Source organism: Streptomyces sp. NPDC046203, assembly GCF_040646255.1.
Taxonomy (GTDB): Bacteria; Actinomycetota; Actinomycetes; order Streptomycetales; family Streptomycetaceae; genus Streptomyces.
In genome coordinates, this window is sequence record NZ_JBEYZX010000028.1 from 1 (window position 1) to 57,671 (window position 57,671).

Sequence of the window (57,671 nt, forward strand, 5' to 3'; positions counted from 1 at the left end):
TGATCGCATCCTCCATGTCGAAGGCGTTGACCTTGTTCTTGTTCTGGAACTCGGTCCGGGGTGCGCCCCCGGCGGCCGTCGAGCACGCTGGCGGCAACAGCCCCCCGCCCCCGCCCGACGGCACCCCGTGCGCGGCGCGGGACGCGTCGACGAAGCCGGAGAACACGATGACGACCCAGACGAGCACCCTGTCCGAGACCGGCCGGCCGACGGTGACGGGCAAGGTCCCCGGCGACCTCCTGCGGGTGAGCGACCTCGATCCCCGGACCCTGGTGGAGCTGCTGGACCTGGCGGCGGCCATGAAACAGGAACCGCTGGGGTGGGAGCGGGATCTGCGGGGCGGCGCCATCGGATGCGTCTTCGAGAAGCCGTCCACCCGGACCAGGGTCTCCCTGGCCACCGCCGCCCACCGCCTCGGCATGAAGGCGATGGTGCTGAACAAGGAGGACATGCAACTCGGTCACGGCGAGACCCCAGCCGACACCGCCCGCGTCCTGTCGTCCTACCTCGACGCCCTCACGATCCGCACCTTCGACCACGCCATCGTGGAGCAGATGGCCGACGCCGCGACGGTGCCGGTCGTCAACGCGCTCTCCAACACCCACCACCCCTGCCAGTCCCTGGCCGACCTCCTCGCCCTGCGCGAGCACTTCGGCACCCTGGACGGCCTGACCGTGGCCTTCATCGGGGACGGCGCGAGCAATACGTGCAACTCGTTCCTCGCGGCGTGCGCGGCCTCCCGTATGCACCTCGTGATCGCCGCCCCGCCCGGGTACGAGACGGACCCGGAAATCCTCGGAGAGGCACGCGAGCTGATGGCCCACCACGGCGGGTCCGTGTCGCTGACCACCGATCCGGTGGAGGCCGTCGGCTCCGCACAGGCCGTCTACGCCGAGGTGTGGGTGTCCATGGACAAGCACCACGAACGCGCCGAACGCGCCCGGGACCTCGCCGCCTACCGTGTCGACGACGCCCTGCTCGCCCACGCTCCCGGTGAGGCGGTGGCCATGCACTGCCTGCCCGCCGTCCGCGGCGAGGAGATCACCTCCGAGGTGCTCGACGGCCCCCGGTCCCTGGTCTGGCGCCAGGCGGCCAACCGGCTGCCCACCGCCCAGGCCCTGCTCCACACCCTGATCACCACGGCCCGCCGGCGTACGGCCTGACCGAGGCGATCGCATACGACGGCGCCGCCGCGGATGACCGCGACGGCGCCGGCACGGCCTCGGCACGCTACTCGCGGGGGTGCAGGTAGAAGGTCTCGTTGGCCACGGGATCGGGCTGGTGGGGACCCGGCTGGTACGTCCACTGGATGACCCAGGCGCCGTCGCCGGTCTCGTTGCGGTTGATGTTCGCGTACAGGCCGGTCCCGTTGTCCCGCAGCACGGTCAGGTTCGGGAACACCGGGTCGGGGTGTTCCAGCGTGAAGTTCTGGGTGTCGCGGCGCGGGCCGTCGGAGCCGGGCTCGCCGATGGAGGGGTGGCAGTCCCAGATGTTCAGGTAGTCGCCCGCGTGCGAGTGCTGGCCGTTGGCCACGTCGACGCACTTGCCGCTGGCCTTGCTGACGATCCGGTACATCGGCTTGCCGGTGTCCCCGAGGATCCCCAGCCACCGCAGGTACCAGCGCTGGTTGTCGCCTCCGTCGTCGTGGTACTGGATCACATGGGTGCCGTTGGCGCTCTGCGCCCCGTACACGTCGAGCAGTCGGTCGCTGTTGTCCGCGTGGATGGTCAGCTCGGCGGGGCCCGCCGCGGCCCGCAGGGCCCCGAAGCGCACCGGCCAGTGGTCGCTGCCGTAGTTGGGCAGCACGCTCGCCTGCCAGCTGTCGGTGTCGACGTCGGAGACCATGTAGTCGAGTTCGTTGCCGGACTGTTGGGTGGCCTGTCCGCCGTTGTAGATACGCGCGTTCTGGGGCAGGCCGAGCGCGGGCAGGTCCTGCGGGGCGCGGTTGAAGTCGCCCAGCGCCGCCCAGTCGAGGAACCCCTGGTAGAAGGCGGTGTCGGCGATCCGGCGCAGCAGGGACCCGGCGTCGTTCCCGCCGCCGGAGGCGGCGTGCACGGACGCGAAGAGGATGCCGTCGGCGCGGTTGACCACCCCGAGAGCCGGTCGGTAGACGCCATTGATGGGCAGGACGTTGTCCGGCTGCCAGGCGGTGACCATGCCGAGGTTCCGGGTGGTGGTGCGCAGGATGTACAGGTGGCGCAGCGGCCCGTTGTCCCCCTGGACCCAGAGGTAGTGCTCGACGCCGTTGACCATGCCCTGGTAGTACGACCCGGCGGGCTGCCCCTGGGGTACCTCCTGCAGGGCCACGACATCGTGGGTGCGGGCCAGGTTGTAGGCGCCCGCCCAGCGGTCGGGTCCGGCTTGCATGTTCCAGGTCGCGGCGACATGGCTGTCGGGGTTCGCCGCCTGTGCGACCTCACTGGTCGCGAAGAGTCCCGCGCAGGCGAGCAGCAGTGTGATCACGGCTGCCGCCAGACGGTGCGGGCACGCGCGGATGCCCGGCCGGCGGGAGCCGCCGACTCCGGCATTTCGACGACTGGTTGTCATGTGCCGCACTGTCCCAGGGCGCCCGTGCCGGAACCAGGGGCAGGGCAATCGAACATGCGGGCACGGGCGTGTTCCGGCCCGCCGTGCCTCTGTCCGGCTGGGCAGGAGTACGCGCGGTCCTCGACCCGTACGCGTGGCCCCGAACCCGTACCGGCTGCGCCGCACCGGCCCCCCGGCTCCCGTCTCGCGTAACGCCGGGAGGCCGCCGCGACCCCACCGGGACCCCACCGGGACCCCACCGGGAAACCGTCCCGGCCGCGGCGGAGCAACGTTCCGGGCGCACGTTCGTTTCCGTGGTGGAGGGTGTGCCTCCGCCCGCGCGGCGATGCTCCGTCCGACACTGGATGCCTCCGGGATACGTGCCTGCGGCAGGCAGTTCACCTGGGCGTCGCCCACGCCTGATGGTCTGGCCCAGGCCGGACACCCGCGCCGGTCCGTTCGTCACCTCGAGGAGGGGTATTCGTGCCCAAGTCCACTCGCCGCCGCATCGTGGCCGCCGCAACTCTGGTCGCCGCGACCGCGGCCGCCGTGGCCGTCACGTCCACCGCCGGTGCCTTCGACACCGTCCAGCGGACGAAGGCGACGATCCAGGGGGGCAAGGCGAAGAACGTCATCCTGCTCATCGGTGACGGAATGGGTGACTCCGAGATCACCCTCGCCCGCGACTACACGGTCGGCGCGGCCGGCCGGCTCGCCATGGACCAGTTCCCGCTGACGGGCGCGTACACGACGTACGCGGTGCACGAGGACGGGACGCCCGAGTACGTCACCGACTCCGCGGCCAGCGGCAGCGGCTGGGCCACCGGTGTGAAGACGGTCAACGGCCGTATCTCCAAGACGCCCGGCACCAACAAGGCCGTCCCGACCCTGCTGGAGCTCGCCCAGAGCAAGGGCTACGCCACCGGCAGCGTCACCACCGCCGAACTGACCGACGCCACCCCGGCGGTGCTCGCCTCGCACGCCACCGACCGCTCCTGCCAGGGCCCGGCCGACATGGCCAAGTGCCCCGTCGACACCCTCGCGGCCGGCGGCCTCGGCTCGATCGCCGAGCAGTCGGTCAACCACAAGGTCGACGTCCTTCTGGGCGGCGGCAAGCAGCGGTTCGACCAGAAGGTCACCGACGGCGCCTTCAAGGGCCTCACGGTCACCGAGCAGGCCCAGAAGCTCGGCTACCAGGTCGTCACCGACGACGCGAGCCTCAAGAAGGTCAAGGCCGACCGACCCGTCCTCGGCCTGTTCGCCCCCGGCAACGTGCCCGTCGAGTGGACCGGCAAGCCGGCCGCCGTGGGCGGCACCGCCCCGCAGCGCTGCGTCACCGCGAACCCCAACCGCCCGTCCACCACGCCGAGCCTGGCCGACTCCGCGACCAAGGCCATCCAGCTCCTGGAGGACAAGCAGAAGAAGAACCACTCCAAGGAGGGCTTCTTCCTCCAGATCGAGGGCGCCTCGATCGACAAGCAGGACCACGCCGCCGACCCGTGCGGCCAGATCGGCGAGACGGCCGCCTTCGACCGCGCGGTCAAGGTCGCCCGCGACTACGCGGCGAAGCACCCCGACACCCTGGTGGTCACCACCGCCGACCACGGCCACAGCAGCCAGATCGTCCCGCTGGAGGCGGCCCCGCCCGGTCTGTCCTCCACGCTCGTCACCGACGAGGGCCAGCCGCTGAAGGTCAACTACTCGACCAACACCCCGGGTCAGTCCCAGGAGCACACGGGCACCGAGGTCCGGATCGCCGCCCAGGGCCCGCAGGCGTACCGCGTGCTCGGCGTCACCAACCAGACCGACCTGTTCACGACGATCAGCGAGGCGCTGCGCCTGCGCTGAACTCCCTGACCGCGGTCGGACCGTGCATGGCCGGGTAAGGCCGTGTGAGACCGCGTAAGGGATACGGGGGGACGAAGGGGGATCCGGCCATCGGGTCCCCCTTCGGGTGTTCCCCGCGACGGCCTCCTCTTCACCGGCCAAGCCTGAAGCGAGACAACGGGTCGGCGATCGGCGATCGGCGATCGGCGATCGGCGATCGGCAGGAGGCGGGAGTGGCGCCGGGCCGGACGCGCGGGGAGATCCGGGGGAACTCTTTACCCATGGCCGAGATCCGACGGCGCACACGGGCCGCCCTCCTGGTTGGTGCGTACACGTATCGCAAAACCCGGCCGAAACGGTGGGGCGGCGGGCGTCGGCCGGGGCGCGGCCGAGTTGACCACCCCGCGCGCGGAGCGCACGCTCGTCATGTAGCTGCTCAATACAACTTGTTTGTCCGGGGCGGCCGGAGGCTCTGCCGGAGCCACGGGCGAACGGGCCGCGCCCGGCATACGGGACCGGGAGGTAGCGCATGTGCGGCATCACCGGATGGGTCTCCTTCGACCGCGATCTGCGGACCGAGCAGGCGACCGTCGACACGATGACGGAGACCATGGCCTGCCGGGGGCCCGACGACCGGGGCACCTGGATCGAGGGGCCGGCCGCCCTCGGGCACCGCAGGCTCGCGATCATCGACCTGCCCGGCGGGCGGCAGCCCATGAGCGTGCGGACCCCGGACGGCACCGTCGCACTCGTCTACTCGGGGGAGGCGTACAACTTCACCGAACTGCGCCGCGAGCTGACCGGCCGGGGCCACCGCTTCACCACCGACTCCGACACCGAGGTGGTGCTGCGCGGCTACCTCGAATGGGGCGACCGGCTCGCCGAGCGCCTCAACGGCATGTACGCCTTCGCCGTCTGGGACGGACGCGGCGACCGGCTCGTGATGATCCGCGACCGCATGGGGATCAAGCCGTTCTACTACCACCCCACCCCCGACGGCGTGCTCTTCGGCTCCGAGCCGAAGGCGATCCTCGCCCATCCGCTGACCCGCGCCCGGGTGGGCCTCGATGGACTGCGCGAGCTGTTCACGGTGGTCAAGACGCCCGGACACGCCGTGTGGGACGGCATGTACGAGGTCGAGCCGGGCACCGTCGTCACCGTCGACCGGCAGGGGCTGCACCGCCGTGTGTACTGGCGACTGGAGACCCGGCCGCACACCGACGACCGGGCCACCTCCATCGCGACCGTCCGCTCGCTCCTCGAGGACATCGTGCGCCGCCAGCTCGTCTCCGACGTGCCGCGCTGCACGCTGCTCTCCGGCGGTCTCGACTCCTCCGCGATGACCGCCCTCGCCGCGCGCCAACTGGCCGAGCGCGGCGAGACGGTGCGCAGCTTCGCGGTGGACTTCGCCGGACAGACCGAGAACTTCGTCGCCGACGAATTGCGCGGCACCCCCGACACGCCGTTCGTGCACGATGTGGCCCGCGCCTCCGGCACCGATCACCGGGACATCGTCCTGGACGCGGGCGCGCTCGCCGATCCCGACGTACGGGCCGCGGTGATCCGCGCGCGCGACCTCCCGACCGGCCTCGGGGACATGGACGCCTCGCTCTACCTGCTGTTCCGGGCGATCCGTGAACACTCCACGGTGGCGCTGTCGGGGGAGTCCGCCGACGAGGTCTTCGGCGGATACCTCCAGTTCTTCGACGAGGAGGCCCGGCGCGCCGACACCTTCCCCTGGCTCGTCCACTTCGGCCGGCACTTCGGCGACGACATCGACATCCTGAACCCGGCCGTGAACAAGGCCCTCGACCTCGGCGCGTACATCAACGAGAGCTACCGCACCGCCGTCGCCGACATCCAACGGCTCGACGGCGAGAGCGACTTCGAGTACCGGATGCGACGGATCTGCCACCTCCACCTGACCCGCTTCGTACGGATCCTGCTCGACCGCAAGGACCGCGCGAGCATGGCGGTCGGCCTGGAGGTGCGGGTGCCGTACTGCGACCACCGGCTCGTCGAGTACGTCTACAACGCCCCCTGGTCGCTGAAGTCCTTCGACGGCCGGGAGAAGAGCCTGCTGCGGGAGGCGACGGCGGATCTGCTCCCGAAGTCCGTCTACGACCGGGTGAAGAGCCCCTACCCCTCGACCCAGGACCCCGCGTACGCCGTCGCCCTGCGGGAGCACGCCAAGGATCTCCTCACCCGCCCCTCCCACCCGGTCTTCGACCTGGTCGATCGGGAGCGGGTGCGCCGGGACGCGTACAGCGACACCCCGCAGACCGCCCAGGCGTCCCGCCGCGGCCTGGAGATGACCCTGAACCTGGCGGTCTGGCTGGACCTCTACAAGCCCGAACTGTCCCTCGGCTGACGGCTGTCGGCTGTCGGAGCGCGGTCCCGCGCCCCCGGCGGCCACTGGACGGAGAGCCATCGGGCGAACGGCCACCGGTGACGAACGGCCACCGGTGACGAACGGCTGCCGGACGAAGGGCTATTGAACGAAGGGCAGGAACAGATCGGCGGTGGCCTGGGCGTGGACCGCGAAACACTCGCGGGCCCGCGCCGGGTCGCTGCCTTCGATCGCCCCCACCAGACCGCGGTGCTGCTGGTCGGGCGTACTGCGCGCCTCCACCCCGCCGGGGTGGTCGGCCAGCAGCCGGGTCAGCTCGTCCTGGATGCCCTGCTCCGCCTCCAACAGGCGCCGGGATCCTGAGAGTTCGGCGATGTGGAGATGGAGGCAGGCGTCCAGGGTGCGATACCCCTCGGCGTCGGCGATCGCCTCGTCGGCGGCGGTCTCCAGCTCGCGCAGCCTGGCCAGCCCCGCCTCCGAGGCGCGCCGGGCGGCCCGGGCGGAGGCCTCTCCCGACACGGCGACCCGCCAGGCCGTCAACTCCTCGATGTCCTCCTGGGTGTACGGGTGGAGGGCCGTCAGTTCGCGGATACGGGCGAGGACGTCGGGGACCACGTAGGTGCCGGCACGGTGGCCGCGCCGGGTCTCGATCAGCCCCTCCTCGCGGAGCACCGCCATGGAATGACGGACGGTCATCACGGCGACGTCGAACATCTCGGCAAGGGTCTTCTCCGGGGGGAAGCGGTCGCCGCCGACGAGCATTCGTGCGCCGATGAGTTCGCTGAGCCGTCGCGCGATGGCCTCCGCGGCTCCCGCGGCGCGCACCGGCGCAATGTGTTGCGCCCAACCCTTGTCGTCCATGAAACCTATCCTCTAGATTTCGCATTCCTACCGCAACCTGCGATCAATGGGAGAGCCTATGAGCACGCCTGAGTACCCGGCACCCCGCGTCGGCATACCCGTCCGCCTCAGCGACGCGGACGCGCCCGGTGCCGATCAGCGCGTCCTCGAGGCGAACCGCATCTTCGACGACGTCGTCGAGCTGATCCGCGCCGCCGGCGCCGAGCCCGTGCTGCTGCGCCCGGAGTCCGAGGGCGTCCCGCTGGACGCCCAGGTCGCCGACTGCCGCGGCTTCGTGGTGCCGGGCGGCGGCGACGTCGACCCCGCGCTGTACGGAGCCGACTCGGACCACCCGGCGCTGTACGACGTCAACCCCGCGCAGGACCGGCTCGACGCCGCCGTCATCCGGCACGCCCTGGAGAACCGGCTGCCGATGCTCGGCATCTGCCGGGGCATGCAGCTGCTCAACATCCTCCGGGGCGGCTCCCTCCACCTCGACCTGCCGAAGACCTCCGTCGCGCACGACCCGGTGGACGGGGAGGAGTGGGCCGTCCACGAGGTGGCGCTCGCCGCCGGCAGCACCGTGGCCGGGGTGTTCGGGGCCGACCGGATCCCGGTGTCCTCCGGTCACCACCAGGCCGTCGACCGGGTGGGCGAGGGCCTCGTGGTGTCGGCCCGCGCCGACGACGGGACCGTGGAGGCCATCGAGGTGGCCCCGGACGCCGAGAGCGCGGCGACGACCGCCTGGAGCGTCGGCGTCCAGTGGCACCCGGAGGCGTTCGTGCCCAGCGCGGAGCTGCGACTGCCGCTGTTCCGCGCGCTGCTGGAGCAGGTGCGCTTCGAGCGGCCCGCGGGCGGCCGGCCGTGACGGGAAGCGAGGGGCTGACGACCCCCGCCGGAGCCGGCAGCGGCGAGACGAAGCCGGGCGGCCCCGGAGTTCCCGGTGGCGGCGGTGGCGGCGATGCGGCCGGGGTCGAGGTCAAGGCCGGCACCGGCAGGCCGTCGCTGGCGCGCAGCCTCCACAGCCGTCACATCACCATGATCAGCATCGGTGGTGCGGTCGGCGCCGGACTCTTCGTCGGCTCCGGAGTGAGCATCCAGCAGGCGGGCCCGGGCATCCTGATCGCCTACGCGCTGACGGCCGCCATCGTCATCCTGATCATGCGCATGCTGGCCGAGATGTCCATCACCCGGCCCGACACCGGCGCCTTCGCCGTGTACGCCCGGATGGCGTTCGGCCGCTGGGCGGGATTCGCCAGCGGCTGGATCTACTGGGTCGGCTGGCCCCTGGGGATGTGCGTCGAGTCCATCGCGATCGCCCGGATCGTGCACGGCTGGATCCCGGCACTGCCGGTCTGGCTGACGGCCCTGGTCATGATCGGCATCGTGACCGCGGTCAACCTCACCTCCGTACGCGCCTACGGGGAGATGGAATTCTGGGTCGTGTGGATCAAGGTCGCGGTGATCGCGCTCTTCATCGCGATCGGCCTCGTCGCGGTCGCCGGCCTGCTGCCGGGCACGGACGCGCCCGGCGTCGGCAACCTGGTGGACCACGGGGGCTTCCTTCCCATGGGCCTCAGCGGTGTCGTCATCGCCACCTCCGGCGCGATGTTCTCCTTCTCCGGAACCGAGATCGTGACCATCGCCGCGGGCGAGACCGAGGACGCCGCGGCCGCGATCCGCAAGAGCACCCGCACCATCCTCTTCCGGGTCACCGTCTTCTACCTCGGCTCTCTGGCCGTGATCGTCCTGCTCCTGCCCTGGAACAGCGCCGCGGTGGGGGAGAGCCCGTTCGCCGCCACCCTCGGCCATCTCGGGCTGCACGGCGCCTCCACCGTGCTGAACGTCGTGCTGTTCGCGGCGATGCTCTCCACGATGAACTCCCAGGTCTACGCCAGCTCCCGGATGCTCTTCGCGCTGGCCCGGGACCACGACGCCCCGTCCGTCCTCGCCCGCACCTCGCGCCGCGGGGTGCCGCACACGGCCATCCTGCTCACCGTCGCCCTGACGGTGCTCTGCCTGCTGTTCCAGGTCTTCCACCCGACGACGGCGTTCAGCCGGCTCGTGGACATCACCGGCGACACCGTCTACGTCACCTGGATCGGCATCGCCGCGGCCCACCTGGTACTCGGCCGGCACGACCGCGCCGATGGACGCCGGCCCGCACCCGGCGCTGGAGTCTGGCTCTTCCCGTGGCTCACCTGGGCGACGCTGATCGCTCTCCTCGCGCTCTACGCGGTGATGATCGTCCTGCCGGAATCGCGCGCGGACGCCGTGCTGGCGCTGGCGCTCACCGTGGCCACCGCCCTCGGCGGCCTGTGGCTGCAGCGCAAGCGCCCGACCGCTCTCTGACCGCTCTCTGAAGCCCCGTCACCTCGCCGCCGCCGGCCCGCCGACGAGTGTCACCCGCACGGGGGACACGGTGGCGGGCGGGGGCGCCACTGCGCCACGATGCGGCGATGGACGATGAGGAATCGTTGGAGGAATGGGCGCGCCGGCGCGAGGAGCGCCGGGCCGCCTCGACGGGCAAACTGCGGGCCGTACCGCTCGGGAGCGGGAAACACCGCGGGGCGCATGTCGACCCGGGCGCGCCGAGAGCGATCGAGAGATGGACCGGCGAGCAGTGGGAAGCGGTAGGCGTCGTCGACGACCTGGCCGCCGCCAAGGCCGTGCTCTACCCGCCCCGGCCCGCGAAGGAGCGGCCCGCCGAGTGGGACCGTCCGCCGAGGGGAGAGACGCGGGGGCGGCACCGGAAACAGGACCCGGCGGAGGAACGGGACCAGTAGGCGTCGCCACGGGGGTGGTGGAGGGTGACACGCGTGGCGCGGGCGGGCGACATGTGCGGCGCCCGGCGCCCGTAGCTCTCCGTACCTCTCCGCTCTCCGTACCCCTCCGGCCCTGACCGTTTCTGACGCTCCCTCACCCAGGTCGGCCAGGGAGGTCGGAAGCGGTCGGGGTCGTGTGCGTGAGGGATGCGGCTGGTCGGGGCGTTTCCCGTCCGGTGCCGGTGTGTCGGCCGGGGGCGGCCGATCGGGGCCCGTACCAAAAGAGTCATGAAGAGTGCGGAAGCGTCGAGGCCGAGGCCGAGTACCCCTGGAAGCGGGGCCTTCAGGGCCGTGCTCGCCCTTCTGGCGGCCGCGCTCTGCCTGATCGGGCCGGCCGCACCCCCGTCGCCGGCCGCCCAGCCGCCCACGCCTGCCCGTACCCCCCTCCTCCTCGGCTGGGGCCTGAACCGCGACGGCCAGGTGGGGGACGGGAGCACCACCAACCGCTCCACACCGGTCCAGGTGCGCCTTCCCGCCGGTGTCCAGGTGGCGTCCCTGGCGAGCAAGGGGCAGTACCACAGCGTGGCGTTGACGACCGACGGCCGGGTTTTCGCCTGGGGATACAACGGCGTGGGGCAGTTGGGCGACGGCACCACCACCAGCCGCTCCACCCCGATCGAGGTGCACATCCCCGCCGGCCTCCGGATCACCGCCGTGTCCACGGGCTACTACTTCAGCATGGCGCTGACCTCCGAAGGCCGGGTTCTCACCTGGGGCAACAACACCGAGGGGCAGCTGGGGGACGGCACCACCACCGCCCGCCACACCCCGGTCGAGGTGCACCTCCCCGCCGGAGCCGAGATCGCGTCCATCTCCGGCGGCGGCGAGCACGCCACGGCCGTGACGACCGACGGCCGCGTCCTCGCCTGGGGGCGCAACACCTACGGGCAGCTGGGGAACGGCACCTCCGGCGTCGGCATCGTCCCCACCCCGGTCCAGACGCTCCTGCCCGCCGGCACCGAGGCCGCCCTCACCTCCGGCGGCGGCCAGCACACTCTGGCGCTCACCACCGACGGCCGGGTCCTCGGCTGGGGGCGCAACAACGAAGGGCAGCTGGGCGACAACACCCTCGTCCAGCGCACCACCCCGGTCCAGACCCACCTGCCCGCCGGCACCGTGGCGACCGGCATCGCCGCGGGCGGATTCGGCAACGCGCACGGTCTGGCGCTGACCTCCGAGGGCCGGGTCCTCGGCTGGGGACGCAACAACGAAGGCCAGGTGGGCGACGGCACCAACATCCAGCGCCTCACGCCCGTCGACACGCTCCTGCCCGCCGATGTCCGGGTCACCGAGATCGCCGCGGGCAGCCGGGACAGCATCGCGCTGACCTCCGAGGGCCGTATCTACGGCTGGGGCCAGAACGCGAACGGGGAGCTGGGCGACGGCACCACCACCAACCGCTCCACCCCGGTCCAGACCCGGCTGCCCGCCTACACCCGGGCCACCGCCATCGGCGCGGGCGAATTCCACACCCTCGCCGCGGCCGAGCGGGCCGTGAGCGTCACCACGCTCACGGCCTCCCCGACCACGGCCGCCCCCGGGCAGCCGGTCACCCTGACCGCCGAGGTGGCGTGCAGCGAGGGCACGCCCACCGGCACGGTCGAGTTCCGCCGGCAGGACGGCACGGTCGTCGGCACCGCCGAGGTCGGTCCGGACGGGGTCGCCACCCTCGTCACGAGCGATCTGAGCGAGGGACAGCACACCATCACCGCGTACTACCTGGGCGACGACACCTGCCCGCCGTCCACCTCCGCGCCCGTCACCGTGACCGTCACCCAGGCGGTGAGCACCACCACCCTGACGGCCTCCCCGACGACGGTCGCACCCGGCGACCCGGTCACCCTCACCGCGCAGGTGACCTGCAACGTCGGTACGCCCACCGGCACCGTCGAGTTCTTCGAGGGCGCCACCTCCCTCGGCACCGCCCCGCTCGGTCCGGACGGCACCGCCACCCTCACCACCACGGACCTCGCCCTCGGCTCCCACCACATCACCGCCCGCTACCTGGGGGACGGCACCTGCCCGCCCTCGGTGTCCGGGGAGGTCGTGGTGGTCGTCGAGGAGGCCCCGCACCCCTCGCTCGGCCTGGACAAGCGAGTGGAGTCGACGGGGCCGTTCCGGGTCGGTGACACGGTCGCGTACGCGTACACGATCACGAACACCGGCAACCTCGCCCTGCACGAGGTGACGGTCACCGACGACAAGGTCACCGGCGTCGTCTGCGACGCGACCACCCTGGCCCCCGGCGAGAGCACCACCTGCCACGGCAGTCACCTCGTCACCGAGGCCGACATCACCCCGTGCCGGCCGGTGGACGGCGGGTGCGCGCTCACCAACCTGGCCCAGGCGATGGCGCTGGAGCCCACGGGGAACGAGGTCGCCAGCGAACAGGCCACGGCCACCCTCACGGTCGAGCGGCAGCAGACCGCCGAACTGACCCTGGTCAAGCGGGCGGAGTCGACCGGGCCGTTCCGGGTGGGCGACACGGTCGCGTACGCGTACACGGTCACGAACACCGGTGACGCCGCGCTGCACGAGGTGACGGTCACCGACGACAAGGCCGCCGGGGTCGTCTGCGACGCGACCACCCTGGCCCCCGGCGAGAGCACCACCTGCCACGGTAGCCACACGATCACCCAGGCCGATGTCACCCCCTGCCGGACGCCCGCGCGACACGGCGGGGACGGGTACGGGGACCACGAGGTCACGCGCTGCGAGGTCACCAACACCGCTGAGGCGACGGCGACCGACTCCCGGGGCGACCACGTCACGAGCAACCAGGCAACCGCCACCATCACGGTGGAGGTGAGCAAGGAGCACGAGGGCTACTGCGACGAGTCACGGGACGGCTGCGTCGCCCGCGACGGCCGGAACCGCCATAGCGCCGCACAGGACTGACGGATAGTCAGTTTTAGTCGGTCGGCCGTGCCCCCTGGCCCCGGACATGTCCGGGGCCAGGGGGCACGCGGCGTGCGGGGTGGGGGTGGTGTCCGTTCAGCGGAAGGCGGCCCGGATCTCGCGGTAGCGGGGGCTGCGCATCTGCCAGACCCAGGTCGCGCGCAGGGAGTCCTCGGTGGCGCGCACGAACTCATCGAGATTTTCCCGTAGTTCGCGTGAGTCGAGCAGGGCCGCAGTCGTCTTGAGGTCCGCTGCCGCGGTCAGGAACCCGGCGGTGTGGCACCGGGTACGGTCCATGGCGGCGGCGACCGCCTGCGCGAGGGTGAGCCGGGGGCGGTGGAGGGCCTCGACGACGACGGCGTTGGCGTCGCACCCCTCACGCAGCTCCCGAGGGAAGGAGAAGAGGTCGTTGGACAGGCAGCACGCGGCACAGATCCGGTGGAAGACCCGGTCCACCAGCGCGTCGGTGCCGGAGGCGACGAGGGCCCGTCGGGCGAGGAACCGGCCGGCGGCGAACTCGCCGAAGGTGATCGCGTGCGGCATCCCGGAGATGACGATGCGGCGCTCGGTGTACTCCTCCACACTGGGCAGGAGTCCGGAGGTACGCGCGTTCTGGTCCCGGCACATCATCCCCACGTGCTCGGTCCACTGCCCGACGAAACGGTCGTACCACTCCCGCGTCGAGCCGTCGCGCAGTTCCTCCAGCACCTGGAGCATTGCCTCCTCGACGGAGTCGGTGGCGTCGACACCGTCCCCGGCGTGGCCGGTCGCGGCGGGGCCGTCGCCGGGGCGCCTGTCGCCGGGGTACCCGTCGCCAGGATGCCCGTGGTCCGCCCCGGCCGCTCGGCACAGCGCGATGATCCGCTCCCGCCTGCGCGCGGCACGGACCCGCTCCTCGCCGGACATCGCGGCGAACTTCTCGCGGCCGATGGTGTCGTCGAGGTACCAGTTGATCGCGTACGTCTTGCCGATCGAGGTGAGCCGTCCGAGGTCCGCCCGGGGGTTGAGGTAGGCACTCATGTCCAGGACGTGGTCGCTGATGCCCGCCAGCCAGATTCCGTGCCGCAGAGCGAAGCGCCGGACGTCGGACCCGCTCGCCTCGGCGTGCGGGTTGGGTGCCGCGTCCCGGCAGTACTCCTCGATGGCGAAGCCGTCGTGGTCGAACATGTCGCTCAGGGAGAGGGTTTCCTCCCGGAGCGACGGCAGCTGTTCGCACTCCGCCGAGAGCCGGGCGAAGCGTTCGGCGTGTACGGCCGTGTACGGGACGGTGTCGGCCATCTCGGGCCTCTTCTCGCTGCCTCGGTCCGGGTCCTTCTTCGGTCCGGGTCCTGCCTCAGTCGATGTCCCACCACCACGAGACCGCCGGGTAGGGGAGGGGGCGGTCGTCGGCGGGCGGGGTGTGGGTGAGTCCGTTCCACCGCAGGTCGATGGTGTCGGGGTCGGTGCCGTCGGGGTCGGTGTAGCGAGTGGCGCGGGTTGCCCAGTCGAGGTGGTCGCTCACGACGCGGAGCGCGATGCCGATCAGGGCATGGGTGTCGTCGCTGTAGGGGCGCAGGGCGCCGCGTTCGGCCAGGCGGAGGGCCCGGTCCAGGATGCGGTCGCGGATCTGGGTGAGCCGGAGGGCGGCCTCGGCGACGGTGCTCCCGTGTTCGCGCATCAGGATGGGGACAGGGGTGGGTTCGGCGAGGGGGTCGCGGCCGGCCAGCCGGGCCGCCCGGTCCTCCTTGGGGAAGGAGTACAGGTCGTTGTCCAGGGTGATCAGCAGACCGGCGGCCTGGACGACGGCGCGGACGAGCGGATCGTGGCGTTCCTCCTCGGGCACCCTCAGTCCGGCGGCTATCTCGGCGCAGACGAGGGCTCCGAGACCCATGCCGAGGTCCGGGCGCACGGTGAGGAACGTCGCGAAGTCGGCGGGCCGGCCGGTGATGCGGTGCGCGGCTTCCCAGAGCGCGGCCGAGGCCATGGCCCTGGTGCTGGTGATCCATCGGTGCCACAGCGCCGGGGTGGTCGCCGCCTGGATTCTCGCGGAGATGTCGGCGACGGCCGGGTAGAACACGTCGTCGGGAAGGGGTGCGGTGTCCAGGGTGGCTCCGGCGTAGTCGAGGCCCGCGAACCACAGGCAGAGTTCGGCGGTGTCGGTGCTGGCGGGCCCGGAGTCGGTGCGCCGGTCGTCGAAGGAGAACGCCAGGTAGGACCAGTCGACACCGAGCTGGACCCGGTCGGCGGGGGCGTCGGGGGTCATCCGGGCCATCAGCTCGTGGGAGCGGGTGGCGGCGGCCCGTACCCGGTCGAGCGGGTCGGCGAACAGCCCCCACGCGTCCAACTGGTCCAGCCCCCGTTTCTCCAGCAGTGTCTCGTCGGGGTGGGGGTGGGGCGGCGGCAGCGGACAGTACAGCGGCGGTATCTCGAACCGGATGGTCATGGGGTGCCTGCTCCTTCGCTCGCTCGCGCGTCGGGTGTCGGGTGCCGGGTATCGGGTCCGGCCGGTCACGCGTCATCGGCTCACCTCCCCGACATCCGGTGACCGGTCGTGGCCACCGGCACCGGTGGTGTACGGGCCCGTCGGCCGCCCACCGGACCCGTCCATCCCGTCCGTCCCGTCCGTCCCGAGCAGGCGGAGGCCGCCGGTGTCCGGGGCGACGTCGAGCGGTACGGCGTCGAGCCGCCGCCACGCCTTGCGGACCTCGGCCAGCGGCGCGCCGTCGGGGCCGACGGCGATGACACAGTCCCCGCCCACCGTGCCGGAACTCTTGGCGGCCACGCCGCGCTCGGCCGCCGCGCGCGTCAGCAGCGCCATCCGTGCCGCCTCCCCGGGGGCGAGGCGGTGCGCGAGATCGTCCAGGACGGCGCCGTAGGCGGAGAGCGCGTGCTGGAATCCCGTCCAGTCGCCGGCGCGCGAGGCGGCCCAGAAGCGGTCGAGTTCGTCGTGCAGGGCCGTCAGGAAACGGTCGACCCCGGCCTTGCCCATCCGGTGGAACCGGTCGATGCCGGCGGGGGTGGAGGCACTGAGCCCGCTCCAGGCCACGGCGAGGTGCGGCCGGGGCGGTACGACGGCGGGTTCGGCGTGCGGAGTCCCGTCCACGGTGCGGTAGTCGACCCAGCCGCCCAGGACGCCGGCGGCCACGTCGCCGCCGCTGCCCCGGCCGCCCTGGTGGGCGCGGTGGACGTCGACGGCGGCCGGCAGCAGGGCCCGGCGGAGGGCCGGCGAGGTCACGTCGTGGCCCGAGGCGGCCGCGAGAGCGCCGAGGACCGCGACGACACTCGCCGCGCTGCCGCCCAGCCCGATCTTCCGGCCGGCTCCCCAGCCGTGGCCCCGGACCGTCACCCGTAGTGGCCCGGGGCCGGTGAAGACCGCGTCCCCGGCATGGACGGCCTCGGCGAGCAGACCGGCGCCCGAATCGCGGGGGACGTCCTCCAGCGGCATGTCGACACCGAGGTCCGGCGCGCTGAGCCACCAGCCGGCCGCCTCGGCGGCCCGGCACTCGATGCCGGAATCGACGGCGGCGACCAGGGCCCGCTCACCGTGGAGCACGGCGTACTCCCCGATGACGAACAGACTTCCCGGGGCGAATACCCTCACCTCGTTCATGCGGCCGGGCCCTCCTCGTACGCCGAGGGGCCCGGTGAGGCGTGGGGCGCGGCCCAGGAGGGGGGCTCCGGGCCGGTACGCGGCGCGCCGCCGGGGCGCGAGCGCAGGACCCGCAGGACTCCGGGAACACCGACGAGAGCCCGCTCGACCCGGTCGGCGTCGGCGGGCTCGCAGAGGACCTTCACCTGCGGCCCGGCGTCGACGGTGAAGAACGCCGGCACACCGTCCTCCCGCAGGCGCCACACCTCGCGCATCACGGAGACGGTCGCGGCCTCCCAGTAGAGCAGGGGCGGTTCGGCGCCCAGCGCGGTGGCGTGCATGCGCAGGGCGTTGCGTTCGGCCGCCGCGCCCAGGGCGGGGAGGTCGCGTGCGCGTACGGCGTCCCGAACGGCGGTCAGATCCTCCTTGCCCGCCGTGAGCCATGCCTCGTAGAAGGGCGAGGTCGCCCGGGTGCGCAGCATCCCCTCGCGCGACGGGACGCGTTTGGGGCCGGTATCGGTCACCGCGACGAGGACCGCCAGGGGCCAGTGTTCCGGGGGCGCGAGCTGGGTGACGGCTCCGGCGTCGGCCCCGGGCCGCCACTGCACGAACCCGCCGAGCATCGAGCGGCACGCCGAACCCGAGCCCTGCCGGGCGAGCGCGGCGAGCCCGTCGGCGGACGGCCGGCCGGGCGCGAGCGCCGCGAGCGCGGTGGTCAGGGCGGCGTAGGCCGAGGCGGAGGATGCCAGGCCGGCGGCGACGGGGAAGTTCGAGGTGATCAGGACGTCGAGCGGGTGTCCGATGCCCAGCCGCGCGCGGGCGAGGGTGACGAATCGGCTCAGCTCCGCGACGGGACCGGGAGGATCCCAGCCGACGCGGTCGGCGCTTCCGGCCGGCCGCTCCGCCACCCGGGCGCCCGAGGCGAGGCCGTCGAGCGTGAGCGACACGCTGGTGCCCGCCGGCTGGTGACCGGGCCCCGGCGCCCTGCCCCAGTACTTCACCAGGGCGACATTGGAGTGGGCCACGGCCCAGATCACGACCGGCCCCGCACGCCGCCGTACATGGCACACACGAATCCCGTCATACGTCCGATGATGCACTTTGAATTCGACGGCGCAAGACGAGAGGAGGCCGCTGATTCGCCGCGAGGATTATCGCCTCGATTTCTTGTCCCTGCGAATCAGGGGTAGCCTGGGAAAACGCTCCTTCGCATCCTTCCCCGGGGAAGAAGAAACGTCATGACTTCCCGTCTGCCGGGCTTCTACCGGCTTCCCTTGCGTCAGCGCCAGGATGTTCTCGCGGAAAACGTTGGATTTTCAATTTCCGACCGTGCCGCACTCGCGAGCGAGACACCTCTCGAACTCCCCCAAGCCGACCTTATGATCGAGAATGCGGTCGGCATATTTTCTTTGCCTTATGGTGTAGCCGTCAATTTTCTGGTGAACGGGCATGACTATCTCGTGCCGATGGTGACGGAGGAACCGTCGATCGTGGCCGCGGCCTCCCACGCGGCGCGCCTCGTCCGGGACGGCGGCGGCATCGAGGCCGAGGCCGACCCCGCCCTGATGACCGGGCAGATCCATGTGATCGACCTGGCCGACGCCGAGGCGGCGGCGACCCGCGTGAAGCGGTCCGCTCCCCGGCTTCTCGAGGTGGCGCGGGCACTCCAGCCCCGGATGGCGGCCCGAGGCTGCGGAGCCCGCGAGATCACCGCCACCGTGCTCCCCGACGGGACCCTGCTCGTCCATCTGACAGCCGATGTCGGCGACGCCATGGGCGCCAATGCCGTCAACACCCTCGTGGAGGGGATGGCCTCGCACGTCGTCGACGTGACGGGCGGCACGGCCAACATCCGTATCGTCTCCAACCTCGCCGACCGGCGCCTGGCGCGCGCCCGCGCCCGCGTCCCGGAGGCGCTGCTGCGCACACGCGAGCGCGCGGGCGGGGACGTGGCCCGCCGTATCGTCCGCGCCTGCGACCTCGCGACCCACAGCCCCCACCGGGCCGCCACCCACAACAAGGGCATCATGAACGGCATCGACTCCGTGGCCCTGGCGACCGGCCAGGACTGGCGGGCGATCGAGGCCGGCGCGCACGCCTTCGCCGCCCGAGGCGGCACGTATCAGCCGCTCGCCACCTGGCGGTACGACGACGGCTGCCTCTGCGGCCGGATAGAGATCCCGCTCGCCGTCGGCACCGTCGGCGCACGCATCGGCTCCAGTCCCCGGGCCGGCCTGTCCCTGCGGATGCTCGGGGTGGCCGGGGCCCGCGAACTGGCCGCCGTCATGGCGGCCGTGGGCCTCGCGCAGAACCTCGCCGCGCTGCGCGCGCTGGCGGACGAGGGCATTCAGCAGGGCCACATGGCGCTCCACCGGCGCACCGGCGATCGCCCGCGACCCACGCCTCCCGCCCCATGAATCCCCTGAATCCCCTGATTCCTCGGACGAGCACGCGGAGCGCACCGGGGAAAGTGATCCTCTTCGGAGAGCACGCGGTCGGGTACGGCCAGCCTGCCATCGCGACCCCGATCGACCGCGGGCTCACCCTCACCGCCACCCTGCGCGGCGGCGGACCCGCGACCTGCTTCGAGGGCCCGGCCCCGAAGGGCCCGTACCCGTCCCCGCAGGACGGGGAGGGGCCGGAGGCGGTACGGCGTCTGGAGGAGGCGATCGGCACGGCGGCCGGTTACTTCTCGCTCGCCCCCTGCCGGATCGCGATCGGCATCGAGTCCGACATTCCGGCCGGCTGCGGTCTCGGCAGCTCCGCCGCCCTCAGCGTCACCCTGCTCCGTACGCTGGCGGACCTCGCCCGGAGCGGAGCCGACAGGGCCGAGGGCGGGGCGGATCCGAGCGGAATCGAGTTGGACGGTCGCGAGCCGGGCGGGGCCGAGCCGGGCGGGGTGGAACCGGGCTGGGCAGAACCGGGCGGGGCCGAATTCCTGGAACGTGCCGGGGAGGTCGAGTGCGCCTTCCACGGGGTGTCCTCCGGTCTCGACGTGGCGGCGGTCGGGCTCGGCGCCACCGTCTGGTTCCAGCGGACGGCCCGTCCCCAGGCGACACCGCTTTTGGTCGGAAAAGCGTTCGAACTCGTGGTGGTGACGACCTCGCGGCGGCGCTCCACGGCCGACCAGGTCCGGCGGGTGCGCCAGGGCGCGGGGTCCCGGCCCGATGTCTTCCACCAGCGGTTCGCCCGGCTCGGCGACCTCGCCCGGTCAGGGCGCGACGCCCTGCGTACGGGCGACCTCGCCAGCCTGGGCCGTCTCATGGACGAGGCCCAGCACCTCCTCGACGGCATGGGCCTGTCCACGCCGGCACTCGACCACGCGATCACCGCCGCACGCGCGGCGGGCGCCCTCGGCGCCAAACTCACCGGAGCGGGCGGCGGAGGAGCCGTCATCGCGCTCGCTCCCGGAAACGCGGCGGCCGTCGCCTCGGCCGTCCGCTCCGCGGGCTACCGGGCGTTCGTCAGCCGCGTCCACGCGACCCCTCCACCGGGTCCCGCATTCCCGTGAAGGCATCCGAAGCCGTGCGCGCGCCTCCTTATTCCGGCCTGCCCCCGGCGCGGATTCCGCCGTGTGGCTTCGACGGGGATTCCCGGGGATCGGAAGCGTCCGGATTCCCGTCTGTTTCTCGGGGAAGTGCTCTTCGTCCGCTGTACGGGACATCGGCCCGGTCTTCGGTCGCGCACCGAGCGAAAGGGAATACAGCGGGTGACTGCGATGCCACTCCCGTGATGGGGCCGGACAATCCGTTCCTCTCACGATGCGTTCATTCTCCGTATCGCCCATCATGGCGTTCGGGAGTCTCTGGAGGGAAGGAATCCCGACACGGCGACAGCCGGGGAAGCAGCGGTACCATGACGACACACGGAACCGGAGAGAAGATATCCGCAGTGGACCTGACGGAAATCCGCCGTGCCGTCGACTCCGAGCTGGAGGAATTCCTCCGGTGCAAACTGCGGGCCGCGGCCGGTCACCGGCTGCCCGCCGAGGCTCCCGAGACCCTGCACCGGTTCCTGTTCGCCGGCGGCAAGCGGCTGAGGCCCCTGCTCTGCGTGGTCGGCTGGCACGCGGCGGCGAAGGCGGGGGACCGGATGCACCCCGGGGTGTATCGGGCCGCGGCGGCGCTGGAGATGTTCCACGCCTTCGCCCTGGTCCACGACGACATCATGGACCGCTCCGACACCCGCCGGGGACAGCCGACCGTGCACCGCACCCTCGCCGCCCGCCACGGCGGCGGGCGCGGCCGGGCGGACCGCGCGCACCTGGGGGTCAGTGCGGCGATCCTCGTCGGGGACTTGGCGCTGTGCTGGTCCGACGAGCTTCTGCACACCGCCGGGCTGCCGGCCGAGCGGCTCCTCGCGGTGCTTCCCGTCATCGACAGCATGCGCTCCGAAGTGATGTACGGGCAGTACCTCGACCTGCTGGCCTCCGGAAAACCGGCGGGCGATCTGGAGACCCCGCTCGAAGTGATCCGCTACAAGACCGCGAAGTACACCGTCGAACGCCCCCTGCACGTGGGGGCCGTCCTCGCCGACGCCGATCCCCGGGTGCTCGCCGCCTGCACCGACTTCGCCATGCCTCTGGGGGAGGCGTTCCAGCTCCGTGACGATCTCCTCGGGGTCTTCGGCGACTCCGCCCGAACCGGCAAGTCCCACCTGGACGATCTGCGTGAGGGCAAGCACACCGTCCTGCTCGCCCTCGCCGTCCAACGCGCCGATTCCCGGCAGCGGGAGACCCTCGACGTCCTGGTCGGCGATCCCGGCCTTACCGACGACGACGCCCGGAGCGTCCGCGAGATCCTCGTCGCCACCGGCGCCCGCGACAGAGTCGAGGAGATGATCCGCTCCCGTCGTGACCACGCCCGCCGCGCCCTCGACCACGCCCCCTTCTCGGCCGACGCGGTCGCGGCCCTGCGCGGTATCGCGGACAGCGCCACGCGGAGGGCCGCGTAGCGCTCCCCGTAGCCCTTCCGCACCCTTCTGTTGCCTTCCGCACTGGTGACGGATCCGGGCGGCGGCCGCGCGCCCGCCCCCACGCTCTCCGGCAGGCGCACGCCCGGGCCGTGTTCCGGCCTGGACGTCACCGACGGACAACCGACGGACAGCGGAGGGAATTGCGGAAAAGCACATCGCCGGCAGGGCGGAAAACTCCTCGACGGGCCGGCTGCCAGGACGGGTGAATCCCCTGCGAGCCGAGCATCAGCGCAGCTTACGAGAGGCATCAGGAATCGGCGATGGACGCCGGGCGGGAAGCCCGGCGAAGATGAATGCATGGAACGCAGCACGATGTTGAGCGGAATCCATGTTCCGCTGATCACGCCCTTCACCGTCGACGGCGAAGTGGCTCTGGAATCGCTGGAAGAGCTGGCGAACGAGCTCCTCGCGGAGGGAGCCGCCGGCCTCGTGGCCCTCGGCACGACCGCCGAGGTCGCGACCTTGAGCGCCGACGAGAAGGCGAGCGTCGTCGAAGTCGCCGCCCGGGTCTGCCGCGAGCACGGCGCGCCCCTGACGATCGGCGCCGGGAACAACGACACCCTCGCCAGCGCACGGGAGTTGACGGCCCTCGAAGCGGTGCCCGAGGCGGTCGCCGCCCTGACGGTCGTCCCGTACTTCACCCGGCCCTCCGAGGCGGGCGTGATCGTCCACTTCACGGCACTGGCCGCTGTCAGCCCCGTACCGTTGGTCATCTACCACATCCCGTACCGCACCGGACAGGAACTCGGCGCCGGGACGCTGCGACGGCTGGGGGAGCTGCCGGGGGTCTGCGGGGTGAAGTACGCGGCCGGCGGGATCACCGGCGCCACCGTGGAACTGATGGCGGACCTGCCGGACGGTTTCTCGGTGATGGCGGGCGACGACATCTTCCTCTCGCCCCTGCTCGCGATGGGCGCCCACGGCGGCATCCTGGCTTCGGCGCACCTGGCCACGGGCGCCTTCGACAGGCTGGTCAAGACCTGGCACGCGGGCGACGCGGCCGCTGCGGGGGCCCTCGGTCACCGGCTCGCGCGCCTGTCCGCAGCTCTGTTCGCAGAGCCGAACCCCACCGTGCTCAAGGGCGTCCTGCACGCCCAGGGCCGCATTCCCTCCGCCGACGTCCGGCTGCCGCTGCTGCCGGCCGCGCCGGAGTCGATCGAGGGCGCCCTGAGGGCGCTCGACGAGCTTGCCCGGTAGGAGCGGATCGGCGCCGGGTGCGCGTACCCGTACGCATGCGAAGACCCTGGTTGTACGGGCCGGAAGAACGTTTCCGGCCCGTGCGCCACGGTCTCTCGCCGCAACTGCCCTGCGGAGAAGGGTCGTTGCGGCGAGTGCGACGAGGTGATGCGACGAGGCGATGCGTTCCGATGATCCTCATCCGTGGAGGCCGGCCGCGCGGAGCGAGTCGCGGGAGCGCGGTGGGCGAGAGAGCCGGGGACGGCGCGCCGCCCTCTCTGGCGCTGTCCGACTGTGCCGGGCGGCCCTGTCATGAGCGCCATGGAGCGAAGGAGGCGGCATAGCCTGGAGGGGATGAACGACGAACAGCGCCCGCCCGGCCGGGTGTACGGCGGCGATCGCGGCGGGGGACCCGGGCCTCGTGGTCCGCGTGCCGCACACGGCGACCCACGTCCGTACCGCACCGCTTTCCTTGGCGCCGGAGGCTGCCGATGACCCCGCTCCCTCGCTCCGACGGCACCCTGTGCGTCCTCATCGGCCCGCCGGGGTCCGGCAAGTCGACCTTCGCCCGCCGCTATCCGGACAGCTGGCGCGTCTCCCTGGATCTCTATCGGCGCTTGGCCACCGACTCCGAGATCGACCAGTCCGCCACTCCCGTCGCCGTCGAGATCCAGAACATCCTTCTGGACGCCCGTCTCGCCCGCGGTCTGAATACGGTGGTGGACTCCACAAACGTGCATCCGCATGTGAGAGCCGGCCTCGTCGCCCGCGCCGGCTCCTGGCGGCGACCCGTCATCGCCGTCCTGTTCGATGTCCCGCTGGACACGTTGGAGGCGCGGAACGAGGCCCGTGACCGCCGGGCGGTGCCGGTGGACCTCGTCCGCGAGCACCATCGGCTGCTGCCCACCCCCGGCCGGCTCCGCGACGAGGGCTTCGCCGCGGTCCACCTGGCCTCCGAACTCGGCCTCTGAGCCGCGCCCTTGAGGATCGGCCTTCTCCCCGGAACCGCCGTGGAGCTTTCCGGCATGCGGGCGAGGAGGCCGAGGGGCTTGCGGAGTGTCCTTCGCGGACGGTGGCGGTCACGCGCAGGGCGGCCGGCGGGCCAGGGTGTGTACGAGGTGGCCGAGGTCCCGGTGAGGGCTGCGCCAGGAGGCGGCCCACTCCAACTCCAGCGCTTCCGTGTATGCGGCCGGGGTGGGGGACCAGCTGTCGTCGAGGTGGTCGTGGAAGATCCGTACGCCCTGCCAGGGCAGCGGCACGAGCCCGTACCGGGCCGCGAGACGGTCGAGTTCTTCGGCGGTGTCGCCGCGTGTCGCCACTTCGAGATTCCCGACGCTCCGGTCGGCGCCGGACTCGATGAGCCGGCGGGCCGTCGCGCGGTCCCCGCGCAACGCCTCCCGTACCCCGATGGCATGACGGTTCTTGGCCAGGACGCTCAGCAGTCCACCGGGTGCGACGAGCCCGGTCAGACGGGCCATCGCGGCGCCGGGCTCGTCCAGGTACATCAGCACGCCATGGCAGCACACCAGGTCGAATCGCCGCCCGCCGAGAGGGAGTTCCTCGATGTCGGCCCGCAACCACCGGACGCGGGCGGAGAGTCGCGGCCGGGTGGCGAGCCGGCCGGCCGCCGCGGCCAGCATCCGGGCGGACGGGTCGGCCCCCGTCACCCGATGCCCGGCTGAGGCGAGCCGGAGCGTCATCTCACCGCTCCCGCAACCGACGTCCAGGATCCGGCACGGCCGGTCCGGCAGTTCGGCGAGGAGCCTGCGCTCCACCAGATCGTGCCGGAGCCGGCCGCGCGCACCGGCGGAGTGGGCGGTGTACGCGGCCCCCACCGCGTCGAAGCCGGTCACCGCGCCCACCCCGGGGCCCGGTAGCGGGCGAGGCCGCCGCCGGTGGGGTGGCGCTGGAGATGCGGGCCCCGTCGAACACGGTCGACGAGGACCGTACCGAAGGCGAAAGGGTCGGGTCGGCCGGTGCGGCCGGCCGACCTCTCCAGCCTCTCCGGCCCCTCCCGCTCCTCCAGGCGGTGGGCCGGATGTGGGGGCTTCTCGGTGGTCGCGGGGACGGGAGGGGGCGCGGTGGGCATGTCTTCGCCTTGGGAGTAGCGGAGGGCGGGTGGAGGAGAGGGGAGGGGTGCGCCGGGGTGTGGTGGGAAGCCGGGGCCCGGAAGCCGACCCCTCTCATCCGGCATGCGGGGCGGAGCGGATCACGGGTGCGTCCCGTTACTCCGTTCTTCCGCCTCGGAGGTGACCTGATAGGAGAGCAACTGCCGGAACAGTCCCGGCTGTTGGGAGAGCTGGGAGAAGGTGCCCTCCTGGACGATCCGCCCCTCGTCGAGGACCACGATCCGGTCCGCGACGGCGACGTTGGTGATGCGATGGGTCACCAGCAGCACCACCCGGTCCCGGGCAAGGTCCCGCAGCCGCTGGAAGATGCGGAACTCGGCGCGAGGGTCGAGGTTCGCCGTCGGCTCGTCGAGCACGAGCAGCCCGGCCTCGCGGAAGAAGGCCCGCGCGAGCGCGATGCGCTGCCACTGCCCGCCGCTCAGCTCCTCTCCGTTGAGCCATTCGCGGGCCAGGAGCGTGTCCAGTCCGGAGCCGAGCCGGTCGACGACCTCGTCGGCCCCGGCGGCCGCGCACGCCTCGCGCACCGCGGCGTCGCCGCCCGCGGTGGGCTGCCCCTGAGTGACGTTCTCACGTACGGTCAGGGGCCAGTGCGCGTAGTTCTGCGGCACCAGGGCGACCTGCTTCCACAGCGCCTGCGGGTCGGCGTCGCCGGTGGGGACACCGTCCCACAGCACGTGCCCGCCGGTGGGCAGGTACAGGCCGCTGACCAGCCTGGACAGCGTCGACTTGCCCGAGCCGTTGAAGCCGACCAGAGCGACGACCTCGCCCCGGCGCAGAGTGAGCGAGACCTCGGACAGCGCGTCACTCTCCTTGCCCGCGTACCGGTGGGTGACCGACTTCAGTTCGATCGTCTTCGGCGGATCCGGACGGTACGGTCCCCGCCGCATCCGGAACCCGCCCGCCTTGTCCAGGAACCGTGTCCAGTCGTCCATGTACAGCCCCGTGCGCACGGCGCGTGCTCCGGAGGCGACGAGTCCGCGCACCGACTGCCCGACCGTCTGGAGGGCGAAGACGGCCGTGCCCGCGTGCCCGACGCTGATCCGGCCGTCGGCCAGCAGCCATACGACCGCCGCCCACACCACCGCGGACCCGAGCCCGCCGCACACCGCCCCGACCAGGGACATACGGGCGCCGGTGTCGGCGGCGGCCCGGTCCTCGCGGTTGATCCGGGCGACCGTCTGCCGGTACCGCCCGGACAGGAAGCCGGCCATGGTGCCGGCGCGGATCTGATCGGCGGCGTCGCGGGTGAAGATGTGCCAGCGCAGCACCGAGAGCATCCGGTTGTCGCCGTTGCTGCGCAGATTCGCCAGATAGCGCACCCGGGCCGCGCTGACCTGGGCCAGGGCCTGCGGGAGGCTGGCCGCGACCAGGAGCGGCAGGAGGACCCAGTGGACCCCGGCCAGCACCACCGCCCCGGCGAGGAACGACGCCGCCGAGGCGATCAGGTCCTGGCCCTCGTTGATGAGATCACCGGTGACCCCCGCGCCGCGGTCCGCGGCTTCGCGGTCGCGGTTGAACTCGGGTTCGTCGTACGCGCACAGCTCGGCTTCTGCGCAGCCGGTGAGCAGCATCTGCTGGGCCTCGCGCGACATCAGCGGACTCAGCCGGGAGGACAGCCAGTTGACGGTGATCCCCAGGACGGAACGCAGCCCGGCGGCGCCGGCCAGCAACGCCACGGACGGCCATGCCTGGAGCAGCCGGTGGTAGACGTCCGCGCTGCCCAGCAGCGCGGTGAGGGTGCCGCTGATCGCGACCAGCCCCAGGGCCTGCATCACCCCGGAGACGGCCTGGCACAGCAGCAGACCGAAGGTGGCCCGCCGGTCCACCTTCCAGGCCAGGACGAGGGAGCGGCGCACCAGTTGGGGCAGGCGCCGCGCCATGTCCCGCATCCGGATGGAACGGCCCGCCGCCTCGCGGCTGCCGGTCAGATCGACGTACCGCATCCGCTGTTCGGGTGCGGCGCTCTTCGAGGCGTCCTTCGAGGCGTCCTTCGGGACGTCCTTCGGGTCCTTCGTGGTGTTCCCGGACCCGGACCCGGACCCGGACCCGGACCCGGACCCGGTCTCGGGGGAGGCAAGGGGCCGGACGGGAGATCCGGCCGTCTGCTGCGCCGGGGTGGTGCGCGGGCCGGGGACGGCGTCGGCTGTCGCATCGGTGGGTTCGGTCATGCCGCCCTCCCCGTATCCGGACGTGTCGCGTGGACGACGGCGGAGGATCGCGGGGCGGGCGCCGGGGCGGTCCCGGCGCGGCCGGGCACGGTGGCAGGAAGAAGGGGTACGGGGAGCAGGGGCACGGGGCGGGGCCGGGGGTACATGGCGTTCTCCAAGAGGGAGGGGGTGTGGTCTCGGAGAAGTCAACGACGCCGGGCAGGGGAGCGAGCACACCCGATTCGGACGACGTTCGAACCCCGGAACCGAGCGAAAACCCGTTCGTGCGGGGTGCATCGATCCAGGGGGCACAGGGGTACCGGTCGATCGCAAGATTGGCCGAAACGCCGCTGGAGCCACGCCACGCCGGACTGCTCCGGTCGCCGGGGCCGGGCCGGCCCCGGGACCGACCCGAACCCGCGCACGCGGTCGGAGGCATGGCCCGGCGCGGAACGGTCGCGCCGGGCGGATCGGGGACCCGGGCATGACCGCTCGGACGAGGGCCGAGGCGTCCCCTTCGCCCGCACCGGCGGGCACCCGGACCCGCGCGGGCTCGCCCCGGCGGCCGAGGGCCGGCGCGGCCGCGGACCGGAGGCGTTCCCCTTCCGCGGGCCGCACCCACCGGACGGTCCATTCGGAGCAACTCCCGCCGTACCGGAGTGGCCGGACCAGCGCCGGGACAGGAAGAAGAAGGCCACGGACGTGCCGGCCCCAGCGGCGACGCGTCCCGCCCGCACCCGAGCGAGATGGTCTGACAGATGCCGATGCCAACCGCGACCGAGCCGTCCCGGAAGCCGGGTCTCCGGCGGGACATCGGCCTGATCGGGCTGATCTGGACATCCGTGGGGTCCATCATCGGTTCCGGCTGGCTGTTCGGCGCGCTCCTCGCCGCGCAGGCGGCCGGCACGGCGGCCCTCGTCTCCTGGGGGATCGGGGCCCTCGCCATCACCGTTCTGGCGTTCGTCCACGCGGAACTGGGGGCCATGTACCCGGTCGCGGGCGGCACCGCGCGCTTCCCCCACTACGCCTTCGGCAGCGCCGCCGGGGCCTCCTTCGGCTGGTTCTCCTGGCTCCAGGCGGTCTCCACGGCACCGATCGAGGTCATGGCCTCGCTGAACTACCTCAGCGTTCACTCCGACTGGGTGCAGACGGAGAAGAACCATCTGACCCCCGCCGGATACGCGCTCGCCGTCGCCTTCATGGCCTTCTTCGTCCTGGTGAACTTCTTCGGCATCCGCTGGCTCGCCCACACCAACAGCGCCGCCACCTGGTGGAAGATCCTCGTCCCCCTGATCACCATCGCCGTCCTGGCGGCGACCACCTTCCACGGCGACAACTTCGGCCACCAGGGTTTCAGCCCGTTCGGCGTCCAGGGTGTGCTCTCCGCCGTCAGCACCAGCGGCATCATCTTCGCGCTCCTCGGCTTCGAACAGGCGGACCAGCTGGCGGGCGAGAGCCGCGATCCGGCGCGGGACATCCCCTACGCGGTGATCGGTTCGATCGTCATCGGCGCGCTCCTCTACCTGGCCCTCCAGGTCGTCTTCATCGGAGCGCTGCCACCCGGCTCCTTCGCCCACGGCTGGGCCGACCTCACCTTCACCGACAAGGCGGGCCCCTTCGCCGGACTCGCCCTGTCCGCCGGGCTCGGCTGGCTCGCCGCGCTGATCTACATCGACGCGGTCGTCTCACCGACCGGAACCGGCCTGATCTACACCACCGCCGCCTCCCGTGTGTCGTACGGCCTGTCCCGCAACGGCTACGTTCCCGCGGTCTTCGAACGGACGACGGCGCGCGGGGTTCCCTGGTTCAGCCTGCTTTTCGCCTTCGCGGTCGGGCTCGTCATCTTCCTGCCGTTCCCCACCTGGCAGAAGCTGGTCGGTTTCGTCACCTCCGCGAGCGTGCTGATGTACGCGGGCGCGCCGCTCGCCCTCGGGTGCCTGCGCAAGCAGGACCCGGACCGCCCTCGCCCGTACCGACTCCCCGGTGGCCTGTTCTGGGCTCCCGTCGCCTTCATCGTGTCCAACCTGATCATCTACTGGGTCGGCTGGGACACGCTGTGGCGCCTCGGGCTCGCGATCGTCCTCGGGTATTTGCTGCTGGGCGGCTCGGCGCTGCTCCGGCTCAACCCGCGGACCCCGCACCTGGACTGGCGGTCCGCGCAGTGGCTGCCGGTGTATCTGGTGGGGCTGGGGCTGATCTCCTGGCAGGGCGGCTATTGCAGCAGCGGGCCGGTCCCGACGGTGTCCTGCGGCGCGACCGGCGCCATCCCGCTGTGGTGGGACATGGCGATCATCGCCGCGTTCAGCCTGCTGATCTACTTCTGGGCGCAGTCCGTCCGCCTTCCGGACGCGGCGGCCCAGGCGTACATCGACCCGGTCGACGGACCGGACGGTCCCTGACGACGGACCGGACGACCTCTGACGACCGGACGGACGACCGAACGACTGACCGGACGATCAAACGGACGACCGGGGTGAACCGGCCGTTCCGGCCTGTCCGACTCGGCCCGTCTGCGGGGACTCCGGCACCGAGCTGGCCTACAGTCAGTCCCTGTGTCCCTGGGAATGATATGCGCGCTCGCCTCCGCGGTCTGCTTCGGCACCGCCTCCGTCCTCCAGGCCGTCGCGACCCGCGCCGCGGAGTCGGGCACCGGCTCCGACGGCGATACCGGCACGGGCTCCGCCGTCGATCCCGGACTGTTGCTGCGCGCCCTGGCGCAGTGGCGCTTCCTGGCCGGCCTCGCCCTCGACGGCCTCGGGTTCCTGCTTCAGGTCGTCGCCCTGCGGTCCATCCCCCTCTACGCGGTGGGCGCGGCGCTCGCCGCCAGTCTCGCGGTCACCGCGCTGGTCGCCGTCCGGCTCCTCGGCACCCGGTTGAGCGCCGCCGAGTGGTCCGCGGTGGGCACGGTCTGCGCGGGGCTGATGATGATCGCCCTCGCCTCCGGACCGGAAGGGCACGACGCCGGGCCGCCCGCCCTGCGCTGGTCCCTGCTGGTGGCCGCGGTGGCCGGGCTCCTCGCCGGCGTGCTCGCCGGCCGGCTGCCGGGGCGGCCGCGCGCGCTGGTACTGGGGCTCGGCGCGGGCGTGGGATTCGGCGTGGTCGAGGTCGCGGTGCGGCTGATCGACTCCGTCGCGATTCCCCGGATCCTCGGCAATCCGGCCCTGTACGCCCTGGCGTTCGGCGCGGCGACCGGGTTCCTCCTGCTCACCTCGGCGTTCCGGCGGGGCTCGGTCACGGTGGCGACGGCGGGCATGGTGCTCGGCGAGACCGCGGGCCCGGCGCTGGTGGGCATCGTCTGGCTGGGCGACCGGCCCCGCGAGGGCCTGCAGTGGCTGGCGGCCGTCGGCTTCCTGGCGGCAGTGGCGGGAGCCCTGGCACTGACCCGGTTCGGTGAGGCACCGGCACCGGCACCCGGACCGGAGCCGTCCGAACCGCTGCGGCGCCGCTAGGGCGTGTTTCGAAAGTCCCTCCTGGCCCGCGACGCCTGGCACGCCCTCCCCCGTAGCCCTTCGGGCACGGGAGGTGCCCCCACGCTGCGTTGTCGGAGTCATCCAAGTACGTCCAGTACGAGGATGATCCTCCGCCTTGCGATCGCACGCACCAGACGCCGCAGGCCCCGCCCTCCGGGCGGACGGAGCTACTTTCGAAACACGCCCCAGCCGCAGATGCTCGACGACCCGGCCGCCCACCAACCCGCCTGGGCCAGCCGCTTGTCCGCCGACCAGCTGCGGGAACTCGACCTCCCGGACTCACGAGAATCCCTGCGGGCCTTCACCGGATCCCACCGCACAGTCTGAAACCCGGCTGCACCGGCCGTGCCGCCGAGCCCACGGCGTCGATGTACCGGCTCCTGTCTTCCCACCTCACCCCGGCCTGCCGCGAGCACCGCTTTCCGGACAGTCGGCCCGTGTACGGCCCGGAGTCGCGCAGCCGCCCCGCGTACGGCCCGGAGCCGGATCGGTGTGGAGTGGCTCGGCTGTCAAGAGGCCACTTCACGATCGACAAAGGCGGGGAACGGCTCCGTCGTGCCCTGATCACGCCCCATTGTGGGAACCGGCGGAGTGATGCGAGACTCGCGCCCCAACTAGTCGTTTAAATAGGGGAGTTGTGGCGTGGGAGGCGCGTTTGTGAGGGGGGTGGCCGCTACAGGTCTCGCCCTTCTGCTGCTCACCGGCTGCGGAGAAGGAGACACACCAAGCAGCGGCCCGGCATCACTCGATCCGAAGGCCGACATCACCAAGCAGTCCCTCACGGTCTCCATCTGGGACGGCTACAGCCCCGAGGACCTCCCCGAGCGCGTGGAGAGGGATCTGGGCGTCCCCGTGAAGATCGCGCACCACGCCACCAACGAAGAGATCATGGCCAAGCTCACGGGCGGCGGCGCGGCAGGGAACGACAGCGGTATCGATGTCGCCTTCGTCTCCGGCCAGTACGCCCAGGCCCTGAACGCGGCCGGACTGCTCGAACCCGTCCACGCGGACCTGATCCCGAACCTCAAGAACCTCTACCCCGAGGCCCGGCGCCTCGCCTACGACAAGGGCAACACCTTCTCCGTCCCCTACACCTGGGGGACGACCGGGATCTGCTACCGCACCGACCTCGTGGAACGGCCCCCGACCAGCTGGACCGACCTCCTCGAACCCCCGCCCGCGCTGAAGGGGAAGGTCACCATGATGACCACCGAGCGCTGGCTGGCCCTCCCCGCACTCAAAGCGCTCGGCCACTCCGTCAACACCACCAGCGACCGGGAGCTCGCCGCCGCCCGCGCTCTGCTCCTTGACGCCAAGAGAAACCTGCTCGCCTACGACGACACCACTTTCGGGGACAGACTCGTCAAGGGCGAGTCGGCGATGGCGGAAGCGTGGGACGGCTGGTGCCCGACCGGCAACCCGAAGATCGGGTTCGCCGTCCCGAAGGAGGGCAGCGACCTCTGGGTGGACACGATGGTCGTACTGAAGTCCTCCAGGAACAAGGAGGCCGCGCACGCCCTCGTCAACTACATCCTCACCCCGGAGATCCATAGTTGGGCAGCCGAGAACATCCGCTACAAGGTGCCCAACAAAGCCGCCATGGCACAGCTGGACCCGAAGGTGCTCGAAGCGAACGCACCGCTGCGCGTGCCGCCGGGCGAGCTGCTCAGGAACGAGTCCATCATCGATGTCGGCGAGGCGGCCGCGAAGTACACCCGCCTGGCGACCGAGGTAGCCGCCGGCTCATGAAGCGGTGGCCGCTGACCGGGCCCGGCCTGACGTATCTGACCGTCCTCATGGTCGTTCCCCTGGGGCTCGTGCTGAGTTACGCCTTCCTCCGGCGTGGCCGCTTCGGCGGCGTCGTGTACGAGCCGACCACCGACAATCTCACCCGCCTCGCCGACCCGCTCTACGCCGATGTCTTCCTCCACTCCACCTGGATCGCGACCCTCACCACTGCCCTCGCGCTCCTCGTCGGCTATCCGACGGCGTACGTGATCGCCGGCCTCCCGCGCCGTCGGCGGACGATCGCCCTGATCGCCGTCGTCCTGCCCTGCTGGACCAGCTTCCTCATCCGCGTCTACGCATGGATCGTGCTGCTGAGCGGCCCCGGTTGGCTCAACAAGACGCTGCACGCGATCGGCCTCGGCCCGGTGAAGGTCCTGTACACCGATGCCGCCGTCGTCATCGGACTGCTGTACGCGTATCTGCCGCTGATGATCCTCCCCCTGTACGCGTCCCTCGCACGGCTCGACCCGCGGCTGCGCGAGGCCGCCGCGAACCTGGGCGGTGGGCCGTGGGCCGTCTTCCGCACGGTCACGCTTCCCCTCACCCTCCCCGGGGTCCTGACCGGGTGCCTCTTTGTCTTCGTACCGAGCTTCGGGAACTTCGTCGTCCCCGAACTGCTCGGCGGGGGACGGTCGGTGATGGTCGGCAACCTCATTCGCGACCAGTTCCTCAAGGCCCGCGACTGGCCCTTCGGCTCGGCGCTCGCCCTCGCGCTGCTGGCCGTACTGGTACTGCTGCTCCTCGCGCACGCGTGGACGGCGAGGAGGTACGCGAGCCGATGACCCGCACCCGGAAGCGGCTGTCGACGCGCCTTCCGTTCTGGTTGACGTACGTCTTCCTCTACGCGCCGGTCGTCGTCCTCGTCACCATGTCGTTCAGCGCGGGCGACTCCCCGTACGCCTTCGAGGGGTTCGGTCTGCGCTGGTACGGCGAGCTGGCGGGTGACGACGAGATCCTGCGTGGGCTCGTCAACACGCTGATCGTCGCCGGCGGTTCCGCGGCGCTGTCCACCGTCCTCGGCACCCTGCTCGCGATCGGCACGGGCCGTGGCGCCCGCTCACGGCTGCTGGACGTGGTGACCCTGCTCCCCGCCGTCCTCCCCGATCTGCTGCTCGCCATCGGCTTGCTCGTCTTCTACGCCGCCGTCCGGCTCACTCTCGGCCTGCACAGCGTGCTGCTCGCGCACACCGTCTTCGGTACCGCCTTCGTCGCCGCGCTCGTGCGGGCCCGGTTGGCGCACACCGATCCCTCGCTCGAGGAGGCGTCCCGGGACCTGGGCGCGACGCCGTCGGCGACATTCGTCCGTATCACCCTGCCGTCCCTCGCCCCGGGCATCGCCGCCGGGGCCCTGCTCGCCTTCACGCTCTCCGTCGACGAGTTCGTCATCGCCTATTTCACGGCCGCTCCGACCGAACCGACGCTCCCGGTCGTCGTGTACTCGATGGTCCGCTTCGGCGTCACCCCGGAGATCAACGCGCTCGCGACACTGCTGCTGGCGGTCAGCTTCACCGCCGTCGTCGCCGCGCAGCGGCTCACCCGCACGACCACCGCACGCGCTCCGGAGGCCGTCGAATGATCGAGATCAAGGGGGTCAGCCACCGCTTCGGAGGGACCACGGCGCTGGACGACGTCTCGCTGGACATCGGCGAGGGGGAGTTCTGTGCCCTGCTCGGGCCGAGCGGCTGCGGCAAGACGACCCTGCTGCGTATCCTCGCCGGATTCGAGACTCCGGACGCGGGCGAGGTCACGCTCGACGGAGAGGACCTGCTGACGCTGCCGCCACACCGGCGTCCCGTCAATTTGATGTTCCAGTCCTTCGCGCTCTTCCCGCACATGTCGGTCGAGCGGAACGTGGCGTACGGGCTTGAGCGGGAGCGGCTCCCACGTCGCGAGATACGGGAACGGGTCGGTGCGGCACTCGCCACGATCGGCCTGACCGCGTACGCCCGCCGCGGGCCGCACCAGCTCTCCGGCGGACAGCGCCAGCGCGTCGCGCTCGCCCGGGCGATCGTGAAGCGGCCCCGCCTGCTGCTGCTCGACGAACCGCTGTCCGCGCTCGACAAGCAGGTGCGGCTGAAGATGCAGCTGGAGTTGAAGCGGCTTCAGGAAGAGGTCGGCATCACATTCCTCGTGGTGACGCACGACCAGGAGGAGGCGATGTCGCTCGCCGACCGGATCGCCGTGATGAACGCCGGCCGCATCGAACAGACGGACGCACCAGTGGCACTGTACGAACGGCCGCGTACCGCCTTCGTCGCGGGCTTCGTCGGCGCGAACAACCTCTTTCCGGGGCCGGACGGCATCACGGCGGTACGTCCGGAACGTATCCGTATCGGGGACGGCGGCGGGGCCGGGGACGGAGGCGGCGAGGGCGTCCGGCTCACGGGCACGGTCGTCGACGTCAGCTTCCACGGCGGCACGTCACACCTCGCCGTGCGTGTCCCGGCCCTGGACCGACCGGTGCTCGTCGCCGTCCAGGGACCGTCCCGTGTCCTGTCCGGCGAGCGGGTCTCTCTCTCCTGGCCTCCGGAGGCCGCCGTCCGTGTTCCCGCCGGCGTACCTGTCGGCCCGACCGAGGGAGAAGCACCATGACAGAGCGCCGGCTCACCGTGCTGTTCGTACCGGAGAGCGCGTACGGGCCCACCAACAACTGCGTCGGCATCGGCGATGTCCTGCGCCGCCGCGGCCACCGTGTCGTTTTCGCCGCCGAGGCCTCCTGGAAGGGCAAGCTCAGGGCGCTCGGCTTCGAGGAGGACCTGGTCGACCTCGCGCCCGCTCCAGAAGGGGAGCAGGAGACGGGCCAGTTCTGGAAGGACTTCGTCCGGGACACCGCCCCGGAGTTCCGCAAGCCGACCGTCGAGCAGCTGGCGACCTGGGTCAAGCCCGTCTGGCAGGAGCTCATCGCCGGCGTCAAGTACTGCGAGCCGCGACTGCGGCAGATCATCGAGCGAGTCCGGCCCGATGTGATCGTCGAGGACAACGTCGTCTGCTTCCCCGCCCTCGTGACCGCGGGCAAACCGTTCGTCCGCATCATGTCCTGCAACCCCCTCGAGCTGAGGACGGACGACGTGCCCCCGGTCTTCTCCGGTCATCCGTCGGCGGACCGCACCGGCTGGGCGGAATTCCGGGAGGAGTACGACCGCTCGCACCGTGCGCTCTGGGAGGAGTTCAACGCCTGGGTGGTGGAGCAGGGAGCCCCGGCCCTGCCCGAGCTGGACTTCATCCATCAAGGCGGGACGAATCTCTACGTCTACCCGGAAGCCGCGGACTACGAGCGCACGCTCGGCCCGGCCTGGCAGCGGCTGGACTCCTCGGTCCGGGAGACGGACGAGAAGTTCGAACTGCCCGCGGCCCTGCGCAATGGCGACGGCGCGTTGATCTACTTCTCGCTGGGATCACTCGGCTCGGCGGACCTGGGACTGATGCGGCGTGTCATCGGCGTGCTGGCCGGGACCCCGCACCGCTACATCGTGTCCAAGGGCCCGCTGCACGAGGAGATCGATCTCCCACCGAACATGTGGGGCGCGGAGTTCCTGCCGCAGACGTCGATCCTGCCGCTTGTCGATCTCGTCATCACGCACGGCGGCAACAACACGACGACCGAGGCCCTGCACTTCGGCAAGCCGATGGTGCTGCTGCCACTGTTCTGGGACCAGTACGACAACGCCCAGCGGATGGACGAGCTGGGGTTCGGCATCCGGCTGGACACTTACCGTTTCACGGACGGGGAACTGAAGGGGACGCTGGAGTGGCTGCTCGCGGACAGCGCGCTGCGGGATCGGCTGGCGGGCATGGGGGAGGAGATCCGTCGCCGAGACGGCCTGCGCAAGGCGGTGGATCTCATCGAAGGTGCTGCCGCGTCGGCGACGGGGCGATGAAGAACACGATCGAGTCCCTCGGTACGCGTTCAGAAGGGATGCGATCGTTCGGCGACAGGGCGTGAGATCAGCCGGCCGGCGGTCCCCTGGAGGGGGGGCTTCCTCATCCGTCCGGGGCGGGGGCTGCTCGCGGTATTGGCGGACGTCGCAGGTGGATCACTGGTCCGCTTCGGCGAGGCCGGGCCGGCCGATCGAGTGCCGTCCGTGTGCGGCACAGCGGTCCCGGGAGCGTGTGTGCCGTCGAGGTCGGCAGGGGTGCTGACATGGGCTTTCAGGTCAGCACCAAACCAGCACGGGAGTCGGAACCCCACCGCCAAAACGGTACACAAGCTTCCATATCCGACCCTCGCCTATGGGGGCTGCCACCCCTCATCCGAGAGGCTCTCGATCGGATCAAGGGGCCTCCGCCGCGCCCCACATGGTGCCTGCCCGCACCCCCGCACCCCGAACTATGGGGTCCCACCACATACGCGCTCGACCTGGGCGTTCCTACGGTGTGGCGACACGCAAACGTCCCCCCGTATCCGCTCGGAAGTGGTGCACATGGCCGCCGCAACACACGCTCCCACGCCGCCCGGCTCGCTCAAGCGCATCGTCGCCGCGAGCCTCATCGGCACCACCATCGAGTGGTACGACTTCTTCTTGTACGGGTCGGCCGCGGCGCTGGTGTTCAACAAGCTGTTCTTCCCCGACTCCGACCCGCTCGTCGGCACGCTGCTCTCGTTCCTCACGTACGCGGTGGGGTTCGCCGCGCGGCCGCTCGGGGCGCTGGTGTTCGGGCACTACGGTGACCGGCTCGGGCGCAAGAAGCTGCTGGTGCTGAGCCTGCTGATGATGGGTGGGGCGACGTTCGCGATCGGACTGCTGCCGACGCACGCGACCGTGGGTTCCGCCGCGCCGTTGCTGCTGACGGCGCTGCGGCTCGTGCAGGGCTTCGCGCTCGGCGGCGAGTGGGGCGGCGCCGTGCTGCTCGTCTCCGAGCACGGGGACGCGAAGCGGCGCGGGTTCTGGGCGTCCTGGCCGCAGACCGGCGCGCCGGCCGGGCAGTTGCTCGCCACCGGTGTGCTGTCCGCGCTGACCGCGCTGCTCTCCGACGAGGCGTTCGGGGCGTGGGGCTGGCGCGTACCGTTCCTGCTCTCCGGCGTCCTCGTGATGGTCGGCCTGTGGATCCGGCTGTCCGTCGACGAGTCGCCCGTCTTCAAGGCCGCGTTCGCCGCCGCCGAGGAGCGCAAGACGGGCGCCGCCGAGGCCGAGAAGATGCCGCTGGTCGCCGTGCTGCGGAACCACTGGCGCGATGTGCTCATCGCGATGGGCGCCCGGATGGCCGAGAACATCTCGTACTACGTCATCACCGCGTTCATCCTCGTCTACGCGACCGCCCACACCGGCCTGTCCAAGCAGACCGCCCTCAACGCCGTCCTCATCGGCTCCGCCGTCCACTTCGCCGTCATCCCGGCGTGGGGCGCGCTGTCCGACCGGATCGGGCGGCGGCCCGTCTATCTGATCGGCGCGGTCGGCGTCGGCCTGTGGATGTTCCCGTTCTTCGCGCTCATCGACCACGGGGCCTTCGGCAGCCTGCTGCTCGCCGTCACCGTCGGCCTGGTCCTGCACGGTGCGATGTACGCCCCGCAGGCGGCCTTCTTCTCCGAGATGTTCGCTACCCGGATGCGTTACTCCGGCGCCTCCATCGGCGCCCAGTTCTCCTCCGTCGCCGCCGGCGCCCCCGCTCCGCTGATCGCCACCGCGCTCCTCGACGGCTACGACGACTCCACCCCGATCGCGCTGTACGTGATTGCCGCCTCGCTCCTCACGATCGTCGCCCTCGTCTGCGCCCGCGAGACCCGCCACCGCGACCTCGCCGACGTCGCCGACGACCGGACCCCCGCCGCCAAGGCCCACGCCGAGGTCTGACCCCCAGGCGGCCCCACGTGCCCCCCACGCGGCCCCACGCCTCCACGACGCGGGTACGACGGCGCGGCCGAGAACGACGGAAGGGCCCCTCATCCTCCCGAGGGGCCCTTCCGTCATTCCGTCATTCCGTCATACGGCCGTGTCGTCATGCGGCCGTGCCGTCACGCGGTTCCACCGGCGCGCGGCCCGCGACCCGCGGCGCGCACGCCCGCCCGCTCCGGCGGCGAACCGGCGTACGGTCACTCGCACGTCACCTTGTCCCGCGGCGTGTAGTGCGTCGCGAACGTCTCGCGCTTCACCTCGGTGCCGCCGTTCTTGAACACCCGGTCCACCGTGATGTCGAAGCCCTCCAGCGGATCCTGCGCCTGGCACGCGGCGCCGCTGCCGGTCCGGACCCCCGGCGCGGTGATGTGGGTGCGCGGGCCCGCGACCGCCTCCACCGAGTCGTACTTCTTCGTCCCGAGGAAGGTCACCGTCACCGACGAATCCGTCGAACTCGCCTTGATGTAGAGCGGCTTGCCCGTGTCGTTGCGGAACCTCAGGTCCAGCGAGCCCCAGGCCACCGTCGCCTCCCGGCCCGCCGGGTAGCGCTCGATGTAGAAGGAGTGGGCGCCGTGCTCGACCGGCTGGACGCCGGCGAAGAAGAGCGCGTTGTAGACGGTCGTCGCCACCGCCGAGACACCGCCGCCCGGCGCCAGCTGGTAGCGGCCGTCGAGGATCATGGTGCCGTCGACGAAGCCGTTGGCCGGGGTGCGTTCGCCGACCGTCCGGTTGAAGCTCCACTCCTCGCCCGGCTGGACCAGCGAACCGTTGATCAGCTCGACCGCGCGGCCGATGTTGGTCGTCCGGTACGGGGCGGCCGGGAAGTTCACCGTGAACGTCGACATCTGCTCGGTGATCCCGAGCTGCGCCAGGCTTCCCGAGGACAGCCGCGGCGGGGTGGCGGTGGTCGTGACCGGGCCGGTACGGGCGGCGTCGCCCTTCTTCGTGAGCAGCGGTTCCACCGCTTCGCCGAGCGCCTCGGCGGTCACCCGGCGACCGGACCGGCCCTCCTGCTCCACGACCACCTTGCCGTCCCGCACACCGAGCCGGGCCTCGACGGGGCTGCCGGTGAAGGAGTCCAGTCGACGGGCCACGGCGGGGTCCTTCATCAGACCGGAGGCGTCGAGCGACGAGCCGAGCCGGCCCCCCTCCGCCGTCACCTTCAGATGGGCGGAGAGCGTGGCCGGCGCGATCGACAGCCGCTGGTCGCCCGAGGTGAGGGTGACCGGGCCCGACACGGCGGGCTCGGCGAAGTCCTTCACGAACCGGGCGATCTCGGCGGCCCGCACCTTGGGGTGGGTGACCGACACCGGCAGCAGAACGGGAGAGGCGCCCGCGCCGACCGGTGGATAGGCGGTACGCAGGGCGTCGACCGCCTTGTCCGCGTCCAGGCTCTGTCCGTCGCGCGGCCGGGTCACCACGGTCTTGCCGTTCTCGAAGGCCACCGCGCCCTCGCGCACCGTGCGATCCGTCTTCTTCGCCACGGCGGCGACCGCCGCGTGCGCCTTCGGGATGTCGAAGGAGACGACCGGCTCGATGTCGCGGCTGCCCGGCGAGAAGAGCCGGCCGATCACCGTGACCGGGTCGCGGGACGGATCGGCCGCCCGCTCCGCCGTGGCCGCCGCGTCGATGGCGAGCCCGACGGACTCCGGGGCCACCGTGGTCGTCGTGTCGCCGATGGCGACCTTGATCGGATCGGTCCAGGCGGCGGGGGCGGCCGAGGTCAGCCGGGCGGCGGCCTCGGCACGGCTCAGGCCGCCGATGTCGATCCCGCTCACCCGGGTGCCCGCGGATATGTCGTCCCCGGTGGCGACGAGACCCGCCACGTACAGTCCGCCGGCCGCGGCGGCGACCACACCGGTCGCGAGGGCCGTCTTGCGCAGGGGGCGGCGGCGTCCGTGCCGGCCTCTGGCGGCGGCGGTACGGACGGAGGTCGTGGAGCGGTGCACACACCCTCCCGGTGCGAAATGGGATCGGAAGGAACCGGCCGCCGTACGAACCGGGCGCACTCCGGCCTTGGGGAGCCGAAGAGAGCGAGGAGACCAAGAGGCGGAGGCGGCCGAGGAGGCCGGGCCGAGCCAAGGGGAGTCCGGGCGTACGCGGGCGGAGCCGGGGCAGGTTCCGTGCGGGGGCAACCCGGCCACGATACGCCGAATGGGGTATACGGCCTAAATGATCTCTTTCTTCCTTCGGTGACTCCGGTCTCGCCGCCTCTCGATCTAAGGTGGATCGGTGTCCACGTCTCCGATCGGTCCCCAGTCAGTCGACCGCGCGCTCGCTCTGCTCGACGCCGTCGCCGACGCCGAGCGACCCGTCGGAGCCAAGGCCCTGGCCCGTACCCTCGGCTGCGCGCTGTCGACCGTCTACCACCTGGCCGGCCCCCTGATCGCCCGCGGCCACCTCGTCCGCACCCCCGAGGGCTACGCGCCCGGACCGCGCGTCCCCGCCCTGCACCGCGCCTACCAGCGCCACCACGGTCTTGGCGGCCCGGTCGCCACCCTCCTCGGCCACCTGCGCCGCACCGCCGGCGCCGAGGCGTACTTCACCACCTACCGGGACGGCCGCATCACCGTCCTCGACACCACCGCGCCCGTCACCGACACCGGCCACCCCTTCACCCCCGGCCCCGAGGCCCGCGCCCACGCCACCGCCCACGGCAAGGTCCTGCTCGCCGGACTGCCCCGCGCCGCCCGCCGCCGCTACCTCGATGAACACGGCATGGCCCGGTTCACCGACCGTACGATCACCAGCCCCGAACGCTTCGAGGCGGAACTGGCCCGGGTACGCGAGAGCGGCGTCGCCGTCTCGGTGGGGGAGGCGGACCCCGCGTACACCTGTCTCGCCACCGTGCTCCCCGAGCGCGCGGACGGCATCACGCACGCGCTGTCCGTCTCCCTCCCCACCGCCGACTTCCGGCGGCGGCACGGCGAGGTACGGGCCGCCCTGGCCCGGGCCGTCCCGCTCTTCGTGCCGTTCCTCGACGCGGGCGGGGATCCGGCCCCGCCGGAACCGTGCGGGATTCCGACCCTGCCGGAATCCTGAGCCGCCCGGCTGGCGGCGGACCCGGGCAGGCCGCACCGTGGAGGCATGATCTTCATCGCCGTACGATTCACCGCCCGCCCCGACGTCGCCGACGCCTGGCTGGAGCACGTCGCCGACTTCACCAACTCCACCCGCGCCGAGTCCGGCAACCTCTTCTTCGACTGGTCGCGCGGTGTCGACGACCCGAACCAGTGGGTTCTCCTGGAGGGCTTCGCCGACGACGAAGCCGGTGCGAAGCACGTCGCCTCCGACCACTTCAAGGCCGGTCTCGAGACCATGGGCGCCCTGATCGCCTCCACCCCCGAGATCATCCACGTGAACTCGCCGGAGCTGCAGGGCTGGGGCCCCATGGGCGAACTCGCCCGCTGAGTCCGCTGAGTCCGCTGAGCCCGCTGAGTCCACGACTCGGCTGACTCGGCCGGGTCCGTCGAGTGCGCCGGTCCGCCGGGCGGGCCGAGCCGCCTGAGCAGGCAGAGCCCGCCGCCCCCGGCGTGCTCGCCGAACCCGCCGGAGTTCCCCGGGCGGTCGCCGTACACGGCGACCGCCCGTCTCCGTTTCCGGGCCCGAGGCTTCCGACGGGCCGATGCCTACGTGCCTACGTGCCTACGTGTCGACGTGTCGCCCGACGGGCTCGCGAGCCGGGAAGACCCCCTGCCGGCCCCGGCGAAATCCGAGTGCGTCCGTCGCGCCGGCCGTGCCACGATGACGCCGGAAAGCGAGGTCCCGTGGGCGGATTGAAGCGGTTCGAGCAGGCACTGGTCACCTGGGTGGCCGGTGGACCCGAGGCGGAGCGGGCGGCGACGGCCGCCCGCGAACTGGCCGGCGGGGTACGCGCGGCGGTGCTGGTCGAGGGGGACAGCGACCGGGCCGCCATCGAGACGCTCGCCGCCCGCCACGGCCGTGACCTCGGCGCGGAAGGAGTCGCCGTCGTTCCGCTCGGCGGCGCCACGAACATCGGGCACTTCCTCGACGTATGCGGCCCGCCCGGGCTCGGCCTCCCGCTCGCCGGGCTCTGCGACCTCGGCGAGGAGCGGCACTTCCGGCGTCATCTGGAGCGGGTCGGCCTCGCGGAGCCGGGGCTCACCCCGGACGGCCTGGAAGACCTCGGCTTCCAGGTGTGCGACGCCGACCTGGAGGACGAGCTGATCCGCGCGCTCGGCGCCGCCGGCGTACGCGACGTGATCGACGGCCAGGGCGAGACCCGCCCGTTCCGTACGTTCCAGGGCCAGCCCGCCCAGCGGGACCGGCCCGTCGCCCATCAGCTGCGACGCTTCCTGGGTACCCACAGCGGACGCAAGGAACAGTACGCTCGGGCGCTCGTCGCCCACCTGGACCTGGCCGCCGGCGTCCCCCGCCCGCTGGAGCGGTTGCTCGCCCGCGTCTGACCCGGCCGGGCCGTCGCGGTGGCCCGGCCCCTCCCGGCCCCGTTCGCTGCGGTGCGCCATGCCGTGATCACCCCGAACGGGCGGAAGCGCCCGGACGGAGGGGCGGGATGCGATACCTGACGATCTTCGTCATCGCGGCTCCGGGCGTCGTGCTCGGCGCCGGCGGTATCGCCGCCCTGCGTACCGGCTGGATCCTTCCCTGGCACCGGCGCCACGTCCGGCGACCCGCGCTCCACGGCTGGGCCCTGCCGGCCATGGGTGTGGCGTTCGCCGCCCAGGCGGCGGTCCTCCTGATCTCGTTCGAGTCCGGGCGCCTCCCGCAGGGGCTGCCCCTGGCCGCCTCCGGCATCCTCGTGGCAGGCGTACTGTTGCTCGGCCTCGCGCAGCGGGGCCCCTCCCGACGCTGACCCGGGAAGACGCCGGGCCCGCCGCGCCCGGCCCGCCATGCCGGGCTCACGCCGCCCGGCCAGGAGGCGGCACGCCGCCGCGCGATGACGTATCACCACGCGATGTCGTCGCCCCCCCCGTGGTGCCCCCCCGTGGTGCCGCCCCGTCACCCGCCGCCGTCCCACCACCCGGTGCCGCACCGACTCCGCCCGGGGGAGAGGCCGGGCCGGACGGCCGTACCCCGCCCTCCGTGCCGTTCGGGTGTCTCCAGCGGGCGCGCCGGCGCGCCGCGCGGTCGAATCGAGGCATGGCCCCCTTCGACAGGACCCGTACCGGCGGCTCCGTGCCGAGCGTCGCCGCCCAGGGCACATGGTGGTACGCCGCCATAGCCGGCGAGGCCGCCGACTCGTTCAGCGCCCGTGTCCGGATACGCATGCGGCGAGCCTGCCTTGCCGCGATCCTGCTGCTCACCCTCGCCTACGCCGGGCTCGTGCTCACCGCCACCGGCCGGCGCTGGGGCGACGCCGCGGTGGCCGGCCGGCTCGCCGATCCGATCGTCGCCCGCCTGCTGCGCGAGCATCCCTCGGCCCAGGGCCTGTCCACCCTCACCCTGATCCTCGCCGTCCTGCTGCTCGCCGCCACCGGCCTCCTGCGCAAGCGGTACGCGCACACCGGCGCCGCCCTCGGAACCCTCGCCGCCGCCCTCCTGGTCGCCGAACTCCTGCGGCGCTACGCGCCCGGCCCCCGCCTCGCCGACGCCTCCGGCGCCACCGTCCCCAGCGGCTTCCCCAGCGTCTCCGGCGTGATCGCGGCGGGCGTCGCCCTCGGGCTGCTCCTCGTCGTCCCGTACCGGCTGCGCACCGTCGCCGTCGGCCTCGGCGCCCTGTGGGCCGCCGCCCTCGGCGCGTACGGCATCGCGGCCGGCCACCACCGTCCCGGCGACGTCATCGCCGCCGATCTGCTCGTCCTCACCGCCTACGCGGCGGCCGTCGGGGTGCTCGCCCGGGGCGGCAAGGTACGCCCGGCGCCCCGGCGTGGACTGCCCCCGCAGCGGCTTCTGGTCACCCTCCCGCTCGCCGTCCTCGCGGTCGCGGGGCTCGCCGCGGGCGGGTACCTCCTCGGCGCGAGCCTCCCCGGCTCCGGCCCCGGACCCCTGCCCGTCGAACTGCCCCGGATCGCCCACCGCTGCGGCCAGGCGCTCGCCGCCGGAACGGGCGCCGCCGTCGCCCTCGCCCTGCTGGGGATGCTGCGCCGCGTGGAACTCGACCCGGAGCCCGTCCCGTACCGGCACGCGCCCTCCGAGGCCGACCCCGACGCGGAGTTCGACCCGGACGCGGAGACCGACCCCGACGCGGAGACCGACCCCGGCCTCGGCACCGGCCTCGGCACCGGCCTCGGCTCAGGTCGCGCCTCCCGCCTCGACACCGACTCCGGTCGCGGCTCCGGTCCGGGCTCCCGCCGCGATGCCCACCTCGACGCCCGCCGCGATACCCACCTCGCCTCCCGCCTCGGCGCGGGCCCGGGCACCGGTGCCCCGCGTCCCGGCGATCCGCTCCGCCGGATTCCCTGGATTCCCCGGATCCCTCGGATTCGCCGGATTCCCAGGTACCCCTTTTCCCGGGGACGGGATCACGAGATATCTTGATGTCGAGCAATCTTGTAGACGCAGACACAGACGCAGACGTGGAGCGGAGCACACCCGGTGACTGACTCGACCATCATCTACACGCACACCGACGAGGCGCCCGCCCTGGCGACGTACTCGTTCCTGCCCGTGATCCAGGCGTACGCCTCGACCGCCGGCATCAACGTCGAGACGCGTGACATCTCCCTGGCCGGGCGCATCATCGCCAGCTTCCCGGAGCGTCTCGAGGAGGGTCAGCGCATCGAGGACGCCCTCGCCGAGCTGGGCCGCCTGGCCAAGACGCCCGAGGCCAACATCATCAAGCTGCCGAACATCTCGGCCTCGATCCCGCAGCTGAAGGCCGCGATCGCCGAGCTCCAGGCCCAGGGCTACGCGCTTCCGGACTACCCGGACGACCCGCGGACCGACGAGGACAAGGACGTCCGCGCCCGTTACGACAAGATCAAGGGCTCGGCCGTCAACCCGGTCCTGCGCGAGGGCAACTCCGACCGCCGCGCCCCCGGTGCCGTCAAGAACTACGCCAAGACCCACCCGCACCGCATGGGCGCCTGGACCGCCGAGTCCAAGACCAATGTGGCCACGATGGGGCAGAACGACTTCGCCTCCACCGAGAAGTCGGCCGTCATCGCCGAGGACACCACCCTCCGCTTCGAGCACGTCGCCGCCGATGGCACCGTGACCGAGCTGCGCGCTCCGCTGAAGGTCATCGCCGGTGAGGTCGTCGACGCCTCCGTGATGCGCGCCGCCGCGCTCAACACCTTCCTGTCCGAGCAGGTCGCCCGCGCCAAGGCCGAGGGTGTGCTGTTCTCCGTGCACCTCAAGGCCACGATGATGAAGGTCTCCGACCCGATCGTCTTCGGTCACGTCGTGCGCGCCTTCTTCCCGGCCACCTTCGCCAAGTACGGCGAGGTCCTGGCGGGCGCCGGCCTGTCCCCGAACGACGGCCTCGGCACCATCCTGGGCGGCCTGGCGGCCATCCCGCACGGTCTCGGCGACGAGATCAAGGCCTCCTTCGACGCCGAGATGGCCGAGGGCCCGGCCCTTGCCATGGTCGACTCCGACAAGGGCATCACCAACCTGCACGTGCCGTCCGACGTCATCGTCGACGCCTCGATGCCGGCCATGATCCGCACCTCCGGCCACATGTGGGGCCCGGACGGCCAGGAGGCCGACACCCTCGCCGTCCTCCCGGACAGCTCCTACTCCGGCGTGTACCAGGCCGTCATCGAGGACTGCCGCGCCCACGGCGCCTTCGACCCGGCCACCATGGGCTCCGTCCCGAACGTCGGCCTGATGGCGCAGAAGGCCGAGGAGTACGGCTCCCACGACAAGACCTTCGAGATCGAAACGGCCGGCACCGTCCGCCTGGTCGACCCGGCCGGCACCGTCGTCCTGGAGCAGGAGGTCGCCGAGGGCGACATCTTCCGCGCCTGCCAGACCAAGGACCTGCCGATCCAGGACTGGGTCAAGCTCGCCGTCACCCGTGCCCGCGCCACCGGCGCCCCGGCCGTCTTCTGGCTGGACGAGAACCGCGCCCACGACGCCCGCCTGATCGCCAAGGTCGGCACGTACCTCGCGGACCACGACACCGAGGGCCTGGACATCAAGATCCTGTCCCCGGTCGAGGCCACGAAGTTCTCCCTGGAGCGCATCCGCCGCGGCGAGGACACCATCTCGGTCACCGGCAACGTCCTGCGCGACTACCTGACCGACCTGTTCCCGATCCTGGAGCTGGGCACCAGCGCCAAGATGCTCTCCGTGGTCCCGCTGATGGCGGGCGGCGGCCTCTTCGAGACGGGCGCCGGCGGCTCCGCCCCGAAGCACGTCCAGCAGCTGGTCAAGGAGAACTACCTGCGCTGGGACTCGCTCGGCGAGTTCTTCGCGCTGGCCGCCTCCTTCGAGCACCTGGCCACCACCGCGGGCAACACCCGCGCCCAGGTCCTGGCCGACACGCTGGACCGCGCCACCGGCACCTTCCTCAACGAGGACAAGTCGCCGACCCGTCGCCTCGGCGGCATCGACAACCGCGGCAGCCACTTCTACCTGGCCCTCTACTGGGCCCAGGAGCTGGCCAAGCAGACCGCCGACGCGGAGCTGGCCAAGGCCTTCGCCCCGCTCGCCGAGACGCTCGCCGCCAACGAGGCGAAGATCGTCGACGAGCTGATCGCCGTCCAGGGCGCCCCGGCCGAGCTGGGCGGCTACTACCAGCCCGACCCGGCCAAGGCCGCGGCCGTGATGCGTCCGTCCGCGACCTTCAACGAGGCCGTCGCCTCCCTGGCCTGAGGCCGGGACCGGTGTCCGCGCGGACACCGGCAGTGACACAGTGACACCGTGACACCGGGGCCGCCCCGGCCGGGACCATTCCGGCCGGGGCGGCCCTGTCGGTGGCGCATCCGCCGTTCGGGTGTGAGGCTGGATGGATGAGTTGGGCATCATGGACGACCACTGGTGTGTACACCGGTGGGGGCGGGGTGCTGACCGACGAGGTGGGTGTCCTCACGGGTGACGTGACGGTGCACACCACCTTCGTCGACGGAGAAGCACGCGTGGCCGTGCAGTACAGCGGAGCGTCCGACTGGTTCACCATGTCGGGCAGCCCCGTTCCCTGCGGATCGGAGCCCGAGAGCCGAGATCTGCACGACGCTGTGGTGGAGGCCGTACGGGAAGCCGTACGGGAAGGAGGCGGAGCGATCGTGCCGAGCATGCCGCACCTGTCCGGATAGGGCCCGCCCGTGCCGAGGCCGCATCCGCGGGCCTCGGCGGCGAGCGCGGTCCCGGGTTCCCTGTCAGGGCCCCGGGCCTTTGGCGACCCCTGGCGGCGTCCCGGAGCCGCCGGTGAGAGACCGAGGGGTGTCGTGTGCGCCGGGCCCCGGCACACACGACACCCCTCGGTCATGCCGATGCTGTCGATACGGCCGAGACCGCCGGCACGGCCGAGACCGCCGGTTTCCCGGGCACCCGGGGAACCGGCGGTCTTGTCGCTTGTCGCTTGCCGTTGTCGTTCGCCGACGGTCAGTCCGTCAGTCCGTCAGGCCGTCAGTTTTCGGGGGCGTCTTCCCCATGCGGCGCCACCACCACCGGGCACGGCGCCAGGTGCAGCGCCGCGTGCGCCACCGACCCGATCCGCCGGCCCAGCGCCCCGCGCCGGGACCGCCGCCCGACCACGAGCAACTGCGCCGCCCCGGCCTGCGACAGCAGCACCTCAGCGGCGCTGCCCATCTCCACGTGCTCGGTCACCGTCACGTCCGGGAACCGCTCCCGCCACGGCGCCAGGGCCTCGCGCAGCGCCTTCTCCTCGTACGGGACGAGCCCGCCGGCCTCGTCGGCGACCCGGAGCGACCCCGGGCTGAACGCGAACAGTGGCGGCAGGCTCCAGGCCCGTACGGCCCGCACCGCCGCGCCGCGCGCCGCCGCCGTCTCGAAGGCGACCTTCAGCGCGGGCGCGCTGTCCTCGCCGGTGCCGGTCTGGCCGACCACGATCTCGCCGCCGGCCGGCTCGGGCGTCTCGCCGTCGCGGGAACGGACGGCGACGACCGGGACGGGGGAGGCCGCGATGAGCTGCTGCCCGTACGAGCCGAGGATGAAGCCGACCAGCGCACTGTGGCCGCGCGAGCCGATGACGAGGAGGTCGGCGTCCTTGACGGTGTCGAGCAGCGCGGCCACCGGGGTGTCGCCGAGGACCTGCGCGGACAGCGGGCGGCCGGGGTGACGGGCGGCGATCTCGGCCTCGGCCTGGTGCAGCAGATCGCTCGCGGCTTTCTGCTGGACCGCCGGGTCCTGGGCGAGCGGCAGGTCGAGGGGCTCCCAGCGCCAGGCGTGCACCAGCCGCAGCGGCAGGCCCCGGTACGCGGCTTCCCGGGCGGCCCAGTCGGCCGCGGCGAGGCTTTCGGGGGATCCGTCGACTCCCGCGACGATCTCACGACTCATCAGGATGCCTCCGTCGGTTCGGCGCGGGGCCCGCCGGGCGGCGGACCCTCTTGCTGTGACCAGCTTGATCGTATCGGCGGCGAAAGAAGAGGGACCTACGTCCCGAGCTCCCTCGCCGACCGGCCTGAACTGGGCATTCGCAGAATCCGACGAGGGTGGCGGCGGGTCGGTGGCCGCGCGATTCGAGGGGGCCGACTAGACCGGGAGGGTGAGCCGGGCGTGGGTGCCGTGCAGATAGTGGTCGCCGATGTCGCGCAGCCGGTGGTCGGGGGAGACGGGGGCGGTGAGCGCCCGGACGTTGCGCCAGAAGCGGTCGAAGCCGGGGTCCGCGCCGAGGGGGTCGGCGGGGGAGTGCGGGGCGACGAGTTCCAGGACCCGGGTGGTGATGTCGCCCGCCGCGCGGTGGGCGACGGTCTCGGCGGCGGCGACGAGGACGGCGATGTCGGAGCGTTCCCCGACCCCGAGGCCGTGCGCGGCGAGCAGGCCGTGCGCCAGGGCCTCGGTGGCCCGGTCGGCCACGGCGGCCGCGGTGTGCGCGGCCGTCGCCGACTCCCCGTAGGCGAGCAGCAGATACGGATCGTCCTCGGGCGCGGGGCCGGCGGGCGCGGTCCGCTCCTCCGGTCCGGTGGGCGGGGGCGGTGCGCATCGGGAGGCCCGGCTGACGTCCCGCGCCTCGGCGAGCGCCCCTTCGGCGATGCCCAGCGTGACGTGGACGAGCAGCAGGCGCAGGACGAGTGGGACGAGGGTGGCGTACGGGGTGACGGTGTGCTCGTCGTACGGCAGGACGCCGAGGATCCGTTCGGCGGCGACCGGCAGCCGGTCGAAGGTCACCGTGCCCGCCCCGGCGAGGCGTTGACCCAGCCGTTCGGTGTACGGCTCGGTGGAGACGGCCGGGTGCGCCGGGTCGGCCAGGACGACGAGGACGTCCCCGCTCGCGGTGTCGCGGGCGCCCACCAGGAGGCGGTCGGCGACGGCGACGCCGGAGGTGAAGAAGCGCCGGCCGGTGAGGTGGTACGTGCCGTCGCCGGCGGGGGTCAGGACGAGTCCGGCCGGGCCGCGCTCAGCGCGCGGGGGCTCGGCCGATCCGGCGAGCAGTCCGGGTGCCCCGGTGTCGTGCGCGGGGAGGCCGTGCGCGGCGAGGCCGGGGGACAGGAGCCGTGCGGTCCAGGACAACGCGCAGTGATGGGCGAGGAGTTCACCGATCGAGCCGTCCGCCGCGGAGATCTCGCGGATCACTCGGCAGGCGGTGTGCCAGTCGGCGCCGGGCCCGCCGGGGCCGGGCGCGGTGAGCAGACCGGGCAGGCCCGCCTCGCGGAGCCGGGCTGCCTCGTCGAAGGGCACCTTGCCGGCGCGGTCGCGGTCCCGGGCGTCGGCGGCGAGGTCGTCGGCCAGCTCCCGGACGACCAGCGGCCAGACCGTGTCGTCCGCGAGGCGGTCGGGTGGCGTGGCGGAGGCGGGTCGTCGCCTCGCCTGCTTCCGGGTCCTCATGTCACCTCACCGGCCTCTCCGCGACTATCCCCACTGGACTGGTAGGGATAGTCGCAGAGAGGGCTTCCCGCGCCCAAGAGGCGCCCGCATGGCGGACGGTGCCGTATCAAGGTGTGGAAGGGCCTTGCTTGGAAGGCGAGTTGGCGGAGGCCGGGTGGTCAGGGGTTGGCCCAGGCCTCCGGGGCCTCGGCGAGTGCCGTGATCTCCGACGGCAGCCGCCCGGCGGCCACTTCGGCGAGCGAGACACCTTCGAGCACCTGGCGCACATTCGCGCGCAGCGCGACCCAGACCGTCAGGAGCGAGGCGGCCGGGCCGGTGTACGACAGCTCCGGGGGCCGCTCGCCCCGTACCGACACCAGCGGACCCTCGACACAGCGGATCACGTCGGCCAGCGAGATCTCCCCGGCGGGCCTGGCCAGCCAGTACCCGCCGTTGCCGCCGCGCTGGCTCAGCACCAGACCGCCCTTGCGCATGTCGCCGAGGATGCCTTCGAGGAACTTGTGCGAGATGCCCTGGTGTTCGGCGATGGCCTCCGCCTTCAGCGGGCCGGCGTCCCGGGCGGCGGCGAGCTGGAGAGCGGCGCGCACGGCGTAGTCGGCCTTGGCTGAAATGCGCATACGCGCATTATGCACAGCCGCGCGGGGCCTCGGACGCGGGGGAATCCAGTACCCCGGACACGATGTGCCGCAGCCGTCGTACGAGGCGGCAGCGGGCAGGGGTGTGCGTGGTGGGCGTGACAGTGACGGGTGGGGCCCCTGCCGCCCACGCCCCCACTACCCAGGCGCCACTACCCAGGCGCCCACCGACCGTCCCGGCACGCGGCCTGGCCGGTCGGTCGAAGCGTCCGCCGATCAGCCGAAGCGCCCGCCCGACAGCGGCGCCGTGGCGTCGCCGCCGCCCGCGCGTACCCCGCGCAGGAACGCCTCCAGGGCCTCCAGCGAGGTCCGGGACGGCTCCCAGCCCAGTTCCCGGTGCGCCCGCCCGGTCGCCATCACCGGTAGTCGCAGCACCGCGTCGAGCAGGTCGGGCGAGGCGTGGGCCACCCGCATCCGCCAGGCCGCGGCAAGCGCCGCGCGGATCGCGGGCGCCGGTACCGGCACCGGCCGCGCGTCGAAGAACCGCGCGAGCAGCTCCCCGTCCACCACCGGCTCGGCCGCCAGGTTGAACGCGCCGCGCACATCGCGCAGGACCGCCCGCGCGTAGCCGTCGGCCGCGTCGTCGGTGTGCAGGAACTGCAGGCGCAGCCCCGGGAGTCCGGGCAGCAGCGGGAGCAGATCCGGCCGGATGAGCTGCCCCGGGAACCAGCGGCCCGCGAAGATGCGCCGCTGCCCGCTCGCCGACTCCTCCTTGAACTGGAACGCCGGCCGCATCCGCACCACCCGGGTCTGCGGATGGTCGCGTTCGAAGGTGTCGAGGACCCGCTCCAGATACGCCTTCTCCCGGGTGTACGCGGCTCCCGGCCAGCCGTGCGCGGGCCAGGACTCCGACACCGGACCGCCGCCGGCCGGGCCGGGCGAGTAGGCGCCCACCGACGAGGCGTGCACCAGGGCCGGGACACGTGCGGCGGCGACCGCGTCGAAGACCCGGAGCGAACCGAGCACATTGGTCCGCCAGGTCGTCACCGGATCGCGGACCGGCTGGAACCGCCAGGCCAGATGGACGACCGCGTCGGCGTCCGCCACGTACCGGGCGAGCCGTCCGGCGTCCCCCTCCATGGACAGATCGACCTCCGCCCACTCGGTCTTCGCCAGGGTCAGCCGGGGCCGGCGGCGGGCCAGGCCCAGGATCGAACCGACCCGGGGCTCCCGTGCCAGGGCCCGTACCACGCTCGTGCCGACGTTCCCGGTGGCGCCGGTGACCACGACCCGCAGTCGCTCGCTCGCGTTCATGTACCGACCTTCCGCCATCGCGCCGGTGCCCGCACGCGGACCACGCCGGTGACGGATGGTGAAGCCGTCGGACACGGGGTGGACGACAGCGGCCCCGGGGGTCCCACCGTGCCGGAGAGGCCGGAAGGCCGGAAGTCCGGAAGTCCGTATGCGGCCCCCGGCCGAACCGCCGTGCCCCGCCTGCTGTGGGCTTTCCGGACCCAGGAGTGGCAGGAGCGGGCGGGGCCCGCCTCCGGCGGTTCGAGGGCGCCGCGCCCGCTCTCGCGGCCGTGGCCCGCGGTCCCAGCGCTCCGGCTCTCGCTCCCCAGGCGTCCGCCGCCCCGCAGTCCCCTGCCTCCCCGCGCGGACCTCCGCCCTCCCCTTCCCCTCCCACCCCCTCAAGCCTCCGCCCCGGGCCCCGACCTCCCGTCCGGCATGCCCCGGAACCGTGCGTGAGCGGTTCGGCGCACGCGAGCGGGGTATCCGCCGAGTAGCCACCGGCTTGGCCACAGGCCGCACGGGCATGCCCCGACGGGAGGTGTCGACATGGACGGCTCACGGCTCTCGCCGCGCGAGCGGCGGATCCTCGACGAGATCGAGCACGACCTGGCCGAGGACGCCTCCCTCGCCCGCCTGCTCGGCGCACCCGCGCCGGAGGCTCCTCGCCACGGGGGAAGGCCGCGGCGCCGCTCTTCGTTCCGGCGGCCGGTCCGCCCCACCGCGGTCGCCGTCGTCCTGACGCCCGTCGTCCTCGCGCTCCTCGTCGTCGCCGTGGTCACCGGGGCCCCGGGCCTCGTGTGGGCGTTCGCCGCCGTCTGGGCGCTGAGCCTGGTCCTCCTGACGCGGCTGCTCCTGCGCTGGTCGCGCCGCCATTTCACCGGTGACGAACGGCCCCGTCCCGACCAGGGGGAGATCCGCTGACCCCGGCCGGCGCCCCGGCCCCCTGACCGCCCCCCCCGCGAGCCACCGTGCCCGTGCCCGCCCCTGACCCCGTACCCCTACGGGGTTCAGTTCCCGCGCGCCCCGAACCGCCGCCACAGCCACAGCGAGAGCGCCGCCCCGAACGCCGCCCCGATCAGGGCGAGCGGCAGCCGGGCGGTCGATCCCGACGGCACCCCGTCCCTCGGTGCCTCGCGCGGCCCCGTCGCCGCCGCCGCGCGCAGATTCCGCCGGCTGTCGCCGCCGTCCTCGGGCCCCGCCTGGGCCTGCTGTGTCCGGTCCTGTCCTTCCTCCGGCCGCTTGTGCGGCTCCTCGGCGGGTTTGAGGGACCCCACCGGTGTCACCCGGCCCCAGGCGCCGAACCCCCAGTCGAGCAGCTCGCGGGTCTCCTCGTACACCGCGAAGCCGTCGCCGCCCTGCGGGTTCATCACCGACACCACCAGAGTTCTGTTGCCCTGCCGGGCCGCCGCGACGAGGGTGTTGCCCGCGCCGCTGGTGTAACCGTTCTTCACGCCGATCAGGCCGGGATAGGGGGCCACCCCGTCCGCGCCGGTCAGCAGCCGGTTGGTGTTGACGATGCCGTACGACCAGGAGCCGGCCGGGAAGTCGGCGTACGGGGTCGAGCAGTAGCGGACGAACCGGGGGTCCTGGAGTCCCGCCCGCCCGAAGACCGCCAGGTCGTACGCCGAGGAGACCTGGCCCGGCGCGTCGTAGCCGTCCGGGGAGACCACCTGGGTGTCGCGGGCGCCGAGCTCGCGGGCCTTTTGCTGCATCTTCGCGGACATCGCGTCCCAGCCGCCGTTCATCGCGGCGAGCACATGCACGGCGTCGTTGCCGGAACTGAGGAAGACTCCGTTCCACAGGTCCGACACCTTGTAGGTGTAGCCCTCCTTCACCCCCACCAGGCTGCTGCCGTCGCCGATGTTGTACAGCTCCTCGTCGAGGACGGTGTGCTGCTCCTCCGGATCGTGGCCGGGCAGCGCCGTCAGCGCGAACAGCGTCTTGAGGGTGCTGGCGGGCGGCAGCGGCTCGTGGGCGTTGCGGGCCGCGAGCACCTCGCCCGTCGCCGCGTCGGCCACCACCCAGGACAGCGCCGAGACGGCGGGCGGCTCCGGGGCTCCGCGCAGCGGCTGCACCTGGGTGCCGGAGCGGTCGAGCCGGGCGGGATCGACGGCATGGCGCGCGGGCGGGGTGGGCTCCGCGACGGAGGCGGCCGAGGCCGTCGAGGCCGCCGTGACCGGCAGGGCGAGCAGCAGCGCCGCGGCACCGGCGGCGGTGTGGCGGACAGCGGGCATGACGATCATTCAGCCACCGTAGAAACGGTGCCGGGGCCGCGCAGAACGGAGTGCGCCGTCCGGCGTAGCCGCCGCGGCGGGCCGAAGAGCCGCCCCCGGGCCCGTTCCGTACCGCCTCCGGCCCCGGGCGGCGGTGGCCGCCCCCGCCGCCCGGGGCATCGGGGCCGCCGTCCGCGCCCCGCTCCGGGCGGAGTGCTCCGTCCACGTCCCGGTCGGCTGTCGGAGTGACAGGGCATCCTGGTGACGTGTCCTCATTTCCGTATCAGAGCAGGTCCGTTGGGCCGGTCGGCGCTGCCGCCCCCATGTTCGAACATATGGTCGTCTGTGGTGACGACGTCCTTGCCCAGCGGCTCGCGGCGGAGCTGCACGAGATGTACGGGGAGCCCGTCACCCTGGTCGTTCCGCCGCCCGACGACGGGCCGGACGGGCGGCCCGCCTCGCGGACCGGACGGGCGATGGCACTCTTCGGACGGGTGACGGCGGCGGTCACCCGCACCACGGGAGCCGGGACCCCGTCCGGACCCGGAGCGGGAGCGGGGGCCGGAACCGGCGGTCCCGGCGGCGGGCCGGGACAGTCGCGGCCCGCCGTCCGGCTCATCGAGGCCGCCGACGCCGACGACACCGTGCTGCGCGACGCCGACGTGGCGCGGGCCACCGCGCTCGCCCTCGTCTACGAGGACGACGAGCGCAACATCCGCGCCGCGCTGACCGCCCGCCGGCTCAATCCGCGGCTGCGACTGGTCATCCGGCTCTACAACCGCAAGCTCGGCCAGCATCTCGCCACCCTCCTCGACCAGGCCGCGACCGTCGCCGACCCCGGTCTGGATCCCGAGAAGCCGGACGCGGCGACCACCGTGCTGTCCGACGCCGCCACCGCCGCGCCCGCGCTCGCCGCCACCGCCGTCGTCGGCAGCAAGAAGGTCATCCAGGCCGGCGGCCTGCTGCTGCACGCCGTGGACCGCAACCCGCCCGGTCCCGGCGAACTCGCCGCCCCCGGCCTGTGCACCCTCGCCCTGCTCTCCGCCACCAGCACCGACCCGGCCGGCAGCGAGGGATCCGACCTCAGCGGCGACCAGGCGCCCCGGCTGCTGCCCGGCGACGACGAGGTGGCCGCCGCCACCGGACGGGCCACCCTCGCCCTCGAACGGGTCGGCTACGAGGGCCCGTCGCGAGCGGGCGGCTGGTTCCGCGCCGTCCGGCTGCCGGTCGGCTCGCTGTTCTCGCCGCGGGTGCGCTGGTCGGTCGCCGGGGTCGTCGCGGCCGTCGCCGCCCTCGCCGTCGCGTCCACCCTCACCACCGGCGACAACCCGCTGCACTCCGCGTACCTGATCCTGCTCGACATCTTCGCCATCGGCGATCCGGCCGTCGATGAGCCGACCGGCCGCCAGGTTCTCCAGATCCTCGCCGGACTCGTCGGACTGCTCCTGCTGCCCCTGATGATCGCCGCGATCCTGGAGGCGTTCGGCACCTTCCGCAGCGCGACGACCCTGCGCCGGCCACCGCGCGGACTCTCCGGCCATGTGGTGCTCCTCGGCCTCGGCAAGATCGGCACCCGGGTCCTCGGCCGGCTGTGCGCCATGGACATCCCGGTGGTGTGCGTGGAGGCCGACCCCGAGGCGCGCGGCATAGCGCTTGCCCGCCGGATGCGGGTCCCGACCGTCGTCGGCGACGTCACCGAGGAAGGCGTCCTGGAGGCCGCCCGCATCCACCGGGCCCGCGCCCTGCTCGCGCTCACCAGCGTCGACATCACCAACCTGGAGGCGGCGCTGCACGCCCGCTCGATCAGCCCCGAGCTGCGGGTCGCGCTGCGGCTGTACGACGACGACTTCGCCACCGCCGTCTACCGCACCCTGCGCGCCGTCCACCCGCACGCCCTCACCCGCAGCCGCAGCGTCTCGCACCTGGCGGCGCCCTCGTTCGCCGGGGCGATGATGGGCCGCCAGATCCTCGGCGCGATCCCCGTCGAGCGCCGGGTGCTGCTGTTCGCGGCGCTCGACGTCGCGGAACACCCGCTGCTGGAGGGCCGGACGATCGCCGAGGCGTTCCGGCCCGGCGCCTGGCGGGTGATCGCCCGGGGCGACGCCGGTGTCCCGTCCGACCGCGCCGGGTTCGGGCCCCTCGGGGAAGTACCCGACGACGTGGTCCTGCGCCCCGGCGACCGGGTGGTGGTCGCCGCGACCCGCCGGGGATTCGCCGAACTCCACGGCCGTATGCCCCAGCAGGGCGGCTCGGACGGCGGCGCCCACAACCCGTCCCGCGCCCCCGTCGGCTGACGGCGGGAACAAGGGGCGGTCGGGGCCTGTCGGGGCAGGGAACGCTCGGGCGGACCCGCGGGGGCCCTGGGGTCAACGCCGTGAACATTGCCGGGAGATGGCCCTCCGGGCATTGGGCATCAGACCCCGCCTACCACCGTCCGCAAAGTCATGGGCACGCCCGGCCTCCGTCACTACGATGCGTCCGGAGCCGTGGACGGCCGTGCCGTCACCTGACGCGGCGGGCAGGAGGACGGGTGAACGGGCGGCACACGCACACCGGCATCCCCGTGCGGGGGACCTCACCCGGCGCGCCGCGTCCGTTGGAGCTCCCGGGCCGCCGGACGAAGGCCAACGGGACCGGTGGTGCCATGACCGTTTCGCTGTGGGCCTCCCTGGCCCTGTTCACCCCAAGGGCGGGACGCATACCCGCTTTTCCGCTCACGAAGACGGCCGACGTGGCCGGCGTGGTCGGTGGGACCGTCGGGCTGCCCGCCGCTCCGTGCGGCGGCCGGACCCTGCTTCCCGGACCGCCCGCCGTCGTCCGGCCCTCGGCACCGGCGGCCTGTCCGGCCGACCCTGCTGCCGATTCCCGCCGCGTCCTGCCGCGCGTGGCACCCCCGGCGGGGACGCCGGTCGCATCGCCTGGGGTGACCCCCGCCCGGCGTCGTGCGCCGCACGCCGCTGCCTGGCGAGCGGCCGCACCCGTGGAACAAGGCGGGCACGGTGCCGTGCGGCCCGTACCCGCTCGGGTACGGGACCGCCGCCGTGCGCGCGCTCGTCGGGTCTCCGTACCCCGTGGCCGACCGCCGCCCTGCGCGGAGCCCCACGAACCCGGTTGCCTCCTTCCACCTGGCCACCGCCGTACTCGCGGCCGTCTGCCGTCCGCCGTACGAGACCAGGGCCGGCCCGGTGCCAAGCGGAGGACTGCCGCGCCCACCTGGAGGACCGGCCGGCGGCGCCTTCCCCACCCGGGACCACAGCACCGAGCACGGTGACCTCCGGCTCCTCGGCACCTTCGCGTACGCCGCCCCGCCGCAGCCCAACCACGCCGATCCGACAGGGAGTCGCCGAAGCCCGGCCGGCTTCGCCGG

General features: G+C 72.7%; 44 protein-coding genes. 29 read left to right on the forward strand and 15 right to left on the reverse strand.

Annotated features, from left to right (window positions below; all coding sequences use genetic code 11):
* Nucleotides 1-167: 167 nt before the first annotated feature.
* Nucleotides 168-1,163 carry an ornithine carbamoyltransferase gene (gene argF / locus ABZ990_RS20190; RefSeq protein WP_361233037.1) on the forward strand — a complete coding sequence of 332 codons (996 nt, stop codon included), beginning with the start codon at nt 168-170 and terminating at the stop codon, nt 1,161-1,163.
* A gap of 67 nt (nt 1,164-1,230) precedes the next feature.
* Here the strand turns inward: argF and ABZ990_RS20195 are convergent, their stop codons facing one another.
* Nucleotides 1,231-2,547, reverse strand: a complete 1,317-nt coding sequence (locus tag ABZ990_RS20195; RefSeq protein ID WP_361233039.1) for an RICIN domain-containing protein — start codon at nt 2,545-2,547, stop codon at nt 1,231-1,233.
* A gap of 462 nt (nt 2,548-3,009) precedes the next feature.
* On the opposite strand from ABZ990_RS20195, the gene ABZ990_RS20200 reads away from it, so the two are divergent.
* Together ABZ990_RS20200 and asnB are read left to right on the forward strand one after the other, a co-directional pair.
* A complete protein-coding gene (locus ABZ990_RS20200; RefSeq protein WP_361233042.1) occupies nt 3,010-4,374 on the forward strand; it encodes an alkaline phosphatase in 1,365 nt (454 codons plus the stop codon).
* 508 nt (nt 4,375-4,882) lie between these two features.
* Nucleotides 4,883-6,724 carry an asparagine synthase (glutamine-hydrolyzing) gene (gene asnB / locus ABZ990_RS20205; RefSeq protein ID WP_361233044.1) on the forward strand — a complete coding sequence of 614 codons (1,842 nt, stop codon included), beginning with the start codon at nt 4,883-4,885 and terminating at the stop codon, nt 6,722-6,724.
* Between the two features lie 120 nt (nt 6,725-6,844).
* On the opposite strand, the gene ABZ990_RS20210 is transcribed toward asnB, so the two are convergent.
* The gene (locus ABZ990_RS20210) at nt 6,845-7,564 is read right to left on the reverse strand and encodes an FCD domain-containing protein (protein ID WP_361233046.1); all 720 of its coding nucleotides are present in this window, start codon (nt 7,562-7,564) and stop codon (nt 6,845-6,847) included.
* 58 nt (nt 7,565-7,622) lie between these two features.
* Between ABZ990_RS20210 and ABZ990_RS20215 the strand changes: the two genes are divergently transcribed.
* The 4 genes from ABZ990_RS20215 (at nt 7,623) to ABZ990_RS20230 (ending at nt 13,266) form a co-directional block, all read left to right on the forward strand.
* On the forward strand, nt 7,623-8,411 hold the full coding sequence (locus ABZ990_RS20215; protein WP_361233052.1) for a gamma-glutamyl-gamma-aminobutyrate hydrolase family protein: 789 nt from the start codon (nt 7,623-7,625) through the stop codon (nt 8,409-8,411).
* Nucleotides 8,408-9,895 carry an amino acid permease gene (locus tag ABZ990_RS20220; RefSeq protein WP_361233055.1) on the forward strand — a complete coding sequence of 496 codons (1,488 nt, stop codon included), beginning with the start codon at nt 8,408-8,410 and terminating at the stop codon, nt 9,893-9,895. Before ABZ990_RS20215 ends, ABZ990_RS20220 begins: the two co-directional genes overlap by 4 nt.
* A gap of 107 nt (nt 9,896-10,002) precedes the next feature.
* Nucleotides 10,003-10,329 (forward strand): DUF6087 family protein, encoded by a 327-nt coding sequence (locus ABZ990_RS20225; RefSeq protein WP_361233058.1) that lies wholly within the window; start codon nt 10,003-10,005, stop codon nt 10,327-10,329.
* A 330-nt stretch (nt 10,330-10,659) separates the two neighbouring features.
* Nucleotides 10,660-13,266: an Ig-like domain repeat protein gene (locus ABZ990_RS20230; protein WP_361233061.1), complete on the forward strand. Its 2,607-nt coding sequence runs from the start codon at nt 10,660-10,662 to the stop codon at nt 13,264-13,266.
* 96 nt (nt 13,267-13,362) lie between these two features.
* Here the strand turns inward: ABZ990_RS20230 and ABZ990_RS20235 are convergent, their stop codons facing one another.
* The 4 genes from ABZ990_RS20235 to mvaD form a co-directional block, all read right to left on the reverse strand.
* Complete coding sequence (locus ABZ990_RS20235; protein WP_361233064.1) at nt 13,363-14,544, reverse strand: terpene synthase family protein; 1,182 nt, start codon at nt 14,542-14,544, stop codon at nt 13,363-13,365.
* 55 nt (nt 14,545-14,599) lie between these two features.
* On the reverse strand, nt 14,600-15,688 hold the full coding sequence (locus ABZ990_RS20240) for a terpene synthase family protein (RefSeq protein WP_361233067.1): 1,089 nt from the start codon (nt 15,686-15,688) through the stop codon (nt 14,600-14,602).
* A 72-nt stretch (nt 15,689-15,760) separates the two neighbouring features.
* The gene (locus ABZ990_RS20245; RefSeq protein WP_361233070.1) at nt 15,761-16,855 is read right to left on the reverse strand and encodes a hypothetical protein; all 1,095 of its coding nucleotides are present in this window, start codon (nt 16,853-16,855) and stop codon (nt 15,761-15,763) included.
* Nucleotides 16,852-17,871, reverse strand: coding sequence for a diphosphomevalonate decarboxylase (gene mvaD, locus ABZ990_RS20250; RefSeq protein ID WP_361233073.1), 1,020 nt, complete (start codon nt 17,869-17,871; stop codon nt 16,852-16,854). The genes ABZ990_RS20245 and mvaD overlap by 4 nt, the downstream gene beginning before the upstream one ends.
* 201 nt (nt 17,872-18,072) lie before the next feature.
* Between mvaD and ABZ990_RS20255 the strand changes: the two genes are divergently transcribed.
* The 5 genes from ABZ990_RS20255 (at nt 18,073) to ABZ990_RS20275 (ending at nt 23,955) form a co-directional block, all read left to right on the forward strand.
* Nucleotides 18,073-19,251 carry a hydroxymethylglutaryl-CoA reductase, degradative gene (locus ABZ990_RS20255; RefSeq protein WP_361233075.1) on the forward strand — a complete coding sequence of 393 codons (1,179 nt, stop codon included), beginning with the start codon at nt 18,073-18,075 and terminating at the stop codon, nt 19,249-19,251.
* A gap of 53 nt (nt 19,252-19,304) precedes the next feature.
* The gene (mvk, locus tag ABZ990_RS20260; RefSeq protein ID WP_361233078.1) at nt 19,305-20,345 is read left to right on the forward strand and encodes a mevalonate kinase; all 1,041 of its coding nucleotides are present in this window, start codon (nt 19,305-19,307) and stop codon (nt 20,343-20,345) included.
* Between the two features lie 380 nt (nt 20,346-20,725).
* Complete coding sequence (locus ABZ990_RS20265) at nt 20,726-21,787, forward strand: polyprenyl synthetase family protein (protein WP_361233081.1); 1,062 nt, start codon at nt 20,726-20,728, stop codon at nt 21,785-21,787.
* A gap of 318 nt (nt 21,788-22,105) precedes the next feature.
* Nucleotides 22,106-23,005 carry a dihydrodipicolinate synthase family protein gene (locus ABZ990_RS20270; protein ID WP_361233083.1) on the forward strand — a complete coding sequence of 300 codons (900 nt, stop codon included), beginning with the start codon at nt 22,106-22,108 and terminating at the stop codon, nt 23,003-23,005.
* A gap of 470 nt (nt 23,006-23,475) precedes the next feature.
* Nucleotides 23,476-23,955 carry an ATP-binding protein gene (locus ABZ990_RS20275; protein ID WP_361233086.1) on the forward strand — a complete coding sequence of 160 codons (480 nt, stop codon included), beginning with the start codon at nt 23,476-23,478 and terminating at the stop codon, nt 23,953-23,955.
* A gap of 108 nt (nt 23,956-24,063) precedes the next feature.
* On the opposite strand, the gene ABZ990_RS20280 is transcribed toward ABZ990_RS20275, so the two are convergent.
* The 3 genes from ABZ990_RS20280 to ABZ990_RS20290 all read right to left on the reverse strand — a co-directional run bounded on the left by ABZ990_RS20280 (nt 24,064) and on the right by ABZ990_RS20290 (nt 27,056).
* Nucleotides 24,064-24,837 carry a methyltransferase domain-containing protein gene (locus tag ABZ990_RS20280; RefSeq protein WP_361233089.1) on the reverse strand — a complete coding sequence of 258 codons (774 nt, stop codon included), beginning with the start codon at nt 24,835-24,837 and terminating at the stop codon, nt 24,064-24,066.
* Nucleotides 24,834-25,073, reverse strand: coding sequence for a hypothetical protein (locus ABZ990_RS20285; RefSeq protein WP_361233091.1), 240 nt, complete (start codon nt 25,071-25,073; stop codon nt 24,834-24,836). Before ABZ990_RS20285 ends, ABZ990_RS20280 begins: the two co-directional genes overlap by 4 nt.
* A gap of 120 nt (nt 25,074-25,193) precedes the next feature.
* The gene (locus ABZ990_RS20290) at nt 25,194-27,056 is read right to left on the reverse strand and encodes an ABC transporter ATP-binding protein (RefSeq protein ID WP_361233227.1); all 1,863 of its coding nucleotides are present in this window, start codon (nt 27,054-27,056) and stop codon (nt 25,194-25,196) included.
* Nucleotides 27,057-28,018: 962 nt separating this feature from the next.
* On the opposite strand from ABZ990_RS20290, the gene ABZ990_RS20295 reads away from it, so the two are divergent.
* The 8 genes from ABZ990_RS20295 (at nt 28,019) to ABZ990_RS20330 (ending at nt 38,307) form a co-directional block, all read left to right on the forward strand.
* Nucleotides 28,019-29,659, forward strand: coding sequence for an APC family permease (locus ABZ990_RS20295; RefSeq protein ID WP_361233094.1), 1,641 nt, complete (start codon nt 28,019-28,021; stop codon nt 29,657-29,659).
* 165 nt (nt 29,660-29,824) lie between these two features.
* A complete protein-coding gene (locus ABZ990_RS20300) occupies nt 29,825-30,709 on the forward strand; it encodes a hypothetical protein (RefSeq protein WP_361233230.1) in 885 nt (294 codons plus the stop codon).
* A 687-nt stretch (nt 30,710-31,396) separates the two neighbouring features.
* Nucleotides 31,397-32,479 carry a spermidine/putrescine ABC transporter substrate-binding protein gene (locus ABZ990_RS20305; protein WP_361233097.1) on the forward strand — a complete coding sequence of 361 codons (1,083 nt, stop codon included), beginning with the start codon at nt 31,397-31,399 and terminating at the stop codon, nt 32,477-32,479.
* Nucleotides 32,476-33,300, forward strand: a complete 825-nt coding sequence (locus ABZ990_RS20310; protein WP_361233100.1) for an ABC transporter permease — start codon at nt 32,476-32,478, stop codon at nt 33,298-33,300. Before ABZ990_RS20305 ends, ABZ990_RS20310 begins: the two co-directional genes overlap by 4 nt.
* Nucleotides 33,297-34,094, forward strand: a complete 798-nt coding sequence (locus ABZ990_RS20315; RefSeq protein ID WP_361233102.1) for an ABC transporter permease — start codon at nt 33,297-33,299, stop codon at nt 34,092-34,094. The genes ABZ990_RS20310 and ABZ990_RS20315 overlap by 4 nt, the downstream gene beginning before the upstream one ends.
* Complete coding sequence (locus ABZ990_RS20320) at nt 34,091-35,110, forward strand: ABC transporter ATP-binding protein (RefSeq protein ID WP_361233105.1); 1,020 nt, start codon at nt 34,091-34,093, stop codon at nt 35,108-35,110. The genes ABZ990_RS20315 and ABZ990_RS20320 overlap by 4 nt, the downstream gene beginning before the upstream one ends.
* Nucleotides 35,107-36,396 (forward strand): nucleotide disphospho-sugar-binding domain-containing protein, encoded by a 1,290-nt coding sequence (locus tag ABZ990_RS20325; protein WP_361233108.1) that lies wholly within the window; start codon nt 35,107-35,109, stop codon nt 36,394-36,396. Before ABZ990_RS20320 ends, ABZ990_RS20325 begins: the two co-directional genes overlap by 4 nt.
* 543 nt (nt 36,397-36,939) lie before the next feature.
* Nucleotides 36,940-38,307: an MFS transporter gene (locus ABZ990_RS20330; RefSeq protein WP_361233111.1), complete on the forward strand. Its 1,368-nt coding sequence runs from the start codon at nt 36,940-36,942 to the stop codon at nt 38,305-38,307.
* Between the two features lie 239 nt (nt 38,308-38,546).
* On the opposite strand, the gene ABZ990_RS20335 is transcribed toward ABZ990_RS20330, so the two are convergent.
* Entirely contained in the window at nt 38,547-40,298 is a 1,752-nt protein-coding gene (locus tag ABZ990_RS20335) for a VanW family protein (protein ID WP_361233114.1), read from the reverse strand.
* A gap of 283 nt (nt 40,299-40,581) precedes the next feature.
* Between ABZ990_RS20335 and ABZ990_RS20340 the strand changes: the two genes are divergently transcribed.
* From ABZ990_RS20340 to ABZ990_RS20370, 7 genes are all read left to right on the forward strand, one after another.
* The gene (locus ABZ990_RS20340) at nt 40,582-41,391 is read left to right on the forward strand and encodes an IclR family transcriptional regulator C-terminal domain-containing protein (RefSeq protein WP_361233116.1); all 810 of its coding nucleotides are present in this window, start codon (nt 40,582-40,584) and stop codon (nt 41,389-41,391) included.
* Between the two features lie 45 nt (nt 41,392-41,436).
* Nucleotides 41,437-41,760, forward strand: a complete 324-nt coding sequence (locus ABZ990_RS20345; RefSeq protein ID WP_361233119.1) for a putative quinol monooxygenase — start codon at nt 41,437-41,439, stop codon at nt 41,758-41,760.
* A 356-nt stretch (nt 41,761-42,116) separates the two neighbouring features.
* A complete protein-coding gene (locus tag ABZ990_RS20350) occupies nt 42,117-42,776 on the forward strand; it encodes an ATP-dependent endonuclease (RefSeq protein WP_361233122.1) in 660 nt (219 codons plus the stop codon).
* Nucleotides 42,777-42,883: 107 nt separating this feature from the next.
* The gene (locus ABZ990_RS20355) at nt 42,884-43,183 is read left to right on the forward strand and encodes a hypothetical protein (protein WP_361233124.1); all 300 of its coding nucleotides are present in this window, start codon (nt 42,884-42,886) and stop codon (nt 43,181-43,183) included.
* Nucleotides 43,184-43,470: 287 nt separating this feature from the next.
* Nucleotides 43,471-44,808: a phosphoesterase gene (locus ABZ990_RS20360; RefSeq protein ID WP_361233126.1), complete on the forward strand. Its 1,338-nt coding sequence runs from the start codon at nt 43,471-43,473 to the stop codon at nt 44,806-44,808.
* A 57-nt stretch (nt 44,809-44,865) separates the two neighbouring features.
* Nucleotides 44,866-47,091: an NADP-dependent isocitrate dehydrogenase gene (locus ABZ990_RS20365; protein WP_361233129.1), complete on the forward strand. Its 2,226-nt coding sequence runs from the start codon at nt 44,866-44,868 to the stop codon at nt 47,089-47,091.
* A gap of 137 nt (nt 47,092-47,228) precedes the next feature.
* Entirely contained in the window at nt 47,229-47,531 is a 303-nt protein-coding gene (locus ABZ990_RS20370) for a hypothetical protein (protein WP_361233131.1), read from the forward strand.
* A 313-nt stretch (nt 47,532-47,844) separates the two neighbouring features.
* On the opposite strand, the gene ABZ990_RS20375 is transcribed toward ABZ990_RS20370, so the two are convergent.
* From ABZ990_RS20375 to ABZ990_RS20390, 4 genes are all read right to left on the reverse strand, one after another.
* Nucleotides 47,845-48,735, reverse strand: coding sequence for a universal stress protein (locus tag ABZ990_RS20375; protein ID WP_361233134.1), 891 nt, complete (start codon nt 48,733-48,735; stop codon nt 47,845-47,847).
* Between the two features lie 195 nt (nt 48,736-48,930).
* Nucleotides 48,931-50,223 carry an acyl-CoA dehydrogenase family protein gene (locus ABZ990_RS20380; protein WP_361233137.1) on the reverse strand — a complete coding sequence of 431 codons (1,293 nt, stop codon included), beginning with the start codon at nt 50,221-50,223 and terminating at the stop codon, nt 48,931-48,933.
* A gap of 158 nt (nt 50,224-50,381) precedes the next feature.
* Nucleotides 50,382-50,840: an Rrf2 family transcriptional regulator gene (locus ABZ990_RS20385; RefSeq protein ID WP_361233140.1), complete on the reverse strand. Its 459-nt coding sequence runs from the start codon at nt 50,838-50,840 to the stop codon at nt 50,382-50,384.
* Nucleotides 50,841-51,074: 234 nt separating this feature from the next.
* Nucleotides 51,075-52,112, reverse strand: coding sequence for an NAD-dependent epimerase/dehydratase family protein (locus ABZ990_RS20390; protein ID WP_361233143.1), 1,038 nt, complete (start codon nt 52,110-52,112; stop codon nt 51,075-51,077).
* Nucleotides 52,113-52,637: 525 nt separating this feature from the next.
* Here ABZ990_RS20390 and ABZ990_RS20395 point away from each other — a divergent pair.
* Nucleotides 52,638-53,012, forward strand: a complete 375-nt coding sequence (locus ABZ990_RS20395) for a DUF3040 domain-containing protein (protein ID WP_361233146.1) — start codon at nt 52,638-52,640, stop codon at nt 53,010-53,012.
* 86 nt (nt 53,013-53,098) lie between these two features.
* Here ABZ990_RS20395 and ABZ990_RS20400 read toward each other — a convergent pair whose 3' ends face one another.
* Nucleotides 53,099-54,334, reverse strand: coding sequence for a serine hydrolase (locus ABZ990_RS20400; protein WP_361233149.1), 1,236 nt, complete (start codon nt 54,332-54,334; stop codon nt 53,099-53,101).
* 305 nt (nt 54,335-54,639) lie between these two features.
* Here ABZ990_RS20400 and ABZ990_RS20405 point away from each other — a divergent pair, with 305 nt between their 5' ends.
* Nucleotides 54,640-56,598: an NAD-binding protein gene (locus ABZ990_RS20405; protein WP_361233152.1), complete on the forward strand. Its 1,959-nt coding sequence runs from the start codon at nt 54,640-54,642 to the stop codon at nt 56,596-56,598.
* The last annotated feature ends 1,073 nt before the right edge of the window (nt 56,599-57,671 follow it).

Coding starts and splice junctions, on each gene's coding strand:
- argF (WP_361233037.1), top strand. CDS start 168: ATGACGACCCAGACGAGCACCCTGTCCGAGACCGGCCGGCCGACGGTG.
- ABZ990_RS20195 (WP_361233039.1), bottom strand. CDS start 2,547: ATGACAACCAGTCGTCGAAATGCCGGAGTCGGCGGCTCCCGCCGGCCG.
- asnB (WP_361233044.1), top strand. CDS start 4,883: ATGTGCGGCATCACCGGATGGGTCTCCTTCGACCGCGATCTGCGGACC.
- ABZ990_RS20210 (WP_361233046.1), bottom strand. CDS start 7,564: ATGGACGACAAGGGTTGGGCGCAACACATTGCGCCGGTGCGCGCCGCG.
- ABZ990_RS20215 (WP_361233052.1), top strand. CDS start 7,623: ATGAGCACGCCTGAGTACCCGGCACCCCGCGTCGGCATACCCGTCCGC.
- ABZ990_RS20225 (WP_361233058.1), top strand. CDS start 10,003: ATGGACGATGAGGAATCGTTGGAGGAATGGGCGCGCCGGCGCGAGGAG.
- ABZ990_RS20235 (WP_361233064.1), bottom strand. CDS start 14,544: ATGGCCGACACCGTCCCGTACACGGCCGTACACGCCGAACGCTTCGCC.
- ABZ990_RS20240 (WP_361233067.1), bottom strand. CDS start 15,688: ATGACCATCCGGTTCGAGATACCGCCGCTGTACTGTCCGCTGCCGCCG.
- ABZ990_RS20245 (WP_361233070.1), bottom strand. CDS start 16,855: ATGAACGAGGTGAGGGTATTCGCCCCGGGAAGTCTGTTCGTCATCGGG.
- ABZ990_RS20255 (WP_361233075.1), top strand. CDS start 18,073: ATGACTTCCCGTCTGCCGGGCTTCTACCGGCTTCCCTTGCGTCAGCGC.
- ABZ990_RS20270 (WP_361233083.1), top strand. CDS start 22,106: ATGGAACGCAGCACGATGTTGAGCGGAATCCATGTTCCGCTGATCACG.
- ABZ990_RS20275 (WP_361233086.1), top strand. CDS start 23,476: ATGACCCCGCTCCCTCGCTCCGACGGCACCCTGTGCGTCCTCATCGGC.
- ABZ990_RS20285 (WP_361233091.1), bottom strand. CDS start 25,073: ATGCCCACCGCGCCCCCTCCCGTCCCCGCGACCACCGAGAAGCCCCCA.
- ABZ990_RS20290 (WP_361233227.1), bottom strand. CDS start 27,056: ATGCGGTACGTCGATCTGACCGGCAGCCGCGAGGCGGCGGGCCGTTCC.
- ABZ990_RS20295 (WP_361233094.1), top strand. CDS start 28,019: ATGCCGATGCCAACCGCGACCGAGCCGTCCCGGAAGCCGGGTCTCCGG.
- ABZ990_RS20300 (WP_361233230.1), top strand. CDS start 29,825: ATGATATGCGCGCTCGCCTCCGCGGTCTGCTTCGGCACCGCCTCCGTC.
- ABZ990_RS20310 (WP_361233100.1), top strand. CDS start 32,476: ATGAAGCGGTGGCCGCTGACCGGGCCCGGCCTGACGTATCTGACCGTC.
- ABZ990_RS20315 (WP_361233102.1), top strand. CDS start 33,297: ATGACCCGCACCCGGAAGCGGCTGTCGACGCGCCTTCCGTTCTGGTTG.
- ABZ990_RS20320 (WP_361233105.1), top strand. CDS start 34,091: ATGATCGAGATCAAGGGGGTCAGCCACCGCTTCGGAGGGACCACGGCG.
- ABZ990_RS20325 (WP_361233108.1), top strand. CDS start 35,107: ATGACAGAGCGCCGGCTCACCGTGCTGTTCGTACCGGAGAGCGCGTAC.
- ABZ990_RS20330 (WP_361233111.1), top strand. CDS start 36,940: ATGGCCGCCGCAACACACGCTCCCACGCCGCCCGGCTCGCTCAAGCGC.
- ABZ990_RS20345 (WP_361233119.1), top strand. CDS start 41,437: ATGATCTTCATCGCCGTACGATTCACCGCCCGCCCCGACGTCGCCGAC.
- ABZ990_RS20355 (WP_361233124.1), top strand. CDS start 42,884: ATGCGATACCTGACGATCTTCGTCATCGCGGCTCCGGGCGTCGTGCTC.
- ABZ990_RS20360 (WP_361233126.1), top strand. CDS start 43,471: ATGGCCCCCTTCGACAGGACCCGTACCGGCGGCTCCGTGCCGAGCGTC.
- ABZ990_RS20370 (WP_361233131.1), top strand. CDS start 47,229: ATGAGTTGGGCATCATGGACGACCACTGGTGTGTACACCGGTGGGGGC.
- ABZ990_RS20375 (WP_361233134.1), bottom strand. CDS start 48,735: ATGAGTCGTGAGATCGTCGCGGGAGTCGACGGATCCCCCGAAAGCCTC.
- ABZ990_RS20380 (WP_361233137.1), bottom strand. CDS start 50,223: ATGAGGACCCGGAAGCAGGCGAGGCGACGACCCGCCTCCGCCACGCCA.
- ABZ990_RS20385 (WP_361233140.1), bottom strand. CDS start 50,840: ATGCGCATTTCAGCCAAGGCCGACTACGCCGTGCGCGCCGCTCTCCAG.
- ABZ990_RS20390 (WP_361233143.1), bottom strand. CDS start 52,112: ATGAACGCGAGCGAGCGACTGCGGGTCGTGGTCACCGGCGCCACCGGG.
- ABZ990_RS20395 (WP_361233146.1), top strand. CDS start 52,638: ATGGACGGCTCACGGCTCTCGCCGCGCGAGCGGCGGATCCTCGACGAG.
- ABZ990_RS20400 (WP_361233149.1), bottom strand. CDS start 54,334: ATGATCGTCATGCCCGCTGTCCGCCACACCGCCGCCGGTGCCGCGGCG.
- ABZ990_RS20405 (WP_361233152.1), top strand. CDS start 54,640: ATGGTCGTCTGTGGTGACGACGTCCTTGCCCAGCGGCTCGCGGCGGAG.